Genomic DNA, 55812 nt, shown 5'->3' with positions numbered 1-55812 from the left:
CGCCATCTTGCTCGTCGAAGCACGCGCTATGTTTTTCTGGATGAACTCCTCCAGTTTCGCTTTCTCGCTGGATTCCTTTTCAAACTGCTTGCGGTCCTTCTCGTAGTTTTTCGCTTTTTCATCCAGATAAGCGCTATAGTTGCCCGTGAAGCGCGCCACTTTGCGATGTGATACTTCATAGACGATCGTGACGACCTGATCGAGGAAGTACCTGTCATGCGAGACGATGAGCAAAGCTCCCTCATAGGACTTCAAGTATGTCTCGAGCCAGCTGAGCGTCTCGATATCCAGGTGGTTCGTCGGTTCGTCCAATATGAGCAGATCGGGCTTGCTCAGCAGCATCTTTGCGAGGGCCAGGCGGGTTTTCTGGCCGCCTGACAGCAGATGGACCGGCTTGCCATAGTCGTCCTGGAAGAACCTCATGCCGTGCAGAACGGACCGTGCATCGGATTCGTACTGGTAGCCGCCCTGGTCTTTGAACTCGATCTGAAGGGAGTCATATTCGGCCATGACCCGTTCGTTTGCAGCCGGGTCTCCGTAGACAGCGGGATCGGACATCTGCATCTCCAAATCCCTCAAACGGCGCTCCATCACATGCAGCGGCTCGAAGACGGTCATCATTTCATCCCAGATGGACAGCTCCGTCTCGAGACCGCTGTGCTGTTCCAGGTAGCCGACCCGCACGCCTTTCGGGATGATGACATCCCCGGAATCCGCAGCTATCTCGCCTGCGATGATCTTGAGCAGCGTCGACTTGCCGGCACCGTTCCGACCGACGAGGGCAACGCGGTCCCGGTGCTGGACTTCCAATTTAACGTTCTTCATTATATCAGTGCCTGAAAACGATTTCGTTACACCGTTCACTTGCAAGATTATCATCGTGTCACCTCAATTTTCCTTCTTCCTCAGTTTACTGGAATGGCGCAGTGTGCGCAATGATCGGCTTTACAACGGTCTGCTTCTCCTGTACGATAGAAGCGATTCGAAAGAGCTCCAGGAGGTTTACGATGACTGAAGAAACGAACAAAATTCCACAGGCAACGTCCAAACGCTTGCCTCTGTACTATAGGTTTCTTCAAAATTTCGCGAATAGCGGGAAGAAGCGTGTTTCTTCAAGCGAACTGAGCGAAGCAATGAAGATCGACGCGGCGACGATACGCCGTGATTTTTCGCATTTCGGTGCGCTCGGCCGGAAAGGCTATGGCTATGACGTCGACTACCTTGTCAGTTTTTTCAGGAAGACGCTCGATCAGGACGAAGAGACGGACGTAGCGCTTATCGGGGTGGGGAGTCTCGGTCATGCATTCCTGAAATATAATTTCCATAAGAACCATAATACACGGATTGCGGTGGCATTCGATCCAAAGGCGCCGCCGGAGGGGAAAATGATGGCGGATATCCCGGTGTTCCATCCTGACCTTATCGAGGAAAAATTGGCGGAACTGGGGATCGATCTCGTCATTCTGACTGTGCCTTCACGTGCGGCACAAGAACTGACAGACCGGCTCGCGCGGGCGGGAGTGAAAGGGATCCTCAATTTCACAACAATCCGTCTGACCGTGCCTGAATCGATCCGTGTCCATACGATTGATCTGTCGGTGGAACTGCAATCCCTTATTTACTTCATAAAAAATGACGTAAAAGATTCACAATTATAAAGGTGCATGGATAGTCATGGGCTGTCATTTGGTGTAGAATGGACATATTCAGAAGGAGGTATCCGAAATGTCACCAGGTATCGGAAGTTTGCTAATTATTGCGGTCATTGCCCTTCTTATTTTCGGTCCGAAAAAGCTGCCTGAAATCGGCAAAGCCTTCGGTTCTTCACTGCGCGAGTTCAAGAATGCAACAAAAGGCCTCGTGGAAGATGACGACAAAGCGGACGTCAAAAAAGTTGAAGACAAAAAAGAAGTGCACTAAGTTAGGGTGTCTGTCCAAATGGGAGAACAACACAACCTTACCATTGTTGAACATATAGAAGAAATCCGAAAACGACTGATTACGATCGTCGTTTTCTTTGCAGTTGCGGTCATCGGAGGATTCCTGCTGGCGAAACCGCTCATCAAGTTCCTCAAGACGAACGGGCCGGCAGCTGACCTGTCGCTGAATGCGTTCAACGTCATCGACCCGATTGCGATCTACTTGAAAGTCGTCGTGTTCATCGGCATCATCATTATCCTGCCGATCATCATGTACCAGTTCTGGGCGTTCGTTTCGCCCGGCCTGCTGGAAACGGAACGCAAGGTGACACTCAGTTACATTCCGTTCGCTTTCGTCCTGTTCCTGGCAGGAATTTCGTTTTCGTATTTTGTCCTCCTGCCGTATGTCGTGAAGTTCATGTTCACGCTGTCGCAGGATCTCGGCATCACCCAGACGATCGGCATCAACCAGTACTTCTCGTTCCTGTTCCAGATCCTGCTGCCGTTCGGCTTCGTATTCCAGCTGCCGGTCGTGCTGCTGTTCCTCTCCCGGCTTGGGTTCCTGAATCCGAACGTACTGACGAAATTCCGGAAGATCGCCTATTTCGTCCTGTTCGTCATCGCGGCATTCATCACACCGCCGGATATCGTCTCCCACTTGTTCGTGACAGTTCCGCTGTTCCTGCTCTATGAGGTCAGTATCCTGATCGCCCGTGTCGGCTACAGGAAGTTCCTGAAAGCTGAGAAACTCCGGCAGCAGGAAGAGGAAGAAGCAGAGCGGGCGCGCTTGTTCGCAGAGGCGAAAGCCGAACAGCAGCGGCAGATCGAAGAAGTTCAGTCACGTATGAATAACAACGAGTAAAAAGACTTGCAGAACCGCAACAGACGGTCCTGCAAGTCTTTTTTGGATTGGAGACAGGCTATCCGAGATGTCCAATCAGTGTGATGACAGCCTCTTTCAGTTTCTGCAGTTCCAGGATCTTATCCATGTTCAGGGTGACGACCATCACGAAGCTGTTCATCAGCAGATGGGATATCATCGATGACCAGATGCGCCCCGTCCGATAATAGACATAGGAGAAGACGAGCCCGGGCATGAGATAGACAAGGATATGCTGGAATTCGTTATGGACAGCCGCGAAAATGAGTGCGCTTGCGATGGCGGCGATCCAAAAGTTCGTCTTCGTGTAGATTCCGCCGAATACGACACGGCGGAAAACGATCTCCTCCAGTATCGGTGCGAACAGGACGATGCAGACGATCATAATCGGCGCAACCGCCGACACTTCTGTCAGACGCATCGTATTGTCGGACCCATTCTCGATGCCGATCACTTTTTCAATCGCACCTGCGAGCATCTGCCCGCCGAGTGCCAGGAAAAAGCCGAACACGCCCCAGACCATTGACATCCAGACCGACGCTTTCTTCGCTTTGAAAACGGTCCAGAAGTTTTTGTCTGTCCGGATGACTAAGAAGAACGCCAGGATGGCCAGGATGTTGACTGTGAACAGTCCCCAGGCGACACCTTGGAATGCGGCGTGCTCCGTGCTGAACCCCTGCTTGCCGAACAGCTGGATCAGCCCTTTTGAAACGGGCAGGGACGCAAATTGCATGGCGATATAGAGGAAGAGGATAGTCAGATAGAGTATCCATGGCTGCGGTTTTTTACCAGTCAAACGAATCGGTCCTTTCCTGCTGTGTCTTGATAAGTGTATCGGGTTTCAGGGTGTTTCGCAAAGACGAAGAGAGTGAAGTGTTTTACTTGCAATTCTGTCCAAAAGGTCTTACTATAGGAAATGTGTTAGCACTCCTGTTGAGTGAGTGCTAAAAAGAAAATAGCCGTCAGAGGAGGGTGTTTCAGTTGTTGAAACCATTAGGTGATCGTATTGTAATTGAACTGATCGAAGTGGAAGAGAAAACGTCAAGCGGCATCGTGCTGCCGGATTCCGCAAAAGAGAAGCCGCAGGAAGGGAAAGTCATTGCTGTCGGTACAGGACGCATTCTCGACAATGGCCAGCGTGTTGAGCCGGAAGTCAAAGAAGGCGACCGCATCATCTTCTCAAAATATGCAGGCACTGAAGTGAAATATGAAGGCAATGAATACTTGATCTTGCGCGAAAGCGATATACTGGCAACAATCTGAAATTGATTCATCCGATACTATTGAAAACTGACCAGGAGGGATCCATTCATCATGGCTAAAGAAATCAAATTCAATGAAGATGCACGCAGCGCAATGCTCCGCGGTGTCGATACATTGGCGGACGCTGTAAAAGTGACACTCGGACCAAAAGGACGCAACGTCGTCCTCCAGAAGAGTTTCGGGTCACCGCTCATTACAAATGATGGTGTTACGATTGCAAAAGAGATCGAACTGGAAGACGCTTTCGAAAACATGGGTGCGCAGCTCGTCTCCGAAGTCGCTTCGAAAACGAACGAAATTGCAGGGGACGGCACGACAACAGCGACAGTCCTGGCACAGGCGATGATCCGCGAAGGATTGAAAAACGTCACGGCGGGCGCGAACCCTGTCGGTATCCGCAAAGGGATTGAAAGTGCAGTCGCGACAGCTGTCACTGAACTGAAAGACATTTCCGATGAAATCGAGAGCAAGCAGGAGATCGCACAAGTTGCGGCTATTTCCTCTGGCGACGAAGAAGTCGGCAATCTGATCGCTGAAGCGATGGAGCGTGTCGGCAACGACGGCGTCATCACTCTGGAAGAGTCCAAAGGCTTCACGACAGAGCTTGATGTCGTGGAAGGTATGCAGTTCGACCGCGGCTATGCATCAGCCTACATGGCGACGGATACGGACAAGATGGAAGCGGTCCTCGACAATCCGTACATCCTGATTACGGACAAGAAGATCACCAACATCCAGGAGATCCTTCCTGTACTTGAGCAGGTCGTCCAGCAGGGCAAGCCATTGCTCATGATCGCGGAAGACGTGGAAGGCGAAGCACTTGCAACCCTCGTCGTCAACAAGATCCGCGGCACGTTCAACGCAGTCGCTGTCAAAGCACCTGGCTTCGGCGACCGCCGGAAAGCGATGCTTGAGGATATCGCCATCCTGACAGGCGGCGAAGTGATCACGGAAGACCTCGGTCTCGACCTGAAGTCTGCGGACATCTCCCAGCTCGGCCGTGCATCGAAAGTCGTCGTCACAAAAGACAATACGACAATCGTTGAAGGCGCTGGTGAAGCGGACAACATTGCAGGCCGCGTCGGCCAGATCCGTTCACAGCTGGAAGAAACGACTTCCGACTTCGACAAAGAGAAGCTGCAGGAACGTCTCGCGAAACTTGCAGGCGGCGTCGCAGTCATCAAAGTCGGCGCAGCAACGGAGACTGAGTTGAAAGAACGCAAGCTCCGCATCGAAGACGCCCTCAACTCCACGCGTGCAGCTGTGGAAGAAGGCATTGTCTCAGGCGGCGGTACTGCGCTCGTCAACGTTTATAAGAAAGTGGAAGCCCTTCTTGAGAATGCGGAAGGCGACGTCGCTACGGGCATCAAGATCGTTCTCCGTGCACTCGAGGAGCCTGTACGCCAGATCGCAACGAACGCAGGTCTCGAAGGCTCGATTGTCGTCGATCGCCTGAAGCGCGAAGAAGTCGGCATCGGCTTCAACGCAGCGAACGGTGAGTGGGTCAACATGATCCAGGCCGGCATCGTCGATCCGACGAAGGTAACACGTTCCGCTCTCCAGAACGCGGCATCCGTTGCAGCTATGTTCCTGTCGACGGAAGCAGTCGTTGCAAACCTCCCGGAGCCAGCAGGCGCAGGTATGCCTGACATGGGCGGAATGGGCGGAATGGGCGGCATGATGTAAGACGTCCCTGAGCTGAATTGAAAACGCCAGTCCTCATCTGATGGGGACTGGCGTTTTTTCGTTTTAAGTATAATTTGTACACAGTAATCGGGCATTCCCGCCGAGCACTGGAGTGGAGTGCCGGCCATCGGTGATGTGCAGTCTCCTTATCATGTGGAAACCGCACGTGCTCATGCGCCCCGCCATGTCATCAGAGGATCCGTACTTTCTCTTCAATCGCGAGGCGTGTCGTCTGATAAGGCTCGGCATTTTCTTTTCCGATTGTAATCAGGACGATCGGGAAGTACCGGTCTTCCAGCTTGTACCGTTCCGCGAATTTCACTTTATCAAAGCCGCCCATCGGACCGGTTGCGTACCCGCGCTCTTTCGCGACGAGCATGAATTGCATGGCAGCCAGACCGGAATCGAAGATGGCCAGGTTCTTGCGGGCTTCTTCGGATGCATGGGGGTACGTCTTGTTGGCATTCCTGACGAGCACCGCTTTGCTGGCGTCATCGACGAATCCGGCTTCCGACATGCTGTCGTAGACCTTATCGATATTCTTATAGAACTCCTTATCTCCTAATACGGCGATGACAGCAGAAGCGGTCTCGATCTGTACCTGATTATAGGCGATCTTGCGTAATTATTTCCGTTCTTCAGGGTCCATGAACACAATGAATTCCCACGGCTGCAGATTGCTGGTCGAGGGTGCCTGTACTGCTTCCTTCAGCATCTCCACAATTTCTTCTTTGTCGATCGTGAACCCGGGATCGTACTTCCGGACCGAACGGCGTTCACGGATCACTTCTGAAATGGATGCGGTCATGTAACTTCCTCCTAGAACTCTATTATTTCGGTCGTTCATCACTTTCAAGCATACTTTTGGTAAGTAGACGCGTCAAGTTTTCCATTTCCACAAGATACAAAAATGATCGATCCTTCAGGGGAGGTTAGCATCCTGCCGCAGCTGCTCGATCATCCTGATATCGAGTTCGCCGTGACGGAAGTGAAAGTGCTTAAAGGCTGATCCCCCAAATGAGATCGGGTCACACAAAAAGCCGTATCCCAGTAACCGGGATACGGCTTTTCCAGCGACACTGCTTATTCGCTAATACGGAAACCATCCAGCAGTTCCCGCACTTCATCGGTCGTTTCGGTGCTCATGAGCTGATTCCGGAGTTCACCGGCGCCTCGGAAGCCTTTAACGTAGATTTTGAAGAACCGGCGGAGCGGTTTGAATGGACGCGGTTCCAGTTCCGTTGAGTACTTATCGAACAAGTCCAGGTGGAGACGCATGAGGCCGAGCAGTTCCTCGCTCGTATGCTCTTTCGGTTCCGTCTCGAACGCGAACGGATTCTTGAAGATGCCACGCCCGATCATGACACCGTCGATGCCGTACTTCTCGGCGAGTTCCATGCCAGTCTGCCGGTCGGGGATGTCACCGTTGATCGTCAGCAGAGTATCGGGTGCAATCTCGTCACGCAATTTCTTGATTTCCGGGATGAGTTCCCAGTGGGCATCGACCGCACTCATCTCTTTCCGGGTGCGGAGGTGGATCGACAGATTTGCGATATCCTGTTTCAGCACATGGGTGAGCCAGCCGCGCCACTCATCCACATCGGTATAGCCAAGACGCGTCTTCACACTGACCGGGAGCCCGCCGGCTTTTGCTGCTTCAATGATGGCGGCGGCGGTTTCAGGGTGGTTGATGAGCCCGCTGCCTTTGCCTTTCGCGGCGACATTCGGAACCGGACAGCCCATGTTGATATCCACCCCTTTGAATCCGAGCTCCGCCATACCGATACTCATCAGCCGGAAGAACTCGGGTTTGTCCCCCCAGATATGGGCGACCATCGGCTGCTCGTCCTCCGTGAAGGTCAGTCGTCCCCGTACACTGTAGATACCTTCCGGATGGCCGTAGCTCTCAGTATTCGTAAACTCTGTGAAGAAGACATCGGGGCGTGCCGCTTCGCTGACGACGTGCCGGAACACGACATCCGTGACGTCTTCCATCGGTGCTAATATAAAAAACGGACGCGGTAATTCACGCCAGAAGTTTGTTGTCATAGTTTCTATCCTCTCATCGTGCAGGACATGCAGGTGGCTGCTGTCCCTTGTAGTGAACGCAGAACCGTTCTTCCGCCTTACTAGTTATATCACGTAACCCCCGTGTTTATCAACGGACCGGACTGGCCAAATGCCGTGTACAGAAGGCGGGTGTCCGCTGACTGGATCATTCCCCTGATTCCTTCCGCAGGGAAATGGCATGGAGAATCTTCATGACAGGACGCAGGAAGAACTGGACACTGCCGATGATGAAAAGAATGGTGCCGGCCGTCTTCAGCGAATCGAATAGGAAGAAGACGCTTCCGACGATGAATTCCAGTCCGAGTATCAATTCATTGATAATGAAAATATATTTGTAGTTCTTGTTGAAAAAGATGATATGCTTGCCCGCTTTCACTTCCACGTCTTTCCGGTTATCGATCACTTTAGGCATGATAGTTCCCTCCTTAGTCTCCAGTTCCCTGGAAATTTTTCGGTGAAACAGCAGGCCGATTCGAAAGCAGAGCGCACAGCCATGCAAAAACCTCCTGCATCCATTTGAGATACAGGAGGTGTTCGTGTGCAGTTATGCATTTACAGATCTGTCTTTCGCTCTTGAGTCCCTGATCAGGAAGGACAGCAGGAGACCGGCCGCTGCGACACATCCGGCAATCAGGAATGCGACATTGACACCATGTATATGGCCCGCGACTGAATTGCCGTTTGCCGCTGTGATTGTCACAGTGACCAATACGGCGGTGCCGATTGCGCCGGCAATCTGGCGGAACGTGTTATTCATGGCCGTGCCATGCGGGATCAGGTGGTTCGGCAGCTGGTTCAGTCCGAGTGTTGTGGACGGCATCATGACCGTGGCGATCCCGACCATCCGCACAGCGTTCAGTACCGCCAAATAGAGGAAGGTCGTGTCCTCTGACAGGGTGGAAAACATGAAGGTGGTGACCGTCAAAATCGCGAATCCGATACGCAAGAGCCACTTCGCTCCGTACTTATCGAACAGGGAACCGGTGACCGGGTTCATGATACCGGTGACGATCGCACCCGGCAGCAGCATCAAGCCGGAATGCAGAGCATTAAACCCAAGGAGGTTCTGCATGAACAGCGGCAGGATGACAGTCGTAGCAATCATCGAAGCGAAGACGATCATTCCGAGGGAAGTCGCAAGGGCGAATACGCCGTACCGGAAAACCCGGAACTCCAAGATCGGTTCCTCGAGTTTGAGCTGGCGGTTGATGAACCAAGCGAGTGCAGCTGCCCCGACTGCGAGTGAAATGATCGTGTTCGGTGTGAGCCAGCCGACGTTACCGGCGACACTGAATCCATACAGGATCCCGCCGAAGCCAAACGTCGACAGGACGATGGACAGATAGTCGACTCTTGGATTCGTCAGTTCCGTCACATTCTTCAGCAGGAAATAGGCTGCTGTAATGATGATCAGGACGATCGGCAGGACGACATAGAACACACTGCGCCACGGGTAATGGTCGACCAGATACCCGGAGAGTGTCGGACCGATCGCCGGGGCGAACGCAATGACCAGGCCGAACATCCCCATCGCCTTGCCCCGCTGCTCCCGCGGAAACAGCAGAAACATGACTGTCTGCAGGAGCGGCATCATGATACCTGCACCGGTTCCCTGCAGGACCCGGCCCAGCAGCAGGATGGTGAAGTTCGGGGACACGGCAGCAACGGCCGTCCCTGCTGCGAAGACGCCGAGGGCGAACAGGAACAGCCGTCTAGTCGTGAATTTACCGATCAGGAACGCCGTGATCGGGATCATGATTCCGTTGACGAGCATGAAGGCGGACTGCAGCCATTGGACTGTACTTTCCTTCACATTCAGGTCATGCATGATCGGCGGCAGCGCCGTCGCCAGCAGTGTCTGATTCAGTATCGTTATGAATGCGCCCGACAGCAGGACTGCGAGCAGCGGGATGTTTTTCTTGAAATCGAATGTTTCTGAAGCATTCATCGTCTGTGGATTGGCCATTCGGATGCCGCCACCTCTTTCTTAGGGGGGTTAGAATTTCTACATGCATTTCCGGCAGTCGCCATGCAGCATTCTTCCTATGATAAAGCCTTGCGGTGTATGTATCAACAAGGATGTTTGCGGACAGCAGCTATTGAAAAATGTACCCGTACAGCACCATTTGAAACTGCCGGCCCCATACCGTCATCATTCGCAAACAGAACATGGGGGCCAACGCTGTCAGTATGGCCGGATCAAAGGAAACGAATCAGGTGTCTTCCCGTTGAAAAGTTCGAAAAAAAGAGATAATATTCCTTTGCTGCCTATGGTACAATCAGGCTATTACAACAGGTGGGGGAATGGACATGTTCGGACGGAAAACACGGGTGCAGGAAGCCGGCGGTGAGCAGCAGCAAATGGAACTGCTGAAACAGTCGCAAGCACAGAAAGAGGAAGAAGGCCGCACACAGCTGCTGGCATTGAAAGAGGAGCTCGCTGCGGCGGTCATGCAGCATGACAAAGTGAATGGACAGCACACCTATCTGGGAGACGCTGTCGGAAAGATAGAAGTGAAGTTTGAAAATATCGGTATGCTGAGTGAGCAGACAGCCGTCAAATCCGATGACCTGAATGGGAAAGGCAGTTCACTCGGTGAGCGGGCAGGCAATATGGTGACCGAAGCGAAGGAAGGCACAAGCCAGGTCAACGAGGCGGCGGATGTCATGAAGGAGCTCGGTGTGCAGATCCAAGTATCCGAGCAGAACATGGCGAGCCTCAGTGAGCGGTCCGATGAAATCCAGTCCATTGTCGGTGTGATCGATGGGATTGCAGCGCAGACGAATCTGCTGGCTTTGAATGCATCGATCGAGGCGGCACGCGCAGGGGATTCGGGGAAAGGGTTTGCTGTGGTGGCACAGGAAGTGCGCAACCTGGCGGAAAGCACTGGGAAAAGTACGGCGAGCATCCAGCAGCTGACCTCCTCCCTTCAGGAGGAAGTCAATCAGGCACTGTCCGCCGCAAGGATCAGTGCAGAACTCGCAGAGCGCGGTGTGCAGATCAGCTTGAAGACCGCCGAAAAGATCGGACGCATCCTGGAAGCTGTCGAAGCCAGCCAAGGAGAAATCGGCTCCATCCAGTCGATGATCGAAGAACAGAAACAATTGTCATCGGAAGTGAAACAGGAACTGGCCGAGGCGCGAGGCTTATTCTCGGATGTCCATGATCTCATCATGGAGCATATCGAGGATGCAAAAGAAGTCGATCAGCGTCTGGAGAACGGCATCCGCCAGCTGGCCGCGACCACTTCCTGATCCTCCATTTACGAAAGTCCGGCACAGGATATCCCATCCTTGCCGGCCTTTTTGGCATGCGGGCATACGAAAGAATACCGGCTTTCAAGATGTATTGAAAAATTTCACAGCAAAAAGATTGAAAACCACCGCACACGTGGTAAAGTAGGCTTTGAAAATAGAATAGGAACCGTCGCACGGGCCAATGGAATAGACAGCGCATGCAAAATCAGAGGGGTAAGGAGGATTCGATATGAATATTGCCGTGGCAGTGGACGGTTCGGAAAGCGCCGTGCGTGCAGCACAGCATGCATTGATGCTGGTGAAGTATTTACCGGAAACCGAGATGGAAGTGATTTTCGTCACGGATTTCAACCGGGTGGAGGATGAGCGGCTCTTGAAGGAGAGCCCGAAAGCGCTGGCCGCTTACCAGAAAAAGAGCATCCGTCCGATTCTTGAGCTCGCCGAGGAGGCGGGAGTGGAACCGAAAGTCACGATGCTGAAAGGGCAGACCGGCCCAACCATCATCAAGTACGTGAACAGCCAGGAAGTCGACCAGCTCATTCTGGGGAGCCGGGGGCTGAACGCGTTCAAAGGTCTCTTGATGGGGAGCATCAGCGAAAAAGTCGTTAAGCGCATGCGCTGTCCTGTCACAGTTGTCAAGTGAAATATACAGTTTCCTATCTGCTGCAGCGGAGGGGGAACTGTTTTTTTTTATTGCCAAATCATTTGGGTCGTCATTTCCATTTTAGTGGGTATACTGTTCAATGATTGAAGCAGTTTTTGTGAACTCACCGGCAGGGATGTAAGCAGAACAGGAGGAAGTCATATGGAAGAGACAGATCAGCGGGCGATGGTGGTCGGAGGCTCGCTTTCAGGACTGATGGCGGCGATCGCCCTCGCCCGGGAGAATGTGCACGTCACTGTGTTGGAGAAAGTCAGCGCGGACAGGCATTCAGGAGCAGGGCTGCAAGTGGACGGACCAGGGTTCGGAGCATCCGGAACGGAACGGCTGCTGAGGAATCTGGCGTCCGGCGGGAAGCGGTCCATCCAGCTTTGGTCATCGATCGAAACACGCCTTCGTACGGAAGCACTTTCCTATCCGAATGTCACCGTGCAATATGGGCAGCGGGTTACAGCGGTAGGTGAGGACGGGGCGGCCGCTTGGGCGGAGACTGGGAATGGACGGCTGGAAGCGGACATGCTGGTCGGAGCGGACGGACACCGCAGTCTGGTCCGTCAGTATGTGAACCCCGAAAAACCCGAAGCGGAATTCGCCGGATATCTTGTCTGGATCGCCTCGACAGATGAATCGGCGCTGCCGGTGCATGTCCGGCCGCCTGCAGATGCGCCCGAAGTGACGATGCTCGACAGCGCCGGCGGCTTCCTGTTCGGGTCGGTCATCCAGCCGCACGAAGCATCCGAAGGAAGGAGGGTCGGCTGCACGTGGTACGACAATTCGAGAAATGACTTGCTGCGCCGCACAGGCTGTCTCGATGGGAATGTCGTCGTGCACTCGCTCGCCGGATCGGACATCCCTGAGGAAACGATCGATGGACTGGCGAGACAGGTCCGTTCAGGGTGGCAGGATCCGTGGAAAACCGCCATGCTGCATGCGCTGGAACACCGGAATATCACCGGTACACCGATCAAGGAGTATGTGCCCGAACGGCTGGTGCGCGGACGCATTGCACTGATCGGGGATGCTGTCCATGTGCCCGCTCCGATCACAGCCAGCGGGTTCAACGCCTCCTTGCAGGACGCGGTGACCTTGGGCAAGTTCGCCTCCAAAGGCATCGCTGGCAAGAAAGCCTGTAAAGTCCTTGAACAATACGAAGCGGCCCGGCTCGTCAAAGTCCGCAAAATCGTCCAGTCCGGCCAATCCTATAACCGGTCCTTCGGGCTCGGCAGATGACCGTCATGTTATGGAGGTACTGAAAGGGTGGGACTTATTGTAGCCGTTTGAGTCTTTGAATGATTCATCAGTCAGCAGATAGGGATGTGTCTCTTCAAGTATCTGCGCCAGATGAACGGGCATCCGGTCCAGCTGATAGGCACAAATGAGAGGGAAGGAAAGAGCGTCGACAGCCCAATCGATATGCTCTTCCAATTCGCGTATCAGGTCGAGCGGTTCGTGCATCGTTGCCCATTCCACGTGCGCCCAGCAGCGGAAGGACACATCGTTTTCCAGGAAGGGCTGGACTGTGGTGTTGAAGTATTCGACAATGGAAGGCGGATGATAGCCCCCGCTTGAGTAGTAGAAATCGAAGTTCTTGATGAAGTGCAGCAATTCAAGATCGGATGAAGTGAGGACCTTTTGCAGTTCTTTGTAAATCTGCGGGTATAGGCGTTCGTTATCGATGAATAAGATGTGTTCATTCTGCTCGATGCCTAATCGGATGTAGTTGACGGCCTGCTGGATGTACAAGTCCATGTTTGTATAGGAATACAGGATGTGGACATTCCGTTCTGAACGTAACAACGCACGTAGAGTCGAATCCATGGAAACCAACCTTTCTACTAGGGAATTGGCAAAGCGGATGTCTGGCAAGTGTACCATTAAAAGACAGTGATGGATACAGGGGAAAAGTTTTTATCGCAAAAAAGCAGGAAGTCGACTGGATCCGGCCGGCTTCCTGCTTATTTCATCTGCTGATTGTACGTATCACGGAGTGACCCCTATACGGATGCTTCGTAAATCGATTTAACGGCTTCTTCAAGTGTCTTATTGAATTCCTCATCGGTCTGACTGGCATTCAGATCCTGGCTGAGGGCCCGGGAGAAGCTCGCGATCAGGCCGTCGTTCTCCTTCAGTTTTTCGTTGGCGACATCCGTCGAGTAGCCGCCGGACAGGGCGACGACACGGACGACACGAGGATGCTCGATCAGTTCCCGGTACGCATTCACTTCGGTCGGGATCGTCACCTTCAGCATGACGTTCTGATCGTCGTCCAGCTGATTGAGATGGTTGAGGATCTCCGCTTTCAACATCGTTTCGCACGCAGGCTTGCTCGAACTATGGATATCCACTTCCGGCTCGATGATCGGCACCAGTCCGGCGGCGATGATCTGCCGGCCGACCTCGAACTGCTGATCGACGACCGCTCTGATGCCTTCTTCGTTCGGTTCTTTGATGACGGAGCGCATCTTCGTCCCGAATATATGCCGCTCGTTCGCGCGGCGCAGCGTATCGTCCAGATCATCGATCGGTTTCATCAGCTGGACACCGTTCTTCTCCTCGGCCAGCCCTTTGTCGATTTTCAGGAAGGGGACGATCCCTTTCTTTTCTGCCAGGTAGTCCCCTGTATACATGCCGTCGATCTCGCGGTCCATCGTCTGCTCGAACAGGATGGCACCGAGGATATAGTCGGAACTGAAGGCAGGGGAAGTGATGATCCGTGTCCGCATATCATGGACGAGATCGAACATTTCTTCGTCACCCGAGTAGCTGTCTTCCGCTACGCCATAGGCGGCCAGCGCTTTCGGGGTGCTGCCTCCGCTCTGATCCAGTGCCGCGATGAACCCTTTGCCGTTTTTCACTTTGTCGAATTGCTGTTCATTCATTCCGATTCACTCCTCATTGAATAATGGGTGCTTCTGGTAATGTGCTGAATACGTATGGAATTGACTGATCTCTCTTCATGTTACCATGAAGCGGCCCTTTCAAACCAACAATACAGGACGGCCTCTGTCTGAAAGCGGGCAGCCTTTCTATCAAGAGAAATCAAAAAAGCCATCCGGAACTGGCGTCCGGATGGTCCTGAAGATTCAAAGGCTGCGGCCTGCCATCAGTTCGTGACCGGCAAGAGAGGATATTTCCAGACCTTTCATCGGTGTTCCGATGCCTTTCGACAGCTGCGAAATCAGTTCGTAGTTCCTGTAATCCGCAGAGGCCTGCACGATGGCCCGCGCAAATGCTTCGGGATTATCGGATTTGAAAATACCGGAGCCGACGAATACACCATCCGCTCCGAGTTCCATCATGAGTGCAGCATCGGCCGGCGTTGCAACGCCGCCTGCGGAGAAGTTCAGCACCGGCAGTCGTCCGGCTTCACGGATCGACATTAGAACATCGTAAGGCGCACCGAGATTTCGGGCTTCCGTCATCAGTTCCGCCGGATCCATCTCCACTATCTTTTTCACTTCGGCATTGATCATCCGGAGATGACGGACAGCTTCGACGATATTGCCTGTGCCCGGTTCGCCTTTAGTGCGCAGCATTTTAGCACCTTCCCCTAGCCGGCGTGCCGCTTCTCCGAGATTGCGGGCACCGCAGACGAACGGCACGCGGAAATCACTTTTCAGCAGATGGAATTCTTCATCAGCCGGCGTCAGCACCTCGCTTTCGTCAATGCAGTCTACGCCGAGGGACTCCAGGACACGCGCTTCCGAAATGTGACCGATCCGTGCTTTTGCCATAACTGGAATCGATACCGCTTTTTGCACCTCTTTAACAATTCGCGGATCTGCCATGCGGGCCACGCCGCCAGCCGCACGGATGTCCGAAGGCACGCGTTCGAGGGCCATGACAGCGACTGCACCGGCAGCCTCTGCAATTTTTGCCTGTTCACCATTAATGACATCCATGATGACGCCGCCGTAAGACAGTTCAATATTCATGATGATTCCTCCTTTTCTGAATCCAGTATGGCGTATATGTGATCACGTGAAAATATTCAAAAGTGGATTTATTGATAAGGTCAGATGGGTTATACGCAGATATCTGTTGTACCTGAATCGGATTATGGAGGATAATTGAAGTGAGTGAGGAAAGGAGAGGGTATTGTGAAAAGCCGCATTCCTAAAGAGGTCGTCGCGTCTTTGCTGGCTGCGACAACCGTCCTGCTGGCACTGCCGCCATTTAATCTGCCGCCATGGGCGCTGTTCATTGGCTGGGCGGGCACATTTGCTGCAGGAGGACCGAACAGCATCGTGATGAAGAAGATTTGGATAACTATGCCGATCGGCTCACTCACAGCGGCGATCATCGTACTTGTGAAAGATTACTACTTCGGCTCGTTTCTGAGCGGGGGCGCCTACATTGCCGCTGAAATGGGGACGATCTTTTTCTTCAACTGCCTGATGATGCTCCTCGGCCGGACAAGATGGTTTCCATTCGTGCCGGGTATGTTTTTCGGATTTGCCAGCTTCTTCGCAACGTACTATGGCGGCTGGGGACCGGTCGATCACAGTGTCTGGTCTGCGTTCATTGCAGTAGTTTTCATGAATGCCATGGGACCGATCTACGCCTGGCTTACTGAGAACTTATCAGCAGGGACAGTTTCAAGACATTGACAGACAGCCTCTGCCGGCCGTGACGGCAGAGGCTGTCTTTGTCAGGTCCATCGATAAAAGAACAAGACAACGATGGAAACGGCGACAATCCCAAAAGCAATCCAAAGAACAAGGGATGGCGTATAGACAACAGCCGACGCACCGGCTCCGACACCCACTGTAAACGTCAGAATCCCGATAGCCAGATGAAGAAAATCACGGCGGGCTTTCAGATCTTTCTCAAAAACGATTTTATAAAGATGGCCCATCATATTGCGCGCATTACCGGTCATAATGCCGTTATTGACAGCTGTCGAGCCGATTTTCCGGAATGTGGTCAGTGCATAGCCTGCGAGCATACCGAGTACAGTCACTTCCAGGGCCATGCTGATTGAATGCTGAAAAATAGCAAGCAGCAGAAGAAGAAGGGCCTGTACATATAAGAACAGTCTGTATTTCTGAAGGCCGCCTGCTGTGAAGCGTGCCAGCAGTATTTCACCCAAAAATGCACCGCCGAGGAAACCGGCAAAGGACAGGACGTTGTCGATGGCTTCATAAGGACTGCCGGTGAACAGCTTCACGCCGAATGTCACCATATTACCGGTTTGCGCACTGACAAAGACATGATTCAGTCCCGTGAAGGTGTAGGCATCGATGAAGCCCATTAAAAAAGCGGCCACTACTGTCAGAAATGTAGTGATGCGCATCGTGTGGAATAGTTCGCGTTCCATAGTCGGCTCCTTTCTGCCGGTTGTGCCGGAAGCAATCGTTGGACTAGCGCCAGACAATACACCAATCGACCCTGCTTGCGACAACCTATAACAAGTTCTCGACATTTTACGACAAATTCCGACGTGCGATATGCAAAATGTGATATGATGTACCAATTGAGTTCACTCATTAAATCATACAGAAATCTTATCAAAAAAGCACACAAAATAAGGAGGAATTCTAAATGGCCAGTGATAGACGAGATGACACGGCACAAGGGAATGCGCAGCATCAGCAGGACCTGAGCCGCCGGAAATTCCTGAAGAATTCCGGTCTGCTTGCCGGCGGACTGGTAGGCGGCGGCTTATTCGGAGGACTGCTGACAGGCAGTCTCGAGAAGAAAGAGGAAAAGAAGAAAATTGCACCGGTAAAAAAAGAATCGATGGTGATGGAAGCCCGTCAATTCTTCTCAAGACAGCATGACTTTGATGTGCTGACAGCGGCAACTGAGCAGATTTTCCCGGAAGATGAGCACGGACCGGGAGCCATCAAGCTCGGGGTTCCCTATTATATCGATAAGCAGCTGGCAGGCCGTTGGGGCATTAACGGGCGCGATTACCGACACAGTCCCTATGCCGTCAAGCTGGATGATACGGATAAGAGTGCAGGACCGGCCGGAGAACAGTCGATCCTCGACCGGGGCGATATCTTCATGCTCGGACTGCGCAAGCTGGACGACGAGAGCCAGAAACGGTTCAAAATCGGTTTTGATGAAGCGGAAGAAGAGCGGCAGATCGAAATTCTGCAGGACTTCGATGACGGCAAAGTCGCAATGAATGGCGTAACATCCGCGGAATTCTTCAATCTGCTGCTGCAGGCAACACTGGAAGGAGCTTATTCCGATCCCTTATATGGCGGCAACAAGGATATGGAAGGCTGGAAGATGAAAGAATTTCCGGGAGCACAGGCTTCCTATGCCGGCTATATCGAACAGGAAGAATTCAAGAAACTGGAACCGGTCAGTCTGCGCGACTATCAAGGACACTAAGCGGCCAAAAATGAGGAGGAAAGACAATGGTGAAGAAACTTCAGAAAGTGGACGCAGTCATCGTCGGTTCCGGCTGGACAGGCGGCATCGCGGCTGCAGAACTGACAAAAGCCGGCTACAATGTCGTCATCCTGGAACGGGGCGGAGACAAGAAACACGAGGACTTCGTCGGTACGAAGGACGAACTGCGCTACTCGAAACGATATGACCTGATGCAGGATCTGAACAAAACCACCATCACATCACGGAATTCGATGGACAAGGAAGCCATTCCTGTCCGGAACAATTCGAATGCACGACTCGGGAACCATACAGGCGGAGCAGGGAATCATTGGAACGGCATGGCATTCCGCTGGCTCCCATATGATTTTGAAATATACAGCAAAACGGTGGAACGCTACGGCAAAGGGAAAATCCCTAAAAATTCCACGATGCAGGACTGGGGCATTTCATACGACGAGCTCGAGCCTTATTATGATAAATACGAGAAAACAGCAGGGATTTCAGGTGAGGAAAATCCAATCGGGCCCCCGCGTTCCGACAAGTATCCGAACCCGCCTATGAAAATGACACCGACCATCCGCCTGTTCAGCGAAGCGACAAAGGAACTTGGGTACCATCCGTACAGGATTCCGTCTGCGAACAACTCCCAGACATACACGAATCCGGATGGAGAGAAGATCAATGGCTGTGTGTACTGCGCCTTCTGTGAGGAATACGGCTGCGATTTCGGCGCGAAAGCCGACCCGATCGGCACGGTGCTCGCCACTGCCTCGAAGACTGGCAAGCTTGAAATCCGCAACGGGGCGAATGTCAACCGAGTGAGTCATGACGGCAGCAAGGCGAACGGACTGGTCTATACGGATATTACGACCGGCCAGGAATTCGAACAGCCGGCTGATCTCGTCGTGCTGGCAGGATTCGTCTTCACGAACACCCAGCTGCTGCTGACGTCCAAGATCGGCACGCCATACAACCCGGCGACGGGCCAGGGGATCATCGGCAAGAACTTCACAGGCCACTTCAACAACCTGTCGACCTACATCGGGGCACGCGGTTTCTTCGAAGACAAGAAGTTCAACAACTTCATGGGAACAGGCGGTCTCGGCGCATCGATCGATGATTTCAGCGGGGACAACGAGGATCATACCGATCTCGATTACCTCCATGGCTATGAAGTGCACTACAGCCAGCTCGGCACACGGCCGATCGCCCATAACGAAGTACCCGACGGAACACCGAGATGGGGCAAGGAATTCAAGAAGCAGTCGCTGAAATACTTCAACCGGAACCTGTTCATCACAGCACAGAGCGGTTTCCTGCCGAACAAGACGACATACATGGATCTCGATCCGACGTATAAGGATGCACTCGGCAATCCGCTTTTGCGTGTGACCGTGACATACGATCAGCAGGACCGCAACCGGGCGAAAGCCGGTGTGGCGCGCTGTGAGGAAATCATGAAGCAGATGGGTGCGGATGATATGCATGTCGATGTCGTCAAGGACGATATCGAGTTCGATCACAAATTCTACACCGATCACTTCTTCGGCGGGACAATCATGGGTTCCGACCCATCGAACTCCGCAGTGAATACGTATTCCCAAATGTGGGACATGGACAATCTGTTTGTTGTCGGCGGCTCGACATTCCCGCACAACAGCAACTACAATCCGACCGTCACGATCGGTGCGTTCGCGTACCGCGCAGCCGAAGGGATGATCAAATTCCTGAAAGAAGGCGGCAATGTTGCGCAGGCAGCATTGGAGACGAACGCCTGATCATACAGACGAACGGCCCTGTCCCCAAGCGGAACAGGGCCGTTTCTGCGGGGAAAGGGAAATCCGGCCGCTTTCTCGGACCGGGTGCTTTCTGCAACTGCAAACATGAAACCATAGGCGGCCGATAGCCGTACTGTACGGTATACTGGTGTCAAAAGGAGGGAACCCTAATTGTCCAATACCTACACGAGCATGACGGGCTGCGCAGGATGCCTGCTGCCGATCATTGGTGTGATCCTCGCGATCATCGGTATCTTCGTTTCGGGAACCGGGCTGTACATGGCGGCGGGCGTGATGGCGGCTTTCGGAATTCTCATTTTCACCATCTCGCTGAAAACAGAGACGCGGCGCAAAAAGAAGCAGCGGGAGAAACTCTTTACCTATTCGCAGCCGGGTGTCGATTTCACTAAACTCCCTTCTGCGGCATCGTGGGATCTGCTGTCAAGGATTGCTGTGGATTTCCGGGAACAGCGCTTGTACATATGGACCGCTTTCGATAAGACAGGGCAGATCGTGAAGAAACCTTTCTACGGCATGGACTACCGGGTGACCGAATACGGCTTTGGTGAAGTAGTAGCCGCCGCCCTTGTCGAGAACCGGAGGACAGAAGCGGTTGCGGCTGCCTGCAGCACGGTATCGATCAGGGAGTATATCGCCGACACCATCACCAAAAGCAAGAAACTGGGCATCAGTCAGGATGAGAATGGCCGGATCCAGTTGCTGGCGCTCATTGTGCAGACCGATGATATCATTGCGCCGTTCCACCGGCTGAACTTCTACTACGAGGAGTCTGCGAATATCGCCAAAGACTCGGTGGACTATGAGGATGCGAGGGGCAGTCTGCAGAAGTGGATGAATTATATGAATGAATTGCTGGAAATGACGCATCCGGACAGCGTCGAACGGCTGCAGGATCCAGCCGGTATCCCGTCACTGGAGGAAGAACCGGAGTATGCCGAGGACGGCTTTGAGGAAGACGTCCCGGATGCTTCGAGCTTCTTGGAGGAAGTCCTGACAACCCCTTCATCTCCTGAGGAGGCAACTGCCAGTTTGGATACTGACAGGGGAACCGCTAAGGACAGGCAGGCCGGGGAACTGTCTTATTTCGAAAAAGTCCTGGCAGAAAATAAGCGGATGATGGATCGGCAGCAGGACGAACAATGAAAAAACCGTGAGGCGGGACATCCGCCTTACGGTTTTTCAATATTCCGGAGTGTTGAGTATGCCGTGTCGTGTGACTTGTTGACGACCGAGATGCTGCCGTCGGTCTCTAAAATGACCGCTACCGCTTCTTCCAGGGAAGCAAGGCCGCTCGACCTGGCCGCCTGCAGGATTTCCACTTCCAAAACGCGTTCTTTTTTCATCGTCTTTTCTATGAACTGCCCGCGGTAATATAATAATTGAGGTTCCGATTTAATGAGCTGACTGACAGTTCCGGAACGCACGGATAGCCAGGCAACTGCATACTGCATGCCGATCAGGACGATGAATGCAGTCATTCCTTCTGCCAGCGCAACCTTTTTGGTGAGAAGGATTGTGGCCAGAGTGGAGCCGAGGGCAACGGTCACGACAAAGTCGAAGGCGTTCATCTTCGCCAAGGTGCGTTTGCCGGAAACGCGCAATATGATGATCAATCCTATGTAACTGAGTATGCCGACAGCAACAGTCCGGAGTATCGGTTCCCATCCATTGAAAAACACAGTTCACCTCTAAGGTAAGACGTAGTTACGGGTTGTGTTACCCTGCTGTGGAGCTTTTGAAACGGGTTCGGAGCTGGCCAGTGGAACGGAACGCATACAAAAAAGCGTGAGACTGCTGTCTTCACGCTTTGTACCGTTCGGCCGGAATGAGCACGGTCCGCTGCAGGGCCGCGCCGCCCATCGAGACATTCTGCGGGCGGACCGCATACTCCTTGCCGTCCACAACGTAGAAGCCGTTCCCTTTGTATTCCGCGCGGCGGCCCTGTTTCTCCAGTTCGGCTGTCACTTCCTCCGCCTGTTTGCTGAGACTTGAATGGCGATGATCCAAGTCGAGGGTGATATTGCCTTTCCGGTAGCCCATCAGTACATTGAAGAGAAGAAGGGCTGCTGCAAGAATGGCGATGACAATCAATGCATTCATCACATCCGTTCCTCCGTTTCTGGTGACAATCTACCAACATTCTATGCTTAGTATATCATTAATTTGAAGAATATTCATACTTCAATATGAAAACAGAGGAGCTGTCTTTGCAAAAGACAGCTCCTCCGCGTGTGCATCAGTTTTATGCTTCGGCTTTAGCCGTATGATGGCGGCCGATCGGTATAGTGAACGGCGAACCGGAAATCGGATCCTCGATGACCATGCAGTCCATGCCGAATATGTCCAGCATCGATTCAGCAGTTACGACCTGCTTGGGGGTTCCTTCGTAAATGAGTTCACCGGTGCGGAGCGCGAACATGTAGTCCGCATAGCGGGCCGACAGGTTGATGTCATGGAGCACCATGACGATCGTCGTGCCATATTTGTGATTCAGGTCCGTCAGCAGGTCGAGGATTTCAACCTGGTACGTAATATCAAGGAATGTCGTCGGCTCGTCGAGGAACAGGATATCGGTCTGCTGGGCCAGTGCCATGGCGATCCAGACACGCTGGCGCTGACCGCCAGACAGTTCATCGATATTGCGGTTTGCGAGTTCGGTGATATCCATGATTTCCATCGCTTCGGCGACTGCCTCGTAATCTTTGGCACTCCATCCGCTCAGCAGGGACTGATGCGGAAAGCGGCCGCGTCCGACGAGATCGGCGACAGTGATGCCTTCCGGGACGATCGGCGACTGCGGCAGCATGCCGAGCACGCGGGCGAGCTTTTTGGACGGCATGCTGCCGATCGGTTGTCCGTCGAGCAGGACGCTGCCTGCCGACGGCTTGATGAGGCGGGCCATCGTTTTCAGCAGCGTCGACTTGCCGCAGGCGTTGGCCCCGATGATGACGCTGATCTTGCCGCTCGGAATTTCCAGATCGATCCCCTTCAAGATCGTTTTCTGGTCGTAGCCGGCCTGCAGCCGGTCTGCCTGGAAGCGGTGTGTCGGTTTCATCATAATTCCCCCTTTCGGTTCATGCGGATGAGCAGGTAGATCAGGTACGGCGCCCCGATGATCCCGGTGATGACGCCGGCGGGATACCGTGCCGTGAATGCGAACTGCCCGATCAGATCCGCCGCAAGGACAAGGTTGACACCTACGAGACCGGCGGGGATGACTGCTGAAAAGCCGGCGCCGACAAGGCGTTTGGCGATCGGACCCGAGAGGAACGCGACGAATGCGATCGGTCCCGTGGTCGCTGTTGCGATCGAGATCATGATGACAGATGCGACAATGAGAACGATGCGTGTGAAATCTGTCCGGACTCCGAGTGACGACGCCGCCTGCTCGCCGAGTTCGAGGATGCTGAGCTGTTTACTGAGCACCAGGACGACCGGTGTGCCGATCAGGACAGCGATGAGGAGCGGCGGCAGCTGATCCATCTTCGAGCCGTTCAGACTGCCGCTGAGCCAGCGGAAAGCAGCCGGCAGATCCTGCTCGGCGCCGATCAGAAGCAGGTAAGAGATGAGCGCATCGAGCATCGCCTGGATACCGATTCCGACCAGGATCAGGCGGCCGATGGAGAATGTCCTGCCGCGTGACAGCAAGTAGATGAGCACTACGGTCGCAAGGCCTGCCGCAACGGAGACCGCTGATACGACCGCGCCGCTCGTATGCAGGATGACGATGCAGAAGACTGCTGCTGCACTCGAACCGGTCGTGATGCCGATGACGTTCGGATTTGCCAGGGGATTGCGCAGCATTGTCTGGAACACGGTTCCGGCCAGACCGAATGCGAACCCTGCAAATAGGCCGGCCAGCATGCGCGGAAGCCGAATCGTCGAGACAGCGAACGACGCGCCCGGAATCTGCTCGCCCGATAATGCCCGGAGAACGGTGCCGAGAGGATAGATCGTATTGCCGAGCATCAGCATGGTGCCGCACAGGACCGCTGCGAGCGCGGCAAGACTGATGGTGACGAGACGGAACCGCCGTGCACGCTGTTTTCTTCCTGTTTGAATGTATCGTATCGTATCTTTTATCATAGTGACCGCACTTTCGATTTCATCGCTAATAGTATGAGGAGCGGAGCCCCGATGAACGCCGTGACGACGCCCACTTCCAATTCTCCCGGACTGCCGAGGAGCCTGCCCGCGACGTCCGAGGCTGTTAAGATGATCGCCCCGGCAAACGCGGACATGGGGATGACAAACCGCAGATCAGGCCCGAGAATGAGCCGCATGACATGCGTTGCAAGCAGTCCGATGAAGCCGATCGGACCGGCCAGCGCTGTCGCAGCGCCGCAGAGGAGAACTGCACCGAGTGCTGAAATCACGCGGATCACCCCTGTCCGCACACCAAGCCCCTTCGCCACGTCATCACCGAGCGCCAGCGCATTCAGCGCAGGACCCGAGACGATGGCAAGGAACAATCCGATGATCAGGAACGGCGCAAATGTGGAGACCGAGCTCCAATTGCCTGCACCGACACTGCCGACCTGCCAGAAGCGGAACTGATCCATGACGTGCGAGCGGGGGATCAGGATGGCTAAAACAAGCGAAGACAGGGCCGCGCTGGTGGCGGCTCCTGCCAAGACTAGTTTTATAGGGGTTGCGCCGCTTCTGCCGAGAGAGCCGATGCCGAATACGAAGACGGCAGTGATGGCAGCTCCTGCAAGTGCGAGCCAGATATACTGGCTGGCCGTACTGATATGCAGGAATGCGATTCCGCCGACGACGAACAGGGACGCCCCCGTATTGACGCCGAGAATGCTCGGGTCCGCAATCGGATTGCGGGTGACCGACTGCATGAGTGCCCCCGATACACCGAGTGCTGCTCCGCAGAACAGGCTGAACACCGTACGGGAGATCCGTTTCCGCACAACATCCGCACCGTATGTATGGACATCCGGGTGGAACAGTCCGTCGATGAGCTCCTGCAGGCCGACGGTGCGCGACCCGAAAGCGAGAGAAGCGGCAGCACATGCTGCAATCAGGATGAAGCTGCCGGCCAGCACAATCCAGAAATGCTTGGGAAAGTGGAAACTGAGCGGTTTGCGCTTGGCGATGACCGGGTTAGTCATTGACCTTATCTGCTGCGTCAGCCAGCAGTTTCACATAGTCGTCGAGAGTATAGGCGATGGAGAGAGGATTCGGGTTGCCGGACGCTGCAAGCGGCGTGTTGTCTCCGATGAAGACAATGGAACCGCGCTCGATCGCGGGGATTTTGCCGAGCAAAGGATCAGCTTTGACCGCTTCGTACAGATCGTTTCCACCATACCCGACGATGATGTCCGCATCATTCAGAAGATCCGCGTTTTCAGCGCTGAATTCGAACGAATAGCTGTCAGGATCCGTGATGGCATCAGTGACTGTCTTCGGATAGTCCATGCCGAGCTCGTTCAGGAATTCTCCGCGTGGGTCTGCAGGTGTGTACAGATGCAGTTTCGACATGTCCTGTGCAGAGAAGTTAACCCATGCAACCGTTTTCCCTTTGAGCTGCGGGTACTTGTCTGCTGCCTGCTGGATTTTCTCTTCCGTATCCTTGATGAGCTGTTCGCCCTCTTGTTTCATGCCCATACCTTCAGAGTTCAGGAGCACCTGTTCACGCCATGTCGTAGCCCAAGGCTTGTCCGGATATGCGATGACAGGAGCGATTTCACTTAACGTATCGTAATCTTCCTGTGTGATTCCCGAGTAGGCAGCGAGGATGACATCCGGCTTCGAGTCTGAGATCGCCTCGAAATCCAGTCCGTCCGTATCCTGGTAGATGTTCGGGTCCGAGGCGTCCAGCTCTTTCAGCCTTTCGGCAGTCCATGGAAGCATACCGCTGTCATCCTGGACACCATAGTTTGCAGCGGAGAAGCCGACCGGAACCACACCGAGCGCAAGAGCAACATCGTGGTTCGCCCATTGTACGGTCGCGACCCGTTCCGGTTTGCTCTCGATCACCGTTTCGCCGAAGGCATGCTTGATAGTGATCGGGTACTGTGTATCATCTGCTGCATCTTCTGATGTATCCGTTTCTGATGGATCGCCGCTGCCGGATGGCTCTTGAGCCGGTTTGCTTTCAGATGCTTTCTGACCGGAACAGCCGGCCAGCAGAAGCATCATCAGGAAAGCTGTCAGAAGTGCGGAGATGGATAGTTTCTTTTTTGCATTCATGAATTGTTCCCTCCTGGATTTTCATTGATAATCATTCTCAATTTCTTTTTCTACTGTATAGGCATACGGCTGACATGTCAACAAGTTTCAGGAATTGTCAATCACCCGCCATGCAGGTTCCTTCAGTCGTTTTCACCTGCCCGGGATGCTATAGTGAAAGAAAGCGCTTTACTATAAGGGAGGAGAAAGAATATGAAGATTGAAATCTGGTCTGATTTTGTGTGTCCATTCTGTTACATCGGAAAACGGAAGCTGGAAAGTGCTCTGGAAGAATTCCGCGGGAAGGACCGTGTGGAAATCGAGTTCAGGAGCTACCAGCTGGATCCGGATGCAGAAGAGTATCATGGTCAGGACTTCTATGAGAGCATGGGCAAGAAGTTCGGCAGTGCTGAACAGTCGAAGCAGATGATGCAGTCGATCGCCGTGCAGGCAGCGGAGGTCGGTCTCGATTTCCGGTTTGATACGATGAAACCTACGAATACGTTCAATGCGCACCGCATGACGAAGTTTGCACAGCTGCATGGCAAAGATGATGTGCTGGCTGAGAAAATCCTATATGCGAATTTCACAGAATCCAGGGATGTCGGCAATACAGCGGTGCTCACAGAGCTGGCGATGGACGTCGGCCTGCCGAAAGACGAGGCAGAGAAAGTTGCCAATGATCCGGATGCATTCGCCGGGGACGTGCGGGCGGATATCGAACTGGCGAGACAGTTCAGCGTCACGGGTGTTCCGTTCTTCGTGTTCAACCGGAAATATGCCATTTCGGGTGCTCAGCCAAAGGAAGCGTTCCTGCAGGCGCTTGAGAAAGTGCTCGAGGAGGAACCGGTCATGCCATTCGAGGACTTGGCGACGGAAAGCGGTGCTGGCACGTGCACAGACGGCAGCTGCGAGGTACCGGAACAGGAGAAATGATAGGAGACCGTGCAGAGGACACTGCACGGTTTTTGTCCGTTTCCCGAACAGCTGCATCAGCATGAAGGTTGCCACTGTGCTATAGTGAGGTACCAAATCCTTTTAAAAGAAGGCGACTAAATGATAGAAATCCGAACGTCCAAAATCAGTGATGGCGTGTTCAACAGAGGTGTGTTCGCAACCTGTGCAATCCCGAAAGGCCAGCTGCTGCACGAGGCACCGGTGATCGCCTATCCGAACGAGCAGCACAAATACATCGAACAGACACTGCTCGCAGATTATGCGTTCGAGTATGGAGTGGGCCGTTCTGCCATCCTGCTCGGCTATGGAATGCTGTTCAACCATTCCTACACGCCGAATGCGACGTACGACATCAATTTCCGGAACGAAACATTCGATTTCTTTGCCTACCGGGATATCGCAGAGGGCGAAGAGATCTTCATCAACTACAACGGCGACGTCGATGACCAGGACGAACTCTGGTTTGCAGACGGGGAAGCCGAGTCTGCAGATTGACAATTAGTTGTGGAATGAATACCGCTTGCCTGGCGCTGACCGGGTGAGCGGTTTTTTGCGTGTTCACGCGTGAGCGGCCGGCGCTCAAGCGAGACTGTTTGGTGATCAAGCAGGCGGCGGAATGCTCAAGCGGGCGGCGGAACGCTCAAGCGGGCGGCGGAATGCTCAAGCAGGCGGAGGAACGCTCAAGCAGGCGGAGGAACGCTCAAGCAGGCGGCGGAACGCTCAAGCGGGCAGCGGAACGCTCAAGCGGGTAGCGGAACGCGCAAGCGGGCGAAGGAACGCTCAAGCAGGCGGAGGAACGCTCAAGCGCGATCATTCGTGCTCAAGTGAGGTTGAGAAGCGCTCAAGCTGGATCGCCTTGCGCTCAAGTCCCACACGCTGCGCACAGTCAAAAGAATTTATTGGTAAAAACCTTTTCTTCGCGGCCGTCTGCCGTGCGGGAAGGGGAGCTGTCACCGCGGAATGGAGCGGTTATCCGGATGATATGAGCGGTTACCGGAGGGAAATGATCACTCAGCCGTTGGAATGGATCACTCAGCTGGCTTGAGAGATGTCGTCAGCTGCAGAAACGGAAATATTTTGCAAACTGTCTATCACAGAATTACCAAATCGTGTATGATGAAGAGACAGAGAATTTCATCAAATCAAGGGGCGGGATCTCCATGAATAGATGGATGAAGAATGGCATCCTGTATGGCGGCATCATCGGGCTGGCGCTCGGACTGCTGCTGTCGAAGTACACGATGACCAGTTATAAAGATGAATTTACAATCATCACCTACTTGCCGGTATATGACTACGCCGTTGCGGTGCTCCGATACGGGGCGATCGGTGTGCTGATCGGGATGTTCGTCGCGTGGCGGAAAAACAAAGCTGCGGATGACGGACCGAAAACGTACTATGGCGAAGTGTTCCTCGGTGTCTTGTTCCTGAGCTGCGGTATCGCCGCGCTTTCGTACCTGTTCGAATGACTTGGAGGGGTGACAGGATGAATGCTCGATTTTCTGCAGTCCTTCTATCCGCTGTTCTGCTGCTTTCCGGCTGTGCCTTCTGGGATGGCATCCGCGGCTGTCCGGATGGGGAAATCGAGTGGGCGGACGTGCTGAAACTCGAGGATATCCGGTATGCCTCTGCCTGGCATGGGCCGGATGATGCAATGACGGTGGCACCGGGAAAGGAACTCGGAACAGTCCGCTACATGCTCGCCGACCATGCCTGCTCGAATCACAAGCTGCGGAACGGGGATTGCGCATTTCTCCCGGTCGGCACGGAAGTATTCGAAGCACAAGGTTACAAGCCGGAGTTCCGGGTGATGGCGGACGGCCGCCTGTTCGAAGCGACAGACAGTCCCGATGCTGAAACCCTCGGTGACTTCATCGACATCGATGGAAAAGTGACCCGCATCCTTTTCCTGGACCAGGATGAAAGACTGCGGGGAGAATTGATGGAGAAGGAAGCCGCTGCCTTTACCGAGGAATACTTGCAGCTGTCCTACGAGCACGACAAGGATATCGCGGACGAAACAACATGGGATCATGCATTGTTCGTGGAATTTCATCTGCAAGATGGCACCACTTACCGGACGATCTACTGGATGGATGAGAACATCCTTGGGAATGACGCATATGGGACGCCCGCCGTGAAAGCGATCGTGGAACGGGCTGTTGGCGAGTGACAGCGGTCAAAACGGGAAGAGGCTGAGGTAGAGGTGATCCATGATGAAATCAGTAGGGAAAACGATCGTACTATTGACGCTTGGGATCCTGCTGGCTGCGTGTTCTCTGCAATCCGAAGAGCGGAAGAAAGGCGAGCTGGTCCGGATCGATGTCCAGCAGGTCGAGGAAAACGGGACAAAAAGCGAGGAACAGATTGTCACGGATCCAGACGACCTGGACGCTGCCCGAAAAGCGATCGGGAATACGGAATGGCGGCCGAATAAGGAACTGGAAATGAAAAGAGCGGAAGACACAGTGGCCACCTTCTTCTATAGAAAAGATGAAAACATGCCGGAGTCACTGACCGAGTACCGGATCTGGTTCGAAGAAGATGATTCCGCCACGCTCTTCAGCAACGACGAGGAAGAGCGCTACGGCAAGCTGAATCCGGAGAATGGCCAGATTTTGAAAAACCTATTCTGGGAAAATTGAGGAGGACAGCGGATGAAGGATATGTTGACGACAGTCGAGGGCTGTCTGCTCAAAACGATCGTTTGCGGGAACCTGACAGCAGTACAGCTCGACGGAGGCTGGCTCTATCGGATGGCGGGCCCAGTCCTGCAGTTCGAGCGGACAAATCAAGATGAAACCATGACGTTCTGGAAGCTGGACAGTCAGGAAACGGAAGAAGGCGACGATATTCTGCAACTGACGGCGACTGCCGACATCGAGGAGGTTCCATACCTTGAATGGAGCAGTGACTTCAATTCCCTTCCGGTCACTGGTTCCTCCATTCAGCCGGATCAGGCCGACAGCGAAACTGTGACAGGCTATGGGTTTCATCATCAGGGGGATGGCTGTTTAACTGCCGTTGGCCTGAAAGTGTCCGGTGGAGTCATCGTGATGAAAGCGGAGGCAGGGGGTTTGGTGACTGTCCTGTTCACGGACGAAATACCGGACGATCTCGGAAGTGAGCTGGAGATAAAACATGCGTGATGGAGACTGAACAATCAGGAAAGAAGGCGGACGGAGAGAAACCATTTCCAGTTTCAGACGTACAAGTAAGACAACTACGGGAGTCCACCCAAGCAGACCGTCCATCCAGTAATATTCAGATCAGCCGATTCGTGCTCTGCTTTCTGCTAGTCTCCGCAGTAACTATTGCGGACAACCTGATTTTTCGACAGGAGCTGTGGCTCCCCCAGGCTCTGTCCACAGCACTCGGCGCGGCGGCGGGCATCGTCTTTCTGGACCCATTGTTCTTAGGGAGATTGAGAAGGTAAGAGGAGGAATTCCATGAAAATCGAACAAGTACGACCGGCAGCGATTACTGCTTCGTTAGCGGCGTTCGTCGGGCTGATCCTGATGTTTGCGAGCCCCTTATTCGGCACAAAACTGGGAGCCGTCTGGCGTTCCAGCCAAGGGGAATATGCGGACAGCAGCGAGTTCCTGACGGTGACCAAGACTTACATCAACGGTTTCTTCATCACCGGCAGCATCCTCCTGGCAGTGGGAGCTATGGCAGGCGCTGTCACGTACTTTGCCGTGTTGTACTTCGGATTGGAACAGACGGTGGAACCGGCAGACCTGGCAGCGGATGACGTACAGGAGCCGCAATAATAATAAATGAAGGGAGAGGGTGACATGGCGGTGACTGTGCTCATCATGGGACTGTTCATTGTATTGGGCTTCATCTTCCGGACAGGAAAAGCTTCCTTTCTAATCGCGGGATTCAATACGCTCCCAGCAGAGGAACAGGAAACGTACGACAAACCGGCCCTCAGCCGATTCATGGGCAACATGATGTTCCTCCTGGCGCTCAGCATGGTGCTGTGGCTGCTCAGTGATCTCTATGATGCTGACTGGCTCCTATATACAGGCATCGGCCTGTTCTGTGCCATCATTGCCGGCATGCTCGTGTACTTGAATACCGGGAACCGGTTCAAGAAGTGAAGCGGTCGGCACTACTGAATGAAAGAGGAGGACTGCTATGAACCAGCTGTTCGGTGTGTTGATCATCTGTTTAGGACTGCTGACGACAGCCATCATGCTCGATTCGTTCTGGCCCATCATAGCGGTCTTCCTGATCGGCGGCCTGCTGCTCGTGCTGTCAGATATGAAGAAACCAGCCAATCATGAGACGGTTTCGGATGAAGAGATTGAAGAAGAAGTGATGAAAATCCAGAGGTCTGAATGAGGGAAATGGAAAGATCAGACGGGGAGGGGAAGGGGTGAAAACATCTATTGTATTGATTCTTCTCGCTTCAATGATCATGTCATTTCTACTATCGTTATTTGTATGGCAAAAAAGACAGAACTTACGGCTCAGTCTGCTGGCTGCTGTTATGACCAACACAGTCATATTAGCCTTGGCAACGTACATATTTTATCGGTTGGATCTCCAGACAACCCCTAAACAAGCGGAAGGGCTGTTCGCCAGTTTAGGTATGACGGTATTTATCACTTTCATTCCGATTCTGACAATCATCGACCTTTGGGCCATTTCCCTGTGGAAGACGGCAGGTAAGCGCACGGCCAATCTATGACAGAGTTACTGTCCTGAGATAGTAAGTAGTAATAGATAAGCAACTCGATGTTTAGTCCTCAAAAATTGAGAAACCGCGGAGGAGCGAGCCATGAAAACATTTTTAAGAATCCAGCTGCTCAGTCCGCTGTATGCCGTGATGGTGTTTCTCCCGATAGAGATGGTGACGAATCTCACGCGTCTTAGCCGGCTGACGGGATGGAGCCTGAACTTGACAATGATGGTATCCGCTATCGTTGCTGTACTGTCCGTCCTGATACTCTCAGTGGTGATCGCCCGCATGACGAAACGCTGGCTGAACCACCGCAAAGCCTCCTATTGGTCCGTTTTGTTCTGGCTGCCGTACGTCATCCTGTTCACATTCCTGTTCGCCGAGCTCTTTCCGATCACCAGCCCGGCCGACAAAGGAGGGCCTGGAGACGGTCTCGTCATTCTGGGCATGCTCTTCCTGTATCCGCTGTATGTCTGCTGCTGAATAGTTTCAGCGCATTCTCCTACAATGAGCCCCCGGAGGTACACAGTGAAATAAATGCAACCGCCAATGGATCCGGCAAGATGCCGCTGGCAAGGAAATGTTAAAAGAGGTGCATGAACGTGGTTACATTGATTCAAACAAGTATCATCATTCTCGCCGCATTTGGTGTGATGTGGCTCGTCCGGAAACTGGCAGCGAAAGTCTTTCGCATCGAAGAGACGGCGGACACGGCCGCAGAGTATTATGAGGAACGTTCCCGACAGAGAACTGACAGCCTATTGAGAGACTACTCCCTCGTCGTACTCGTCGTTGCCGTTGTGATCGCTGTCGCGTATTTCAACGAATCCTTTCCGATGATCCTGATCACAGCTTACGTACTGCTCGCAATCCGGATGCTCGTCAAAGCGTATCTGGAATGGAAACGGTCGAGTCATCCGAAACGGGCCATCTATACCGTCACGGACACGCTCGTCCTGCTGGGCCTGGTGATCACCTTGCTGCAGACAGGGGTTGTTTCATAAAAAATGTTATACAAGGAGAGGATACAAAGTGCGCTTAGGATTGAAACGTGATGAAGTCAGATTGGAGAGCCACACCTCGGAGTGGAAAAAGGAATTCAACAGAGTGAAACAAGAGATACAAGCTTGCACCGGGCTTGACGCGCATCACATCGAGCACATCGGGAGCACAGCCATCAAGGGAATGCCGGCAAAACCCATTGTGGATATCATGATCGGAATAGATGCTCTGCAAGATGTGGATAAACCGTTACTGACCAAATTTGCGGGCGCTGGATTCCTACGGCTGAAGGTGGAGCGGCCGGGAGAAATCGTATTGGCGAAATTTGCCGATGACATCTGCGAAGTAAAGACGCACTTCATCCACCTGGTGGAGTACCAGCAGGATCTCTGGCACAACCTCCTTTTTTTCAGGAACTATTTGAATGACAATGCAGATGCGAGGCAGCAATACTTGGCCATCAAACAAGAATACCTTACAACCAGCTCATCCGGAATCAAGGCGTACACTGATTTCAAAGAGAGCTTTGTCAAAGAGATCATTGCAAAGCGAATGGAATACGCTCATTCCGAAGAAATCGAGTCACGAAACTAAACAGTGGAGGAGGATTCCATGCACAGTAAAGCCATAGGAAAACGGCGCATTCTCCAGTGGATCGCGCTCGGCATCGTCCAGCTTACATTGATCGTAAAGCTGGTGTTATTCAGTACGGGCGCTGCCCAGAAGTTCGCCTACAGTACACTCGACGCCATGACGTGGATCGGCTTCAGTGCGGGGATCCTGGTGCTTCTCGCGTCTTATTTGGCTTCAGGTAAGGCTGAGCAATCTGACTCGCGAAGACAGCTCGAAGAGTAGGAAATGCATGCACTTCACAAGGGGGAAATCAGGATGTCACAACGCGTACTCATGGCAATTGCCGGAGTAATTGTCGGATGGCTGATCGTCAGCTCTCTCACAAAGGGCTTTGATACGTCCTATCTCATTGGAATTCTGTTCGGGTTTTTAGCAGGCTATGTCGTCAGAAAAGAAGCAGCAACTGAGAGCTGATCGAGAGAGGCATGGCTTCGGTTGAACTTGGACGGTACGAAACCATAATAAGCGGCAGCAGGAAAACGTGAGGGTGAAGGGATGAGCGGGTTTCAAATGATCCAAAACGAAGACGGGACTTGGCAGGTAGCATTCATGCCAGTCCAATGAAGCTGGAAAGAAGCCTGAAGTAAACAACGAGGAGAGGAAACATGGAAATCATACCCTTGCTATTCTTCTACATAGGCTGGATGCTCATGCCCATCTGGTGTCTGGTCTTTTGCCTGAATTTAGTTTCGATTTTGAAGAAGATAAAACATGATGAAAAAACGTCATTCAATACAATGTGGCTTATTTTATCATTTACGATTATTATGTGGACTACAGCATCCATGGGCTTCAATTGAATTAATGACATGATTGCGTCCAATGACGCAAACTGACCAGAATGCTGACCGGAAATATATAGGCTTTACTGTATTAAGAGGTGGTTTACCAATGAGAAATATAAGAGACGCTGCGGCAATTGCTTTGGTTATCGTTATTATCAAGTTAGTATTCAGACTACTCCCGCCCTCAAAAAGGTTTGTTAGTCTTTTTGAAGAGGGGATCTGGGCTGGATTGGGGGTTATCTTAACTTCTTACATAGTTATATTCATTATTGCCCTATTAGTCCTTGCAGTGTTTAGAAAACACAGGTGAAAGTGAGTTGATTGTCAGCTTCCATCATCGAGTGCAAGTCTTAACTATATATCTGCGCCCCATACTGAAGAATCTGGCCATTTGTCGACATAAGGAGGGATGAATATATAGGTAAAGGAGCAATAGCTTACTACTTTATATTTGTATCACGGATAAAGGGGAGGTTTTAATATGCTGGATAGACCGAAATGTGATGTGTGTGGTAAAGAAATAAAAGATGATGGGACGGCGTTTGTTAAATTACATTATCCGAAGAAAAAAGGTTTTACCGAAATCAAAGCTTATATGAAGAACGAAGGAACATTTATTTGTGAAGACTGCGACAAAGATGATAGTAAATAAATTGGCGCACCTATGGAACACGAATGGCATTAATGACATGGTCTTTTCGTTCGTTTGATCAATGTCTTTCAATCTGTTGTGCTGAACGTATTTATAAATATTTTGTGCTGCAAGAGACTGCATATGAAGGAGGCCATGCCATGAAACGAATCCCGAAATTCGCCGTCTGGACAGGTGGGCTGGTGCTGCTGCTCGTTGTGCTGCTGGTGGTGTGGAAGGTGGCGGCGGATCGGGCAGGGAAGAATCTGGCGGATGAGATCCTTCATGACCGTTCGACGTTCGAAGCGTTCGCTGTGGAGATGCGCGGGGATGAGGGCAGCCGGCTGGAAAGTGAGGATGCCGGCCCGTTCGGGGAACTGATGGATTTCCTGGCCGCGTATGAGGTGAAGAAAGTGAAGGAGCCGGACGGCACTGATTTGGCGGGAGGCTTCGAATTGTTCGTGAGATCGGCGGACCGTTCGGCTTCTGAGCACTTCATCATCCTGGAGGATTCCGTGTATTCGTCGGGCACCGGGCATTATGAAGTGGTCAATGGGCCGATCGATCTTGCGTGGGTCAGGTCTTTTATGGATCGGCTCACACCTGATCCCGAGTGATTGATCTGCTGTTTCAAAATTTGCCGGATAAGCAGAGTTTTTAGGAGGGATGACGTGATCAGAAAGAGCTTGCTGTTTGTTGCCGTATTCTTTCTGTGTAAGCTGCTGTACCAATGGCTGTTCAGCACTCATATCCGCTGGAAGGAAGACATCGGCATGGCAGCGATCGGATTTTTTGTTTTCCTGCTTTTTGAATGGGCCGATCACCGGCATGAAGTGAACCAACCTGAATAGAAACGAGGAATCGTATGAAACGGATCGCATTGTATGTGGCCGTGCTGCTGGCGGTATTGACAGTAGCTGGCTGCTCGAACACAGAGAAAGAGGGAGCCTCCCAATCGGCGGTCTCGGTGAAGGACTATTCGCCGACGGACCGGGAGAGTGAATTGATCAGCAAGACGGGGATCAATCAGGTGGAGTATTTCACGCTGAACGCGACGCTTGCAGAGGGGGAGGACCTTCAGTATTCCGTGGAGGTCTATCGAAATGGCAAATTGTCGGAAGAACGCACGAAAACCTATGGGGACCCGGAGCGGAACTATAAAGATGCCATCATTTCCTTCGGTGTGGATGGCTTCAACGATGAGGAGGGTCCGTTCGAGCTCATCAATGGTGTCCCCGGCGGAACTGGGACATCCAGCTACCCGAATATGATGACGTCTTTCACATTCAACAAACTGGTGAAGGGTAAAATCGACTTGGTGAAAGACAAGCCGGTCTATCTGGCGTCCTGGCAGGGGACGACGAAGGATAGCCTGTCCTCCCATACCAACGAAACCGGCGAGCTGCCGGAAGGTCTGGAGGATTCGGAGCTGGTGTTCCTCTATAAGCTTCTGTGGACGGACGCGGAGGAATGAAATAGGCAGATGAAGGAGGCACGGCCCAGTCCATGGGCCGTGTTTTTTCATGGGTTTTTCCTAGTATCGGACAGATCGGCCGGGATATCGGACAGATGATGTGAAGTATCGGACATATGACCGGTAATATCGGACATAACGTGTGAAGTATCGGACACTTCGCCGAATTTATCGGCATCCAGGCACAATTCAAGGGCTGGCTTGTGCTCGCCTGCGGCTCGTTTCTGTGGCGGCCGGCATTGGATCCTTTGTGCACGTACAAAAGACAGCGGCACGCCGAGGCGCCGCTGCTGTCATTCCCGTGTTTCTTCCACGAAGACCTGATGCTCCTCGAAGAACGGCCTTAGGTTCTCGCCGGACACTTCTTCTGCGGTGCGGATGAAGTCGGCGGTCGTGGTGATCCCGAAACGGTGGTCTTTGACGTATGTACGGAGGGTCGTCCAGAACGGGGCTTCGCCGATTTCGTCGTGCAGGTCGCGCAGCATGCCGGCGCCGCCATCGTAAATGATGTCCCCGTACCGGTCGTAGTCGTCTTCCGCGAAATCATCGACGGAGGAGGTGATCGAGTAGTCGTCCGCCTCTTCATCGATCCAATCAAAATCCACGGTATCATAGTATGCAGCATAGGAGGCGAACGTCGTCAGCGATTCGTCGAGCCACGGTTCGCGATACGTATTGCTGCCGACGAGGCTGTAGAACCATTGATGGGCGATTTCGTGCGCCACCGTGACGCCGAGCTCCTCCTCGTCGGGCACATGAGGCGTGTTGACCGTCACGAGCTGAGGATATTCCATCCCGCCGTCGAAGTCGGCCGAGTAGTCGGCGCTTGCGATGGTGAGCGAATCCCATGGATATTCACCGAACCAGCCTTCATAACGTGGCAGGACATTGCGCGCCGTCTCCATCATGAGTGCCGCCGTCGCGTCTTCGCCTTCCCGGTAGGCGACCGTCACCTCGGTGCTGCCGATCTGCTCCGTCTTCGTCTGGAACGTCGTATTCATCACGATGAAGAAGTCCCGGACATCTTGCGCGGAAAACCGGGCCGTCTGTTGTCCGTCCGTTTCGGAGCGCTCCGTCTCTTCGCCTGTTGCGAGGATTTCCAGGTCGGCAGGCGCGCTGAATGACAGATCATAGTCGCCGGTCACCGAATAATAGGACTCCCCATATGGGAAATAGGGCGGTATGTTCCAACCGTGCCCATCATGGACGGCAAGAATCGGGAACCAGCTGCCGAGCGAGACTTGGCGCTCCGACCAGCCGAAGCGGCCCGGCTGGTCGGGCACGGGGATGGTGAACTCGAGGTCGGCAACCGCCGCTGCCCCGTCTTCGATGGAAATGCCCTGCACTGTCAGTACGGTGCCGTCAAGGTCCGCGTCGGCCGGCTTGCCGTTCACCCGGACATTCCGGATGTCGGCGCCGCGGTCCCCGAACTCCTCGGCATTCGGCCATACATTGAACAGCACTTCATCCATCGGTTCGCCGAGGTTGTTCTGGAAAGTCACGTTAAGCCGGCCGGACACCACATGTTCCGTTTCATCATAGTCGGCTTCGATCGTGTAGTGCGGATCCGCCGGGCCATAGGCGATCGAGTCTGTGGCGAGCGCCTCGGCAGGATAGGCATCGCCTTCCGGAGCCGGCCGTTCCTTGTCCGTGCAGCCGGTAAGTGCAAACACCAGCAGCAGGGTAGCGAGATATTTTGGCATGAAAGAAGCCCCTTTCCGTGTAGGTGTTGTTCATCTATCGTATCACGTGCAGTTTTTGAAATGAAATAGATGCAATAAAACCAGGAATGTTAATAATAGTTTACATTATGTTAAGTATAGTATACATTTGAAGAAAGGGGTGACGCGATGCTGAAAAACCGGGTGAAGGAACTGCGGGCCCGCCGGAGCCTGACACAGATTGAACTTGCCAAGCAGGCAGGTGTCACCAGGCAGACGATCGGGTTCATCGAAAAAGGGGAGTTCTCCCCGTCGATCACCTTATCGTTGAGACTTGCGAAGGCGCTCGAATGTGACATTAACGAAATCTTTTGGCTGGAAGGAGAGGAAGACGATGAAGGATGATCTGCGGCTGACGTATCCGCTCTGGCAGATGGCGGGAATCGGGATTGCGATCTGTTTTGTCCTGCTGATCGGCTATGCCGGAAGTTTTAACATGTTTGCGGATGGTGGCCTTGAAGTCGAATTGAGTTTCAATACGCTCACGGGGGCTGCGGCCATTGCTACATTGCTGGTGTTCGTGCTCTATGTTGTGTTATTTCTCAGACGGGTGGCAAGACACAACCGGGAGTTTCCGGATCACCCTATCTCACATGTCAAATTTAGACCGCAGGAGTATATGGAGGATGATGAATTGTTCGAAGTGTTCACGCAGCGGGCGACGAAAAAGGTCTATGCTTATTTCAATATCCTGCTGCCGGCACTGATAGCGGTCTTTTGCCTGGTGCCGATTCCGAAGACGTGGATCATCGTCATCATCTGTCTGGCGTCCATGGGCCAGTATTTCATCTACTATCGGACGATGCGATCGTATGTAGCCGCAGAGTGAAAACCGCCGTTTCAGCAGGCTCCAGAAAACCCCCGTTCGCGATCATAGCGCTGGCGGGGGTTTTCTGAATCTTGTTTACTGGACCTGGATCAGGAACGAGTAATGAGCGTCTCCATTCGACACATCTTCCTCGTCTTCATCCATCCACCACGCCGAGAAGTCGTAATAATAGAGTCCTGGCGCGTCTGGCGTTTTGAACTCTAAGCCGTCGAGTGCCACCTTCGACTCCCGGCGGTCAGGTGTCGTCTGACGAAGGGTCAGGTTTGTCGGCTTCGGCTCATAGTCCATGAGCAGGCGGACCGTTTCCCCAGGTACCACATGGATTGGCGGCTGGCCCGCCAGCGAATCAATGGCTCCGGCGGCATCGACACACATCCCGCTGCCATTCTTCTGGGACCAGCAATACGTTCCGAGATCCGCGTCATGCAGCCCGCTGTCTGTTTCGACCTGGACGGGCGGCGGTTCGCTGCCGCTCAGTGTCCGGGAATCCGAGAATGGCTGTTGGCATCCTGCGGTGAGCAGGGCGGACACCAGGGTGAGAGTCATAAGTATCTTTTTCATCAGTCAGCCTCCTTGGCGATTTCAGGTGAATCCAGATCATGCAGCAACTGCCGGAACTGACTTCCGATCGGTTCCGTTAAAACAGAGACGGAATGGCTGTCCCCGGCACTCCGGACAGCGACGGATGTATCAGAGAGCCAGACATAGTAAAGGCCAGCATCGCCGAAAGCCAGCAGGTAATCCGCTTTTACAATATTGACGATACCGGGCTGGGTTTGCGCTTCCTGAACAGCAGCAGTAAGAAACTGCACAATCTTGGCGTCCTCTATAAGGGATGCGGATCTGCCGCTGCCGATCCGCGATAGGGAGGGGGCAGGCACGGTTTTCTTTGAAACGGACGGTAGTATTGGGGCCGTGGATACAGGATCGGCACAGCTGGCCAGCAGGAGCAGGAGGAATGGCAGAAAAACAGCTTTGCGCAAAAAGAAAACCCCGCTTTCGAAAAATTCTATGTACTCCATCAGACGGCTCAATTGTCAATGGGTTACAGTAGGGTCTCTACAAAGGAGAATCTGCTGCCTAAAGCCTGTTTTAAGCATGAAACAATCATACTCTGCGAATTAATTGTCTTATGAATATTTCTTCTTTATATGTTAAAATGTAACAAAAGGGGGAGGCGGAATGTGAGCAGAAAGCAAAAGGCTGTTCTGGGAGTTTCATTGGCTGGGAATGTGCTGTTACTGGCTTTCCTGATTGTCGGGTACTTGAAGATGAGTCTCGTACATGAGGAGTTGTTTTACTCGGAGGTTCAGTACAAATTAGTGGAATTGGAAGGCCTGATCGAACAGCAGAAACAAGAAGAGTGGCCGGCCCCCAACTTGGTCACTGCCCAGCTGGGCGATGTCCTGAATGGGATCGAGGCGGCAACGGCCAGCGGCAACTACTCAGGCTGGCTGTCGGATGCTGAACGGAGCATGATGGAACGGCTCGGCGCGGCACTTTACCGATACCCTCATGACGAACTGTATACGTTCAGCACAGTGACAGAGGAAGATACGAAAAACTTTGAAGTGCTGCAAACGCAACTCCAACAAGCAGGTTTGGGCATGAATCAAACGATCGAGGACGATTGGAAATCGTACACCGCGAAAATAGAGGAATTGCTAGAACGATTGCAAGACAAGTAGGCTGCCAGATGGACTGCAAGTATTCATGTCAGAGCTAAGGAAAAAGGAGTGCAGATGGCACTCCTTTTTCCTTAGCTTATTTTGGTACTTCCCTTATAGGGTGTGTCCGCTGATTACCCTCCCCTTTGAACAAATGCCGGATTCCTTTGCCGGCATAGGGCTCATCCGCATAGCGGGGCAGCACATGGAGGTGGGCGTGCGGCAGATGCTGACCGCCGGCCGTGCCGCAGTTCCAGCCGATGTTGTAGCCATCCGGCTGGTGGTTGGTGTCGATATAGCGCTTCACGTCCTGAAGAATGGAATAGGTGGCGTTCCATTCTTCAGAAGTCAGATCGAATACGGTTTCTCGGTGCTGTTTCGGCACGATAATGCCAGCCCCCTCGAGTGCCACTCCTTTTTCGTCTGCTCCTTTCAACTGCAAAAACAGGCAGTGTTCATTGCTGAACAGAACGGACTGGGCGGCATCCAATTTCGGATGGCAAAGCTGACAGCTGCTCGTGGAGTTCGTTGTTTCATTGTTCCCCATCGGCATGCTCCTTCCTCATCATTTTTTTGATCAGCCGGATCTGTCCGCGGTGATTGAGTTCGTCTTCGAAGACATGGAACCACCTGAAGTAATTGTTGGTCGTCTGCCCGCCGAAAAATGGGGATTGTTCATACAGCCACGTGTCGGGAAGCGTCTTGAACATCTCGAGTGTCCGGGCGCGCGTCTTCTTCATCTCCTGGAGATAATGGAGTGCCGGTTCTCCGTGAATTTGTTCTTGTGCGGCTGCACCTAGTTCCAGCCCTGGGTTAAGCTCCTCGGTATCCTCGTCGGTGATCTGCCGTTTGTCGAACGTGTCGATTTGGTAGAATTTTTCCACTGCGACCAAGTGGGCCAGCAGCATGCCGACCGAATTGGCATCCTCTGCGTATTTATAATCGAGCTGTTCCGTCGTCAGTTCATACACTTCCAAGATTGTGGTATAGCGGGCATAGGCCATCATGGATACGAGATTGCTGAATTCTTTGCCGAATCCTTCTTTTTCACCGATCACTAATAACTCTTCGTTTGTCATCATTTCTTCCTCCTCTAAGTGGGCTGAGCACTCACAGGTCAGAACTGCCGGCGCAAAAAACCGCAGAATGACAGCATGTGCCATCCTGCGGTTTCTCAACTATCATGCGTACTTCTCTCGCATACGGATCAGTGAGTATGTTTTTCGGGGAGACGCAGGACAGTCCTGATTGTAAATGCATAAATGGTTTTCATCATGGTCTCACCCCTTTCTGTAATAGTATGAATAGTTTATCACTTAACGTATTCTGTTGCAACCTGTTTCTGCTGGCAATCAAAACTCCCGCTTCCAGATCGGCAAAAACCATTTGACGCCCCTGCGGTTGACCGGCAGCAGTTTCATATCGGCGATCAGATGGCTGATGTAACCGCAGAGTCCGGCGGCGACCATGCCGTCGATGGGCCATTCCTCGTGCAGGTAGTGCAGGATGAGTGCGTAGAACGCTACGCCGAGCAGGGAGTGGGTGTACGACCGGTGCATAACGAAGGACGCCTGCACGATATAGCTGCCCGCCATTAGGATGCCGATCGATTCGCCGAGCACGAAGCCGAGCAGCAGGACGAGGACGCCGGTGATCGTCAGCATGCGCCGGCGCGTGATGATCCGGGAAATGATGAGCAGCAGCAGGCCGATCCCACCGTAAATGTAGATATCGCGGTTCAGTCCCTGGGTGAGTGCCTGGTAGACCAGCGTCAGCAAAATGACGATGCCGGCCGTTTCCATGAGCCACCTGCTCACCTTCTTGCTGAGTGTGATCCGGCTGGTGGCCAGGCCGTTCGTATCCAGATCCGGCACCACGCCGGAAATGCCCCCGATGGCCGCGCCGATCAGCGCCGTCCGGACATCCGGATGTGCGGCGTACCCCGCGATTGCGCCGGCCGCCGTGCCGATGGCCAAGTGTGATGTACCTTTCATATGTATCCCTCTTCAGCTGTCATAGAATCGCTGGCACGTCTTGTTTCAGAACATACATTCCGTGTCAGGTGCTTTCTTAGTATAGAGGAAGGAAGCGGGAAAGGGAACCGCTGTTTTAGGAGAGGGCTGGTGGGCCGCGGTCTTGAGCGCTTCTGGGGTGTGCTTGAGCGTTTTTCATTGTCTTGAGCGCTCTTCGATGTTGCTTGAGCGTTTTTTAATTATCTTGAGCGCTCATCGGAGTTACTTGAGCGTTTGTCCGTTATCTTGAGCACTTCAGCAGCCTTTTTGAGCGCATCGCCGGTTCTTTGAGCAGCCGATATCCGCGGTGCACTTCCCACCATGTTTTATTAGGGAACATACAAATCCCGTTTCCGGGCATACTTCCCGTAATCAGTGGAAACAGGGAGTGGTTGCGGGATGGAAATCCAAAAAGAGACCGTTTCGATTTTCGCTTTAGGCGGCGTCAACGAAATAGGAAAGAATATGTATGGCATTCAGTATAAAGAGGACATTTTCATCGTGGACTGCGGATCCAAGTTTCCGGATGAAAGCCTTCTGGGCATCGACCTGATCATCCAGGACATCACGTACTTGAAGGAGAACAGGGACCGCGTCAAAGCGCTCATTGTGACACATGGTCACGAAGACCATACGGGCGGCATACCGTATTTCCTGAAGCAGCTGCAGCTGCCGGTATACGCCACGGCGCTGACGATGGGATTGATTGAAATCAAACTGAAAGAGCATGGTCTCCTTCGTGAAACCGAGCTGCACGAGATCGACGCGGATTCCGTGTTGCCGTTCGGGCAAGTGGACGTGTCGTTCTTCCGGACCAACCACAGTATTCCGGACTGTGTCGGGGTCGTATTCCAGACGCCGATCGGGAATGTCGTGCATACCGGCGACTTCAAATTCGATCTGACCCCCGTGAATAACGAGTCGCCCGATATTCACCGGATGGCGGAAATCGGGCAGCGCGGTGTACTCGTCCTGTTGTCGGAAAGCACGAATGCCGAGTGGCCGGGATTCAACCCATCCGAGATGGCGATCGGCGGTCATATCGAAGAGGCGTTCCGGCAAGCGCCGCGGAAAGTGTTCATTTCCACATTTGCCTCGAACGTCCATCGGGTCCAGCAAGTCATCGATGCCGCTGAGAAGACCGGCCGAAAACTGGCGCTGCTCGGCAGAAGCATGACAAATATCGTGAACGTCGCGGCGGAGACCGGCCACCTGTCGATTCCGGACGGCATGCTGATCGAGCCGTACGAAATCATGAAACTGCCGCCGGAACAAGTCGCAGTCCTCTGCACAGGCAGCCAGGGGGAGCCGATGGCCGCGCTGTCACGCCTCGCGAGTTCTGCGTTCAGGAAAGTGGAAGTGCTGCCGGAAGACACCGTGCTGTTTGCGTCTTCGCCGATTCCGGGCAATGAAAAGAACGTCTCCCGCATCATCGACAGCCTGTACCGGCTCCGCGCGAATGTCGTCTATGGCAGCGGCGGAGAATCGGGCATGCACGTCTCCGGCCATGCCCGCCAGGAAGAGTTGAAGCTGATGCTGACACTCATGAAGCCGAAGTATTTCATCCCCATCCACGGGGAATACCGGATGCTGTACAAGCATCGGCAGCTGGCGGAGTCGGTCGGGGTGGAACGGGACAACATCTTCATTGTCAAAAACGGAGAGGTCGTCGATGTCAGCAAAGAGGAGGCCCGGCAGACGCGCAGCGTGAAGGCCGGCCGGGTCTTCGTGGACGGGCTCGGCATCGGGGATGTCGGAAAGATCGTGCTGCGCGACCGGAAACTGCTGTCCGAAGAAGGGATTCTCGTGATTCTGGTGACGGTCGACAAGACGGACGGGGAGCTGCTGATGGAACCGGATACGATCTCCCGAGGATTTGTCTACAAGCCAGATGCCGAGGAACTGATCGCCGAGGTGAATGAAATCGTGGCGTCAGCCGTCCAGCAAGTTCAGAAAGCGGAAGGCAGCGACCGTGTGGTGATCCGCCAGCAAGTGAAGAAGGCTGTGGAGACACTGCTGTACGAACGGACGAAACGCCGTCCGATGCTGCTGATCTTCGTCATGGAAATGTAAAAGCGGGGAGAGCCGGTCCTTCAGCGACCCGGCTCTCTTTTTGCGGTTCTGTTACCCGGCGTCCGGTTCGTGAAAGGAAAATACATAGAATGGATGAGTTATGGGCAACCTTATGAAAAGGTCTGGGAAAACGAGGGGAATCGATATGCAAATTGAGAGATCAACGGAATGGAAAGACGGATTCACCGACCGGCTCGAAAACCGGGAACCGTGGGATAGCTGGGCGCTGTATCAGCTGGGCTACGAAGCGGAGCAGGCAAAGCTGATTTCGGAGTTCAACGGACTGCAATGCACACGCCATCTGCCGAATCTGACTGCGTTCCCGCATCAGCTGGAAGCGGCCGAGCGAGTCATCGAGCGCATGAACGGCAAAGCGATATTGGCGGATGAAGTCGGTCTCGGAAAGACAATCGAGGCCGGTCTAATCCTGAAAGAATATCTGATCCGGGGTCTCGTGAAGAAGGCGTTGATCCTCGCGCCTGCCTCGCTGACGAACCAGTGGCTCGCTGAGCTGAACACGAAATTCCACATTCCCGCGATGGCCTATAACAAGAAATACAACATGGACCATTGCCCGATCGTCGTCACGAGCATCGATATGGCGAAACGCAGTCCGCATAGAGAAGCGATCAGCCGGCAGGAGTTTGACCTCGTCATCATCGATGAGGCGCACAAATTGAAAAATCCGAAGACGAAAAACTACGAGTTCGTCCAGCAGATGAAGAAGAAGTTTTGCCTGCTGCTGACCGCGACACCCATCCAGAATGATGTGTTCGAGCTGTTCAACCTGATCTCCCTGCTGAAGCCCGGGCATCTCGGGAACTTGGAAACGTTCCAGAGTGTCTTTTCGGCCAGCAAGCATCACGTCGAAGAGGACGAGTTCCTGCGGGAGCTCATCCAGCAGGTGATGGTGCGGAATGTACGGGGGGACACAGGAATCGAATGGACCGACCGTCATGCCCGGATTGTGCCGATCGGGTTTTCGCAGGAAGAGCGGGACGTATATGACAGGGTGTCGAAACTGCCGGTTGCTGATTCGTTCACGCTGCTGACGCTGCAGAGGGAGCTGTGCAGCAGTCCGCTTGCAGCCGTGCTGACGCTCGAGAAGATCGCAAAGGAAACCGCTGATACGGCCCTCCGCCGGGAAATGGAGCAATTGCTTCTCCAGCTGACGCGGACAGGCATCCATTCGAAGGCGGAGAAGACAGCGGAACTGATCCGCCTGGCGGATGACAAAGTGATCGTGTTCACCGAATACCGCGCGACGCAAGTCTACTTGCAGGCCTATCTCCACAAACAGGGCGTGTCCAGCGTGCTGTTCAATGGAAAGTTCAGCAAAAACAAACGGGAATGGATGAAACAGCTGTTCCAGCAGAAAGCGCAAGTCCTGATTGCGACCGAATCAGGCAGCGAAGGGTTAAACCTCCAATTCTGCCACCACGTCGTCAACTATGACCTGCCGTGGAACCCGATGAAACTCGAACAGCGGATCGGCCGGGTGCACCGGCTCGGGCAGGAACAGGATGTCCACATCTATAATCTGGCTGTCGAAGACTCCGTGGAAGACAAGATGGTCGAGCTGCTGGAGAAGAAGATCGGCGTGTTCGAAACGGTGGTCGGAGAACTCGATCATATTTTATCCGACCCGGAAAAATCGATTTCATGAGGGGAGGGCGCCTATGGATGAACGAGCCATCAAACAATATATCCACCGTTTTTTCGAAGAGAACCGATGTGGAATCATAGAAGAGAGTGATGACCATCTGACCGTACAGCTGACAACGGAGATGGACAAACGCATCATGAACCGGCCGTACTACTGGAGTTATGTGGAAAGTGTCGGGGCGGAACCGAACCCTGCTCAGCTGACGATGATTACGAATCCGAAGCAGTTCAGTTCATCCATGAAAGGGGAACGCATCCACTTCGGATCCCCGCGGCTCCACCAGCTGTTCGAGGTGGCGGGGCAGCAGGGGAAGTACGTCCAGCTCTACGAAACGCCGGCCGCCGGACAGGCCGCTCAAGTGACACTCACGCCATGGCTCGGCGTGAATTACAAAGTGACGTACTCGAGCGACCGGACAAAGGAAGCCCTCTACTCGCTCGGCATGAACCTGATGAACGGGGCAGTGATCGATGGGTTCCAGCCCTCTGTCCGTGAGTTGGAGCTGGCGGCTGCCATCCCGGCGAATACGTACTATCTGCCGTATATCATCCACCCGAACAATGCGGTGGAGCGGCTGGACACATTGCTGGAGCAGGTGATCCGGCAGGACGATCATTCCTGGATGGACGAAGCGAAACAGCGGCACACCCGCGACATGCGCGTGCTCGATTACTTCTATGCAGATGCCGACGAACTGCCCGACAGTTACAAGGTCGAGCGGCAAGCGATCGACGAACAGTATGCAACCGCCGTCACGGTGGAAGTGATCAGCGGGGGGCTGTTCTACCTGCACAGCGGCCTGCTGAAGCGGTCTTAGTTGTAGCGGAGAACGGTTTTATAGTAAGAGCGAACGGCGCTGGAATTGTGTGTGGATGCCGATATATTCGGCGAAGTGTCCGATACGGCGGGGGATGTGTCCGATACTTCCAGCGAACTGTCCGATACCGCGGCGGATGTGTCCGATATCTCCCGCCAAATGTCCGATACACCCGGGCGAGCCGGCTGGCTTGTCCCTTTTCTGCGCGGCAAAGCAGCGCTGCGGAACAGGCAAGCTGCCGCGGCCAGAGCGATCCGATAGAAATGAGCGAAGCGAACACAAGCCAGGCCCTTGAATTGTGTCTGGATGCCGATAAATTCGGCGAAGTGTCCGATACGGCGGCTCAAGTGTCCGATACTTCCAGCGAACTGTCCGATATGACGGCAGATATGTCCGATATCTCCCGCCAAATGTCCGATCCTCGCGCACGGCTCCCTCACCTTCCGATTATTCCCCCTGCCATACGGGTAGATGACTCATATGGAAACTGAAGATGGATTAATTGAGGAGGAGGTTGGTACATATGAAAAAAACGTATGATGTCATCGTGGTCGGAACGGGAACCGCCGGGTCATCGATTACCCAGGCATGCCGGGACGAAGGGAAGACAGTTGCTGTTATTGATCGCCGGACGTTCGGCGGCACGTGTCCGCAGCGCGGGTGTGATCCGAAAAAGGTGCTCGTCGGGGCGGCGGAGTGGATGGATTGGAAAGAGCGGATGGCGGGCAGAGGTCTCGCAGGCAATGCAGAAATCGACTGGCAGGAACTGATGGCGTTCAAGCGTACATTCACAGAGCCCATTCCTGAAGCCACGGAGAAAAAGTTCAGCAGCCTTGGGATCGACTGCTACCACGGCGACGCAAAATTCATCTCGGATACGAAGCTGAAAGTCGGCGACAATGAATTGAATGGGAGGAAAATCGTACTTGCGACAGGTGCGGCGCCTATGAAACTCGGGCTGGACGGAGAAGATCTCATGATTCACAGTGAGGACTTCCTGGATCTTGACGAACTTCCGAAAAAAATCATCTTTGCCGGCGGCGGCTACATTTCCATGGAATTTGCGAGCCTCGCTGCACGGGCCGGGTCCGAGGTGCACGTCATTCACCGCGGCGAGCGGCCATTGGAGCCGTTCGACGGGGACTTGGTCGACCTCCTGATGAAACGGCTGGAAGAGACGGGCGTGCGCTTCCATCTGAATACGTCCGTCAAGTCCGTCGAAAGATCCGGGGACGGTTTCACAGTAAGCGCGGAAAAAGATGACAGCGCTGAGACATTCACAGCGGACCTCGTCGTGCACGGTCTTGGCCGCGCCCCATCACTCGATGTGGACCCGAAGGCAGGGAATATCAAGCTCGGCGACAAAGGCGGCGTGAAGGTGAACGAGTATTTGCAGAGCGTCACCAATCCGAACGTCTACGCAGCCGGTGATTGTGCAGAGACCGGGGCCCCGCCGCTGACGCCAGTCTCCTCAGATGACGCGGAACTGGTTGTGCAGAACCTGCTGCACGGCAACTCAAGGCCTGCTGACTATGCACCAATTCCGTCCGTCGCATTCACAGTGCCGAAAGTCGGGTCTGTCGGCATGACCGGGGAAGACGCGGAGAAAGCCGATCGAAAACTGGACGTCACGTTCCGGGAAATCACGGACTGGTTCACGTTCAGACGCACGAACGAGCAGGCGGCTGGCTTCAAGCTCATCACCGATCCGGAAAAGGGCACCATTGTCGGCGCCCATCTGCTCGGCGGCAATGCCGATGAGCTCATCAACCACTTCTCGACGTTCATTCATCTGGAAACACCAATCGAGACGATCAAGAATCTGGAGTTCGCCTATCCGACAGCCGCTTCCGACATCGGCTCCATGCTCGCGGAAATCGGAAACGAGAAAGACTGAGCCGTCTACAGCAAACAGCCCCTTCCTAAACTGGGAGAAGGGGCTGTTTGCATGCCTGCAGAGGAGAATGTTTTCGACGAAAAGGTGTTCTGCGATACCAAGCTTTGCGTTTTGCTCATAAAACCCAAAAAGTGATCATAAACCCGCCTGCAGCGCTCATAAAACAGAATTCCGCTCATAAATCCTGAGAAGTGATCATAAATCCGAGAAAGTGATCATAAATCCCAAACAGTGCTCATAAAGCAGCCGATAGCGCTCATAACTTCACAATCGGCCGCCAGCCCGCGGGATAGCAACTGGTTCCCAACGTCGCCGAGCCGCGCAGTAATGAAACAAGTCAAGATCTGGCTTGTCGGCTGCGCTCCGCTCCGCTTTTTTGGCAGTGCCTCCTTGGCGGAAGATACACCTCAAAAAGTGGTCTCAAACGACCCGCCAGTCCCCAATTGAATTCATCCCCACCAAAAAAGGAGGGCCGCGGGTATTTCCCGTGGGCCCTTCCCTTCAAAAAAATCATTCCAGACTCATGTGCTGCATGCGCCCGAGCAGCCGGTCGCGGTCCTGCTCGAAACCTTCCTTGCCAAGCAGCGCAAACATGTTGCGTTTGTACGCCTCCACACCAGGCTGGTCGAACGGGTTCACACCGAGCAGCAGGCCGCTCATCGCGCACGCTTTCTCAAAGAAGTAGATCAGTTCCCCGAAATTGTACGCATCGAGCTCCTCCAGCTCGATCCGCATCGTCGGTACGCCGCCGTCCGAGTGGGCGAGAGCGGCACCGCGGGATGCTTGTTCGTTCACATCATTCAGCGTTTTGCCGGACAGGAAGTTGAGGCCGTCGAGATTGCCGGGATCTTCACCGATCACCATGTCGGCAGAAGGTTTTCGGATCTGCAGCACGGTTTCGATGAACAGCCGTCTGCCGTCCTGGACATATTGGCCGATCGCATGGAGATCGGTCGTGAACGTGACCGATGACGGGAACAGCCCCTTGCCGTCCTTTCCTTCGCTCTCACCAAACAGCTGCTTCCACCATTCAGCCAAATATTCGAGCCCCGGATCGTACACGGCCAGCAGCTCCACCGACTTGCCGCCCGCGTGCAGGACATTCCGCCACGCGGCATAGCGGTAGCACGGATTGGATGCAAGATCGGGATCCCTGTACAGCTGGTATGCCGCTGCTGCCCCTGCCATCATACGGTCGACGTCGAGCCCGGCAACCGCCATCGGCAGCAGCCCGACCGGTGTCAGGACAGAATACCGGCCGCCGATATTATGCGGGATGATGAATGTCTCATAACCTTTCTCAGCAGCCAATGTACGCAGCGCACCTTCCGACTCATCCGTCGTCACGTAGATTCGCTCCCTGGCGCCGTCTTCCCCGTATGCCGTCTCCATGTAGTCCCGGAATACGCGGAAGGCCAGGGCCGGTTCTGTTGTCGTCCCCGACTTGGAAATCACATTCACCGAAATTCTTTTGCCGCGCAAGACATCGAACAGATCCGTCAAATAGCGGGCGCTCGTATTGTGGCCGGCGAAGTACACCTCGGTTTCGCCGCCGAGCTGATTCCGGAACGTATGACCGAGTGCCTCGATGGCAGCTTTCGCTCCGAGATAGGACCCGCCGATGCCGATTACGACAAGGGCATCCGATTGTTCGCGGATGCGGGCCGCTGCCGCCTTCAGGTGGATAAATTCCTTTCGGTCATACGTCTCAGGCCAGTCCACCCAGCCGAGCACCTGCTCTTTGTCCTGCGAAGCATGGAGCTGGTGATGGGCGCTCTTCGCCTTGCCTTCGAACGAAGCAAGTGAAGCCTGTCCTTCAAACGGATACAGATCCGTATCGTCAAATGTGATAGGCATGGATTATTCTCCTCTTCCCGGCGGTCACACAAAAACAGGATCCGCCAGCTGTGTACTATAGTATGTATGAAATCAATCCAAACGAGTCATTGCGATAAGTATAATAAACTGCAGGGGAAAAAGGTATTGAAACCTCGCTTGCTATCAAGTTCCCTCTTCAAGACGCGTCAAAACCAGATAGGCAGCCTGTCCTGCTAAGCAGGAACTTATCTACGCAAAAAAACCGGACTGCCCATTGGAATAAACGGGCAGTCCGGTTCTCTTTACACTCATGCAGGCGGACCGATGATAACACCTGGCTTCACCGGACGTACCGCCGCTTCCCATGCAGCGGCATCCATGCCGTATGCATACGGCATGACGTCTTTCGGCGTGAGGGCAAGCAGGTCAGAACCGAACCCGGTCTGCGGCTTGCCGGCATCGAAGATCCCCTGCACGTGGGTGCCGTCTGCCTCGGCGATGAAATAATGCCAGAATCCTTGCGGAACGCTGACAGCCTGGCCCTTTGTGATCCGGTAATGGTGGAACTTCTTGGATTCCAGGCCGAGCAGTGATACGGTGACAGAGCCGGACACGCAGTAGATCAGCTCCGTGGCATTCGGGTGATAATGCGGCTCGATCATCTGGTGGCGGCTCAGGAAGATATCGAGCAATGACATGTTCTGCAGCGCGCTCAGCTGGTCTTTGCTGAGGATGTTGATGTAATTCTTTTCATCTTTCACGAAAAACGGATGGTCGGCAAGATCGGCGGCATACGTTTCCGCCGGCTGGACCGGTACGTTCTCTGACATTCATAGGCACCCTTTCCGGTTAGGTTTAGCGTCTGTTCGATTCAGCTTATGCCCCGGTACCCCGGAACGTGCGGAACGTCATCCGGCGGAAAAGTCCAGTGCGGGTTTGCCGAAAGCCGGTTATCGGAAAAAGTGGATGAAGGGAGGAGGAGGGACGCTTATCGGTCATGTCGACTGCAGTTTCGGGATGTTGCGGAAAGTCGGCGTCTCATGCGGCAGAGCCAAAAAAGCCCGGGAACCGGACTTTTCAGCGTTCGTCATGCGTTCAGCCGCGGCTGAGCGCTTCTTTCACTTCTTCGATCTGCTGCACGTGACGCAGCTCATGGTACCCTGCAAACGGTATCCATTGCGCAAGATCCATATCACCGAACACAGGATGAGGATAGGATTTGGCTGCAAGTTCCTCATGACTGGCCGACTCACTGACATGGCGCAGCAATTCATGTGTACTGCCGAGCTTTTCCTTCAGTTCACTGCAGGTCATATACGTATCGCCGGGAACCGCAAACCCGGGAGCGTCCACTTTCACCGACCGGTCCACAGTCCGTTCAATGGGCTTCTGAGCTGTCTGATGGGCGGTGCCTTTCTGCAGTTCCTGCTGGACCGTCTTCGCCACAGCCCCTTCCATCAGGGCGATATGCTCCATCACCTGCCGGATCGACCATCGATCGTCGGCAGGCTTCCAATTCAGATCATCATCCGATAATCCGTTCACAGCTGCCCATAGGACAGAGCGTGCTTCATCGTTGCTGATCATCGTCATCCCTCCTGTTGATAGTAATATACCATAGTGGTTGATATTCAAACGTTAGTACCGTTGTGCAAATACTATGAGAAAACGACCTCCGGCTCGATTGCTGTCCAATCCGTCCAGTTTCCCGTATAATTTAAAAAATAATAATCCGCTGATTTCAATAAACTGCTTCCCGTGAAGCGGAATCCAGCTGTCAATAGGGAGAAGGTGAATGTATGGAAATCTTTGAGGCGATCCTCCTCATGCTGAGTGCGGTGTTCCTTTCGAACGTCCTGAACCGGTTCCTGCCATCAATCGCAGTGCCGCTGATCCAAATTGCTCTCGGGATCGTACTGGCGATTCCGCTCTCCAATCACGCACTCAAACTAAGCCCCGACTTGTTCCTGCTGCTATTCATCGCACCGATCCTCTTCAATGATGGTGTCAATGTGGACAAGCAGGCGATCTGGCGGGAACGGAAATCGATCGTATCCCTGTCGATTGCGCTTGTCTTCGTAACGGTCGGACTGCTGGGCGGGTTCATCCACTGGCTGCTGCCGTCCATGCCGATGGCGGCTGCCTTTGCACTTGCGGCAGCTCTTGCGCCGACAGACGCGGTTGCCGTCAGTGCACTTGCGGAAAAAGTGAAAGTCCCCCATAAGATCATGCATACATTGGAAGGCGAGTCGCTTATCAACGATGCATCCGGTCTCGTGTCGTTCCAGTTTGCGGTCGCAGCGCTGCTGACAGGTACCTTTTCCATCCTTCAAGCGGGACTGACTTTTGTTCTCATCTCGATAGGGGGCATCCTGCTCGGCGCCATTCTCAGCCTTCTGAAAATCGCGTTGATGAGAAGGCTGCGCCAGCTGGCGATCGAAAATAATATCTCGTATATTCTGATGGAGGTTCTGCTGCCGTTCCTCATCTTCGTCATTGCGGAAGGGGTGGGCGTCAATGGGATCCTCGCCGTTGTCAGCGGAGGGATTGTCCACTCGATCAGCTTCCGCCGTCTGAACCCGGAAGTGGCACAGCTCAAAATGCTGTCACGCAATACTTGGTCGGTCATTACGTTCAGTCTCAATGGCATCGTATTCGTTCTGCTCGGCACCCAGCTGCCGCTTATCGTACAGACCGTATGGCGTGAACAGGATGTACCGATCCTGTCACTGTTAGGCTATATTCTTGCAATCGCATTCGGCCTGCTGTTCCTGCGCTTCCTTTGGATCGGCCTGTTCAATAACTTCCAGAGCACATCACAGCTGCTGAGCCGCAAGCGGCTGCAGGATACGCTGCTGTATACGATTTCAGGGGTGCGCGGGACGATCACACTTGTCGGTGTCTTGTCGTTCCCGCTGTTCTTGAGTGACGGCACGCCATTCGCTGAACGGAACCTGCTGCTCTTCATCGCGGGTGGGGTCATCCTGGTCACATTGCTGCTTGCGAACTTCACACTGCCGCTGTTTGCCCCGAAAGCGGACGAATCGGTAGTGAGTAATGACAATACGTGGGAAATCGGTATGCTGCGCCACGTGAAAAAGGAGCTGCGCAGCCAGCGGACCGCTGCGAACCGCCAGTCGATCGGACGTGTCATCAAGATGTACAACGATCGGATTTTCTCGCTGACCAACATGGATGACCTCAGTAAGAAAGAGCGGAAGCTGCGTGAACTGATCATGCAGTGGCAGCTCGATCATACAGCGGAACTCGTCGGAGAAGGACTCGTCCGGATCCAGGTCGCATTCCCGATTATGAGAGGTCTCAATAAGCGGCTCTATCGGCTGACCCGCGACAAAAAGTACCGGTTTAACTCGTTTTACGGATGGCTGCTGCATCGGGAGCTGAAGGGGATGCGGCTGAAACCGCTCCCTCCCGGAGATCGCCGGAAACAGCGGATGCTTTTATTGCGGAACAATGCAGAATTCGTGACAGACAAATTGAAGAGCCTGGAAGACGGGGAGTTTTCCGCCGAACTCGTCGAAGGCTTCCTGCTGAACTATGAACGAATGGGCGGCTATGGCATGCCGAAGGAAGAAGCCCACCACCTTCATGAATGGATTGATTATGCGCTGCAAGCCGAACGAAGCTTCATCCAGTCCGCCTTCGAGCAGGGGGATATCTCCCGAAGAGATATGAAGCGGTATCGTGAGAATCTGCTGGCGATCGAAAACAGCGTCCAGCTGCAGGACGGTTCGGAAGAATAGGCCGCGCATCGTCAGGGAACACAAAGAAAGAGAGTGCACCGGATACAGCCGGAAGCACTCTCTTTTTCTGATGAGGATAAAATGATTATGCGTTCGCCGCTGCCTTCTTCGGCTGGGTCAGCAGCTTCGGATCTTTCAAGTAGTTGATAATGCCTTCCGAGGCACGGTAGGACAAGGCACCGATCGTCGCGGTCGGGTGGTGGCCGCCGAATTGCGGGAATGCCGAGCCGCCGACGACGAACAGGTTCTCCATGTCCCACATCTGCAGGTAGTTGTTGACGGCAGACGTTTCCGGGTCTTCGCCCATACTGACACCGCCTGCGTAGTGGCCGCCGTCGTAGACGTGATCGAACTCTTCAGGGACCTCGTCAGGATCGACGATATCTGCGCCCATTTCCTTCATGATCTCCGTACACTTCTCGATGCCGAACTTCGCCATCGCCCGGTCGTGATCCGTGTATTTGTAAGTGATGCGGAGAAGCGGATCCCCGAAATCATCGGTATACGTCGGATCGAGGGACGTATAGTTATGCCACCAGGACATCGTCGCCATCGTGTACCAGACGACGAGGCTGCGGTTTGTGTAATGGAGCGATTTCTCCTTGAACTCCGGCCCCCAGTTCTTGGTCCCCTTCGGCACCGCATTCGTCGCGATCGGACCGTGGCCGTACTGCCGCAGTTCGATTCCGCCGCCGTTGATAAAATCGAGGTCGGTGTGATCGAAGTTGTCGCCGGCGAAATCGCTGAGAGTGCCGCCAAGCGCTCCTGCGCCCATGAACAGGTTGAACTTCTTCTTTTCGAAGAAGCCGCGCGCGCCGAGGAATGTGATGCCGAACTGGCCGTTGTAATTGCGCCCGATGACCCCTTTCCGGGTCTCCGGATTGTACGGTTCCCCGATTTTGGATAAGTGCAGCAGCCGGTTGTTCGTAAAGGCGAACGCACCGAGCACGACGACGTCCGCCGGCTGGATGTATTCGAGGCCGGTCCGCAGATCGACATACATGACGCCTGTCGCTTTGCCGTTTTCGTGAAGCACCCGGCGTACGTAGGAATGAGTGCGGATCTCGCAGTTGCCCGTCTTCAGGGCAGTCGGGATGACCGTGACAAGCGGATCCGATTTCGCGCCGAAGTCACAGCCGTATTGTGTGCAGAATGAGCAGAACATGCACTGGGCAAGCGTTTCGCCGTCCGGATTCTTGTACGACTGGGACAGGTTCGCAGATGCCACCTGATACGGATGGTAGCCCATCTTCTTCGTCGTGTCCTTGAACAGTTTGACGGCTGGGGACTCTTTCATCGGCGGGTT

General features: G+C 53.7%; 65 protein-coding genes and 1 pseudogene (2 of these 66 cut by a window edge). 40 read left to right on the top strand and 26 right to left on the bottom strand.

What is annotated here, in order from left to right:
- A protein-coding gene (locus tag BN1190_RS00965; RefSeq protein ID WP_040285143.1) for an ABC-F family ATP-binding cassette domain-containing protein crosses the window boundary here: on the bottom strand, window positions 1-879 show its 5' end (the start). Its footprint begins 1050 nt before the window's first position; only the first 879 of its 1929 coding nucleotides appear in the window; the start codon lies at window positions 877-879; its stop codon lies off the left edge, out of view.
- Between the two features lie 128 nt (window positions 880-1007).
- On the opposite strand from BN1190_RS00965, the gene BN1190_RS00960 reads away from it, so the two are divergent.
- The 3 genes from BN1190_RS00960 to tatC all read left to right on the top strand — a co-directional run bounded on the left by BN1190_RS00960 (window position 1008) and on the right by tatC (window position 2781).
- Window positions 1008-1658 carry a redox-sensing transcriptional repressor Rex gene (locus BN1190_RS00960; RefSeq protein WP_040285142.1) on the top strand — a complete coding sequence of 217 codons (651 nt, stop codon included), beginning with the start codon at window positions 1008-1010 and terminating at the stop codon, window positions 1656-1658.
- Between the two features lie 67 nt (window positions 1659-1725).
- Complete coding sequence (locus tag BN1190_RS00955; RefSeq protein WP_040285141.1) at window positions 1726-1920, top strand: twin-arginine translocase TatA/TatE family subunit; 195 nt, start codon at window positions 1726-1728, stop codon at window positions 1918-1920.
- Between the two features lie 18 nt (window positions 1921-1938).
- Window positions 1939-2781, top strand: coding sequence for a twin-arginine translocase subunit TatC (tatC, locus tag BN1190_RS00950; protein ID WP_040285140.1), 843 nt, complete (start codon window positions 1939-1941; stop codon window positions 2779-2781).
- A gap of 58 nt (window positions 2782-2839) precedes the next feature.
- Here tatC and BN1190_RS00945 read toward each other — a convergent pair whose 3' ends face one another.
- Complete coding sequence (locus BN1190_RS00945) at window positions 2840-3595, bottom strand: CPBP family intramembrane glutamic endopeptidase (RefSeq protein ID WP_052461627.1); 756 nt, start codon at window positions 3593-3595, stop codon at window positions 2840-2842.
- A gap of 185 nt (window positions 3596-3780) precedes the next feature.
- Between BN1190_RS00945 and groES the strand changes: the two genes are divergently transcribed.
- Window positions 3781-4062 carry a co-chaperone GroES gene (gene groES / locus BN1190_RS00940; RefSeq protein WP_040285139.1) on the top strand — a complete coding sequence of 94 codons (282 nt, stop codon included), beginning with the start codon at window positions 3781-3783 and terminating at the stop codon, window positions 4060-4062.
- A gap of 51 nt (window positions 4063-4113) precedes the next feature.
- Complete coding sequence (groL, locus tag BN1190_RS00935) at window positions 4114-5748, top strand: chaperonin GroEL (RefSeq protein ID WP_040285138.1); 1635 nt, start codon at window positions 4114-4116, stop codon at window positions 5746-5748.
- Window positions 5749-5938: 190 nt separating this feature from the next.
- On the opposite strand, the pseudogene BN1190_RS00930 reads toward groL, so the two are convergent.
- From BN1190_RS00930 to BN1190_RS00915, 4 genes and pseudogenes are all read right to left on the bottom strand, one after another.
- Window positions 5939-6556, bottom strand: a pseudogene (locus tag BN1190_RS00930) (nitroreductase family protein).
- 275 nt (window positions 6557-6831) lie between these two features.
- Window positions 6832-7797 carry a tRNA dihydrouridine synthase gene (locus BN1190_RS00925; RefSeq protein WP_040285137.1) on the bottom strand — a complete coding sequence of 322 codons (966 nt, stop codon included), beginning with the start codon at window positions 7795-7797 and terminating at the stop codon, window positions 6832-6834.
- A 166-nt stretch (window positions 7798-7963) separates the two neighbouring features.
- Complete coding sequence (locus tag BN1190_RS00920) at window positions 7964-8230, bottom strand: YrhK family protein (protein WP_040285136.1); 267 nt, start codon at window positions 8228-8230, stop codon at window positions 7964-7966.
- 132 nt (window positions 8231-8362) lie between these two features.
- The gene (locus tag BN1190_RS00915; RefSeq protein WP_040285135.1) at window positions 8363-9784 is read right to left on the bottom strand and encodes an MDR family MFS transporter; all 1422 of its coding nucleotides are present in this window, start codon (window positions 9782-9784) and stop codon (window positions 8363-8365) included.
- Between the two features lie 344 nt (window positions 9785-10128).
- Between BN1190_RS00915 and BN1190_RS15275 the strand changes: the two genes are divergently transcribed.
- The 3 genes from BN1190_RS15275 (at window position 10129) to BN1190_RS00900 (ending at window position 12967) form a co-directional block, all read left to right on the top strand.
- Window positions 10129-11073 (top strand): methyl-accepting chemotaxis protein, encoded by a 945-nt coding sequence (locus BN1190_RS15275; protein ID WP_040285182.1) that lies wholly within the window; start codon window positions 10129-10131, stop codon window positions 11071-11073.
- 232 nt (window positions 11074-11305) lie between these two features.
- A complete protein-coding gene (locus BN1190_RS00905; RefSeq protein WP_040285134.1) occupies window positions 11306-11719 on the top strand; it encodes a universal stress protein in 414 nt (137 codons plus the stop codon).
- A gap of 162 nt (window positions 11720-11881) precedes the next feature.
- On the top strand, window positions 11882-12967 hold the full coding sequence (locus BN1190_RS00900; RefSeq protein ID WP_040285133.1) for an FAD-dependent monooxygenase: 1086 nt from the start codon (window positions 11882-11884) through the stop codon (window positions 12965-12967).
- A 3-nt stretch (window positions 12968-12970) separates the two neighbouring features.
- Here BN1190_RS00900 and BN1190_RS00895 read toward each other — a convergent pair whose 3' ends face one another.
- From BN1190_RS00895 to pdxS, 3 genes are all read right to left on the bottom strand, one after another.
- A complete protein-coding gene (locus BN1190_RS00895) occupies window positions 12971-13555 on the bottom strand; it encodes an MEDS domain-containing protein (protein ID WP_040285132.1) in 585 nt (194 codons plus the stop codon).
- Between the two features lie 176 nt (window positions 13556-13731).
- Window positions 13732-14616, bottom strand: coding sequence for a fructose bisphosphate aldolase (locus tag BN1190_RS00890; protein ID WP_040285131.1), 885 nt, complete (start codon window positions 14614-14616; stop codon window positions 13732-13734).
- Between the two features lie 204 nt (window positions 14617-14820).
- Window positions 14821-15672: a pyridoxal 5'-phosphate synthase lyase subunit PdxS gene (pdxS, locus tag BN1190_RS00885; protein ID WP_040285130.1), complete on the bottom strand. Its 852-nt coding sequence runs from the start codon at window positions 15670-15672 to the stop codon at window positions 14821-14823.
- Between the two features lie 165 nt (window positions 15673-15837).
- Between pdxS and BN1190_RS00880 the strand changes: the two genes are divergently transcribed.
- A complete protein-coding gene (locus tag BN1190_RS00880; protein WP_040285129.1) occupies window positions 15838-16347 on the top strand; it encodes a DUF1097 domain-containing protein in 510 nt (169 codons plus the stop codon).
- 41 nt (window positions 16348-16388) lie between these two features.
- On the opposite strand, the gene BN1190_RS00875 is transcribed toward BN1190_RS00880, so the two are convergent.
- Window positions 16389-17057: a YoaK family protein gene (locus BN1190_RS00875; protein ID WP_052461625.1), complete on the bottom strand. Its 669-nt coding sequence runs from the start codon at window positions 17055-17057 to the stop codon at window positions 16389-16391.
- Window positions 17058-17281: 224 nt separating this feature from the next.
- Here BN1190_RS00875 and BN1190_RS00870 point away from each other — a divergent pair, with 224 nt between their 5' ends.
- The 3 genes from BN1190_RS00870 (at window position 17282) to BN1190_RS00860 (ending at window position 21030) form a co-directional block, all read left to right on the top strand.
- Complete coding sequence (locus BN1190_RS00870) at window positions 17282-18085, top strand: gluconate 2-dehydrogenase subunit 3 family protein (RefSeq protein ID WP_052461624.1); 804 nt, start codon at window positions 17282-17284, stop codon at window positions 18083-18085.
- Between the two features lie 26 nt (window positions 18086-18111).
- Window positions 18112-19866: a GMC family oxidoreductase gene (locus BN1190_RS00865; protein ID WP_040285128.1), complete on the top strand. Its 1755-nt coding sequence runs from the start codon at window positions 18112-18114 to the stop codon at window positions 19864-19866.
- 171 nt (window positions 19867-20037) lie between these two features.
- Window positions 20038-21030: a hypothetical protein gene (locus BN1190_RS00860; protein ID WP_040285127.1), complete on the top strand. Its 993-nt coding sequence runs from the start codon at window positions 20038-20040 to the stop codon at window positions 21028-21030.
- A gap of 26 nt (window positions 21031-21056) precedes the next feature.
- Here BN1190_RS00860 and BN1190_RS00855 read toward each other — a convergent pair whose 3' ends face one another.
- From BN1190_RS00855 to BN1190_RS00830, 6 genes are all read right to left on the bottom strand, one after another.
- Window positions 21057-21566: a DUF421 domain-containing protein gene (locus BN1190_RS00855; RefSeq protein WP_040285126.1), complete on the bottom strand. Its 510-nt coding sequence runs from the start codon at window positions 21564-21566 to the stop codon at window positions 21057-21059.
- Between the two features lie 121 nt (window positions 21567-21687).
- A complete protein-coding gene (locus BN1190_RS00850; RefSeq protein ID WP_040285125.1) occupies window positions 21688-21987 on the bottom strand; it encodes a hypothetical protein in 300 nt (99 codons plus the stop codon).
- A 142-nt stretch (window positions 21988-22129) separates the two neighbouring features.
- Window positions 22130-22942, bottom strand: coding sequence for an ABC transporter ATP-binding protein (locus BN1190_RS00845; protein ID WP_040285124.1), 813 nt, complete (start codon window positions 22940-22942; stop codon window positions 22130-22132).
- Window positions 22942-23973 carry a FecCD family ABC transporter permease gene (locus BN1190_RS00840; protein ID WP_040285123.1) on the bottom strand — a complete coding sequence of 344 codons (1032 nt, stop codon included), beginning with the start codon at window positions 23971-23973 and terminating at the stop codon, window positions 22942-22944. The genes BN1190_RS00845 and BN1190_RS00840 overlap by 1 nt, the downstream gene beginning before the upstream one ends.
- Window positions 23970-25010 carry a FecCD family ABC transporter permease gene (locus BN1190_RS00835; RefSeq protein ID WP_052461623.1) on the bottom strand — a complete coding sequence of 347 codons (1041 nt, stop codon included), beginning with the start codon at window positions 25008-25010 and terminating at the stop codon, window positions 23970-23972. The genes BN1190_RS00840 and BN1190_RS00835 overlap by 4 nt, the downstream gene beginning before the upstream one ends.
- The gene (locus BN1190_RS00830; protein ID WP_040285122.1) at window positions 25003-26091 is read right to left on the bottom strand and encodes an iron-siderophore ABC transporter substrate-binding protein; all 1089 of its coding nucleotides are present in this window, start codon (window positions 26089-26091) and stop codon (window positions 25003-25005) included. The genes BN1190_RS00835 and BN1190_RS00830 overlap by 8 nt, the downstream gene beginning before the upstream one ends.
- Window positions 26092-26283: 192 nt before the next feature.
- Between BN1190_RS00830 and BN1190_RS00825 the strand changes: the two genes are divergently transcribed.
- The 19 genes from BN1190_RS00825 to BN1190_RS00720 all read left to right on the top strand — a co-directional run bounded on the left by BN1190_RS00825 (window position 26284) and on the right by BN1190_RS00720 (window position 36242).
- Complete coding sequence (locus BN1190_RS00825) at window positions 26284-27006, top strand: DsbA family oxidoreductase (RefSeq protein ID WP_040285121.1); 723 nt, start codon at window positions 26284-26286, stop codon at window positions 27004-27006.
- Between the two features lie 120 nt (window positions 27007-27126).
- The gene (locus BN1190_RS00820; RefSeq protein WP_040285120.1) at window positions 27127-27522 is read left to right on the top strand and encodes an SET domain-containing protein; all 396 of its coding nucleotides are present in this window, start codon (window positions 27127-27129) and stop codon (window positions 27520-27522) included.
- 665 nt (window positions 27523-28187) lie between these two features.
- The gene (locus BN1190_RS00810; protein ID WP_144036063.1) at window positions 28188-28496 is read left to right on the top strand and encodes a hypothetical protein; all 309 of its coding nucleotides are present in this window, start codon (window positions 28188-28190) and stop codon (window positions 28494-28496) included.
- Between the two features lie 17 nt (window positions 28497-28513).
- The gene (locus BN1190_RS00805; protein WP_040285117.1) at window positions 28514-29200 is read left to right on the top strand and encodes a hypothetical protein; all 687 of its coding nucleotides are present in this window, start codon (window positions 28514-28516) and stop codon (window positions 29198-29200) included.
- Window positions 29201-29240: 40 nt separating this feature from the next.
- Window positions 29241-29672: a hypothetical protein gene (locus tag BN1190_RS00800; RefSeq protein WP_052461622.1), complete on the top strand. Its 432-nt coding sequence runs from the start codon at window positions 29241-29243 to the stop codon at window positions 29670-29672.
- Window positions 29673-29684: 12 nt separating this feature from the next.
- Window positions 29685-30176: a hypothetical protein gene (locus BN1190_RS00795; RefSeq protein ID WP_040285116.1), complete on the top strand. Its 492-nt coding sequence runs from the start codon at window positions 29685-29687 to the stop codon at window positions 30174-30176.
- A gap of 300 nt (window positions 30177-30476) precedes the next feature.
- Window positions 30477-30800 carry a hypothetical protein gene (locus BN1190_RS00785; RefSeq protein WP_052461621.1) on the top strand — a complete coding sequence of 108 codons (324 nt, stop codon included), beginning with the start codon at window positions 30477-30479 and terminating at the stop codon, window positions 30798-30800.
- Window positions 30801-30824: 24 nt separating this feature from the next.
- Entirely contained in the window at window positions 30825-31133 is a 309-nt protein-coding gene (locus BN1190_RS00780; protein WP_082023218.1) for a DUF3784 domain-containing protein, read from the top strand.
- A 37-nt stretch (window positions 31134-31170) separates the two neighbouring features.
- Window positions 31171-31377, top strand: a complete 207-nt coding sequence (locus tag BN1190_RS00775) for a hypothetical protein (RefSeq protein WP_040285114.1) — start codon at window positions 31171-31173, stop codon at window positions 31375-31377.
- A 34-nt stretch (window positions 31378-31411) separates the two neighbouring features.
- On the top strand, window positions 31412-31726 hold the full coding sequence (locus BN1190_RS00770) for a hypothetical protein (protein ID WP_040285113.1): 315 nt from the start codon (window positions 31412-31414) through the stop codon (window positions 31724-31726).
- A 90-nt stretch (window positions 31727-31816) separates the two neighbouring features.
- Window positions 31817-32200 carry a hypothetical protein gene (locus BN1190_RS00765; protein ID WP_040285112.1) on the top strand — a complete coding sequence of 128 codons (384 nt, stop codon included), beginning with the start codon at window positions 31817-31819 and terminating at the stop codon, window positions 32198-32200.
- Between the two features lie 119 nt (window positions 32201-32319).
- Complete coding sequence (locus tag BN1190_RS00760) at window positions 32320-32721, top strand: DUF4181 domain-containing protein (RefSeq protein ID WP_040285111.1); 402 nt, start codon at window positions 32320-32322, stop codon at window positions 32719-32721.
- A 28-nt stretch (window positions 32722-32749) separates the two neighbouring features.
- The gene (locus BN1190_RS00755) at window positions 32750-33313 is read left to right on the top strand and encodes a GrpB family protein (RefSeq protein ID WP_052461620.1); all 564 of its coding nucleotides are present in this window, start codon (window positions 32750-32752) and stop codon (window positions 33311-33313) included.
- An 18-nt stretch (window positions 33314-33331) separates the two neighbouring features.
- The gene (locus tag BN1190_RS00750) at window positions 33332-33574 is read left to right on the top strand and encodes a hypothetical protein (RefSeq protein WP_040285110.1); all 243 of its coding nucleotides are present in this window, start codon (window positions 33332-33334) and stop codon (window positions 33572-33574) included.
- 33 nt (window positions 33575-33607) lie between these two features.
- Entirely contained in the window at window positions 33608-33766 is a 159-nt protein-coding gene (locus BN1190_RS14945) for a hypothetical protein (RefSeq protein WP_179860726.1), read from the top strand.
- 852 nt (window positions 33767-34618) lie between these two features.
- Entirely contained in the window at window positions 34619-34789 is a 171-nt protein-coding gene (locus BN1190_RS00735) for a hypothetical protein (RefSeq protein WP_040285107.1), read from the top strand.
- A 140-nt stretch (window positions 34790-34929) separates the two neighbouring features.
- Complete coding sequence (locus BN1190_RS00730; protein WP_040285106.1) at window positions 34930-35385, top strand: hypothetical protein; 456 nt, start codon at window positions 34930-34932, stop codon at window positions 35383-35385.
- Window positions 35386-35439: 54 nt separating this feature from the next.
- Window positions 35440-35619 carry a hypothetical protein gene (locus tag BN1190_RS00725; RefSeq protein ID WP_040285105.1) on the top strand — a complete coding sequence of 60 codons (180 nt, stop codon included), beginning with the start codon at window positions 35440-35442 and terminating at the stop codon, window positions 35617-35619.
- Between the two features lie 14 nt (window positions 35620-35633).
- Window positions 35634-36242, top strand: a complete 609-nt coding sequence (locus BN1190_RS00720) for a hypothetical protein (protein ID WP_040285104.1) — start codon at window positions 35634-35636, stop codon at window positions 36240-36242.
- Window positions 36243-36535: 293 nt separating this feature from the next.
- On the opposite strand, the gene BN1190_RS00715 is transcribed toward BN1190_RS00720, so the two are convergent.
- On the bottom strand, window positions 36536-37945 hold the full coding sequence (locus BN1190_RS00715) for a M1 family metallopeptidase (RefSeq protein WP_040285103.1): 1410 nt from the start codon (window positions 37943-37945) through the stop codon (window positions 36536-36538).
- A 147-nt stretch (window positions 37946-38092) separates the two neighbouring features.
- On the opposite strand from BN1190_RS00715, the gene BN1190_RS00710 reads away from it, so the two are divergent.
- On the top strand, window positions 38093-38308 hold the full coding sequence (locus BN1190_RS00710) for a helix-turn-helix transcriptional regulator (RefSeq protein ID WP_040285102.1): 216 nt from the start codon (window positions 38093-38095) through the stop codon (window positions 38306-38308).
- Window positions 38298-38792, top strand: a complete 495-nt coding sequence (locus BN1190_RS00705) for a hypothetical protein (RefSeq protein WP_040285101.1) — start codon at window positions 38298-38300, stop codon at window positions 38790-38792. Before BN1190_RS00710 ends, BN1190_RS00705 begins: the two co-directional genes overlap by 11 nt.
- A gap of 75 nt (window positions 38793-38867) precedes the next feature.
- Here BN1190_RS00705 and BN1190_RS00700 read toward each other — a convergent pair whose 3' ends face one another.
- Together BN1190_RS00700 and BN1190_RS14785 are read right to left on the bottom strand one after the other, a co-directional pair.
- Window positions 38868-39353, bottom strand: a complete 486-nt coding sequence (locus BN1190_RS00700) for a hypothetical protein (RefSeq protein ID WP_052461619.1) — start codon at window positions 39351-39353, stop codon at window positions 38868-38870.
- On the bottom strand, window positions 39353-39604 hold the full coding sequence (locus BN1190_RS14785; protein ID WP_144036062.1) for a hypothetical protein: 252 nt from the start codon (window positions 39602-39604) through the stop codon (window positions 39353-39355). Before BN1190_RS14785 ends, BN1190_RS00700 begins: the two co-directional genes overlap by 1 nt.
- A 372-nt stretch (window positions 39605-39976) precedes the next feature.
- Here BN1190_RS14785 and BN1190_RS00690 point away from each other — a divergent pair, with 372 nt between their 5' ends.
- Window positions 39977-40480: a hypothetical protein gene (locus BN1190_RS00690; protein WP_040285099.1), complete on the top strand. Its 504-nt coding sequence runs from the start codon at window positions 39977-39979 to the stop codon at window positions 40478-40480.
- A 76-nt stretch (window positions 40481-40556) separates the two neighbouring features.
- Here the strand turns inward: BN1190_RS00690 and BN1190_RS00685 are convergent, their stop codons facing one another.
- The 3 genes from BN1190_RS00685 to BN1190_RS00675 all read right to left on the bottom strand — a co-directional run bounded on the left by BN1190_RS00685 (window position 40557) and on the right by BN1190_RS00675 (window position 42453).
- Entirely contained in the window at window positions 40557-41006 is a 450-nt protein-coding gene (locus BN1190_RS00685; protein WP_052461618.1) for an HIT family protein, read from the bottom strand.
- Window positions 40993-41538 (bottom strand): DinB family protein, encoded by a 546-nt coding sequence (locus BN1190_RS00680; RefSeq protein WP_040285098.1) that lies wholly within the window; start codon window positions 41536-41538, stop codon window positions 40993-40995. The genes BN1190_RS00685 and BN1190_RS00680 overlap by 14 nt, the downstream gene beginning before the upstream one ends.
- 273 nt (window positions 41539-41811) lie before the next feature.
- Entirely contained in the window at window positions 41812-42453 is a 642-nt protein-coding gene (locus tag BN1190_RS00675; RefSeq protein WP_040285097.1) for a metal-dependent hydrolase, read from the bottom strand.
- Window positions 42454-42870: 417 nt separating this feature from the next.
- On the opposite strand from BN1190_RS00675, the gene BN1190_RS00670 reads away from it, so the two are divergent.
- The 5 genes from BN1190_RS00670 (at window position 42871) to BN1190_RS00645 (ending at window position 48924) form a co-directional block, all read left to right on the top strand.
- The gene (locus BN1190_RS00670; protein ID WP_040285096.1) at window positions 42871-44544 is read left to right on the top strand and encodes a ribonuclease J; all 1674 of its coding nucleotides are present in this window, start codon (window positions 42871-42873) and stop codon (window positions 44542-44544) included.
- A gap of 145 nt (window positions 44545-44689) precedes the next feature.
- Window positions 44690-46210, top strand: coding sequence for a DEAD/DEAH box helicase (locus BN1190_RS00665; protein WP_179860725.1), 1521 nt, complete (start codon window positions 44690-44692; stop codon window positions 46208-46210).
- 13 nt (window positions 46211-46223) lie between these two features.
- Window positions 46224-47027, top strand: a complete 804-nt coding sequence (locus BN1190_RS00660; RefSeq protein ID WP_040285095.1) for a YqhG family protein — start codon at window positions 46224-46226, stop codon at window positions 47025-47027.
- Between the two features lie 51 nt (window positions 47028-47078).
- Complete coding sequence (locus BN1190_RS00655) at window positions 47079-47288, top strand: hypothetical protein (RefSeq protein ID WP_040285094.1); 210 nt, start codon at window positions 47079-47081, stop codon at window positions 47286-47288.
- Between the two features lie 262 nt (window positions 47289-47550).
- Window positions 47551-48924: a dihydrolipoyl dehydrogenase family protein gene (locus BN1190_RS00645; RefSeq protein ID WP_040285092.1), complete on the top strand. Its 1374-nt coding sequence runs from the start codon at window positions 47551-47553 to the stop codon at window positions 48922-48924.
- A gap of 510 nt (window positions 48925-49434) precedes the next feature.
- On the opposite strand, the gene BN1190_RS00640 is transcribed toward BN1190_RS00645, so the two are convergent.
- From BN1190_RS00640 to BN1190_RS00630, 3 genes are all read right to left on the bottom strand, one after another.
- Entirely contained in the window at window positions 49435-50781 is a 1347-nt protein-coding gene (locus BN1190_RS00640; RefSeq protein WP_040285091.1) for a glucose-6-phosphate isomerase, read from the bottom strand.
- 269 nt (window positions 50782-51050) lie between these two features.
- Complete coding sequence (locus BN1190_RS00635) at window positions 51051-51572, bottom strand: cupin domain-containing protein (protein WP_052461617.1); 522 nt, start codon at window positions 51570-51572, stop codon at window positions 51051-51053.
- A 265-nt stretch (window positions 51573-51837) separates the two neighbouring features.
- Complete coding sequence (locus tag BN1190_RS00630; RefSeq protein ID WP_040285090.1) at window positions 51838-52329, bottom strand: DinB family protein; 492 nt, start codon at window positions 52327-52329, stop codon at window positions 51838-51840.
- A 212-nt stretch (window positions 52330-52541) separates the two neighbouring features.
- Between BN1190_RS00630 and BN1190_RS00625 the strand changes: the two genes are divergently transcribed.
- Window positions 52542-54506 carry a Na+/H+ antiporter gene (locus tag BN1190_RS00625; protein WP_040285089.1) on the top strand — a complete coding sequence of 655 codons (1965 nt, stop codon included), beginning with the start codon at window positions 52542-52544 and terminating at the stop codon, window positions 54504-54506.
- Window positions 54507-54591: 85 nt separating this feature from the next.
- Here BN1190_RS00625 and BN1190_RS00620 read toward each other — a convergent pair whose 3' ends face one another.
- Window positions 54592-55812, bottom strand: partial view of a GMC family oxidoreductase gene (locus tag BN1190_RS00620; RefSeq protein WP_040285088.1) — the 3' portion only. It continues 525 nt past the right edge of the window; 1221 of the gene's 1746 nt are visible here — the last part of the coding sequence; its start codon lies off the right edge, out of view; the stop codon is at window positions 54592-54594.

Origin of the sequence: Sporosarcina koreensis, assembly GCF_000826145.2 — a bacterium.
Classification (GTDB): domain Bacteria; phylum Bacillota; class Bacilli; order Bacillales_A; family Planococcaceae; genus Sporosarcina; species Sporosarcina trichiuri.
This window is presented reverse-complemented; position numbering and strand designations above follow the sequence as displayed.

Bases quoted from the DNA above. Each gene is read 5' to 3' on its own strand.
- BN1190_RS00960 (WP_040285142.1), top strand. From the start codon at position 1,008: ATGACTGAAGAAACGAACAAAATTCCACAGGCAACGTCCAAACGCTTG.
- BN1190_RS00955 (WP_040285141.1), top strand. From the start codon at position 1,726: ATGTCACCAGGTATCGGAAGTTTGCTAATTATTGCGGTCATTGCCCTT.
- tatC (WP_040285140.1), top strand. From the start codon at position 1,939: ATGGGAGAACAACACAACCTTACCATTGTTGAACATATAGAAGAAATC.
- groL (WP_040285138.1), top strand. From the start codon at position 4,114: ATGGCTAAAGAAATCAAATTCAATGAAGATGCACGCAGCGCAATGCTC.
- BN1190_RS00925 (WP_040285137.1), bottom strand. From the start codon at position 7,797: ATGACAACAAACTTCTGGCGTGAATTACCGCGTCCGTTTTTTATATTA.
- BN1190_RS00920 (WP_040285136.1), bottom strand. From the start codon at position 8,230: ATGCCTAAAGTGATCGATAACCGGAAAGACGTGGAAGTGAAAGCGGGC.
- BN1190_RS00915 (WP_040285135.1), bottom strand. From the start codon at position 9,784: ATGGCCAATCCACAGACGATGAATGCTTCAGAAACATTCGATTTCAAG.
- BN1190_RS15275 (WP_040285182.1), top strand. From the start codon at position 10,129: ATGTTCGGACGGAAAACACGGGTGCAGGAAGCCGGCGGTGAGCAGCAG.
- BN1190_RS00905 (WP_040285134.1), top strand. From the start codon at position 11,306: ATGAATATTGCCGTGGCAGTGGACGGTTCGGAAAGCGCCGTGCGTGCA.
- BN1190_RS00900 (WP_040285133.1), top strand. From the start codon at position 11,882: ATGGAAGAGACAGATCAGCGGGCGATGGTGGTCGGAGGCTCGCTTTCA.
- BN1190_RS00895 (WP_040285132.1), bottom strand. From the start codon at position 13,555: ATGGATTCGACTCTACGTGCGTTGTTACGTTCAGAACGGAATGTCCAC.
- BN1190_RS00890 (WP_040285131.1), bottom strand. From the start codon at position 14,616: ATGAATGAACAGCAATTCGACAAAGTGAAAAACGGCAAAGGGTTCATC.
- pdxS (WP_040285130.1), bottom strand. From the start codon at position 15,672: ATGAATATTGAACTGTCTTACGGCGGCGTCATCATGGATGTCATTAAT.
- BN1190_RS00875 (WP_052461625.1), bottom strand. From the start codon at position 17,057: ATGGAACGCGAACTATTCCACACGATGCGCATCACTACATTTCTGACA.
- BN1190_RS00870 (WP_052461624.1), top strand. From the start codon at position 17,282: ATGGCCAGTGATAGACGAGATGACACGGCACAAGGGAATGCGCAGCAT.
- BN1190_RS00865 (WP_040285128.1), top strand. From the start codon at position 18,112: ATGGTGAAGAAACTTCAGAAAGTGGACGCAGTCATCGTCGGTTCCGGC.
- BN1190_RS00850 (WP_040285125.1), bottom strand. From the start codon at position 21,987: ATGAATGCATTGATTGTCATCGCCATTCTTGCAGCAGCCCTTCTTCTC.
- BN1190_RS00845 (WP_040285124.1), bottom strand. From the start codon at position 22,942: ATGAAACCGACACACCGCTTCCAGGCAGACCGGCTGCAGGCCGGCTAC.
- BN1190_RS00840 (WP_040285123.1), bottom strand. From the start codon at position 23,973: ATGATAAAAGATACGATACGATACATTCAAACAGGAAGAAAACAGCGT.
- BN1190_RS00835 (WP_052461623.1), bottom strand. From the start codon at position 25,010: ATGACTAACCCGGTCATCGCCAAGCGCAAACCGCTCAGTTTCCACTTT.
- BN1190_RS00830 (WP_040285122.1), bottom strand. From the start codon at position 26,091: ATGAATGCAAAAAAGAAACTATCCATCTCCGCACTTCTGACAGCTTTC.
- BN1190_RS00825 (WP_040285121.1), top strand. From the start codon at position 26,284: ATGAAGATTGAAATCTGGTCTGATTTTGTGTGTCCATTCTGTTACATC.
- BN1190_RS00820 (WP_040285120.1), top strand. From the start codon at position 27,127: ATGATAGAAATCCGAACGTCCAAAATCAGTGATGGCGTGTTCAACAGA.
- BN1190_RS00810 (WP_144036063.1), top strand. From the start codon at position 28,188: ATGAATAGATGGATGAAGAATGGCATCCTGTATGGCGGCATCATCGGG.
- BN1190_RS00805 (WP_040285117.1), top strand. From the start codon at position 28,514: ATGAATGCTCGATTTTCTGCAGTCCTTCTATCCGCTGTTCTGCTGCTT.
- BN1190_RS00800 (WP_052461622.1), top strand. From the start codon at position 29,241: ATGATGAAATCAGTAGGGAAAACGATCGTACTATTGACGCTTGGGATC.
- BN1190_RS00795 (WP_040285116.1), top strand. From the start codon at position 29,685: ATGAAGGATATGTTGACGACAGTCGAGGGCTGTCTGCTCAAAACGATC.
- BN1190_RS00785 (WP_052461621.1), top strand. From the start codon at position 30,477: ATGAAAATCGAACAAGTACGACCGGCAGCGATTACTGCTTCGTTAGCG.
- BN1190_RS00780 (WP_082023218.1), top strand. From the start codon at position 30,825: ATGGCGGTGACTGTGCTCATCATGGGACTGTTCATTGTATTGGGCTTC.
- BN1190_RS00775 (WP_040285114.1), top strand. From the start codon at position 31,171: ATGAACCAGCTGTTCGGTGTGTTGATCATCTGTTTAGGACTGCTGACG.
- BN1190_RS00765 (WP_040285112.1), top strand. From the start codon at position 31,817: ATGAAAACATTTTTAAGAATCCAGCTGCTCAGTCCGCTGTATGCCGTG.
- BN1190_RS00750 (WP_040285110.1), top strand. From the start codon at position 33,332: ATGCACAGTAAAGCCATAGGAAAACGGCGCATTCTCCAGTGGATCGCG.
- BN1190_RS14945 (WP_179860726.1), top strand. From the start codon at position 33,608: ATGTCACAACGCGTACTCATGGCAATTGCCGGAGTAATTGTCGGATGG.
- BN1190_RS00735 (WP_040285107.1), top strand. From the start codon at position 34,619: ATGCTGGATAGACCGAAATGTGATGTGTGTGGTAAAGAAATAAAAGAT.
- BN1190_RS00730 (WP_040285106.1), top strand. From the start codon at position 34,930: ATGAAACGAATCCCGAAATTCGCCGTCTGGACAGGTGGGCTGGTGCTG.
- BN1190_RS00720 (WP_040285104.1), top strand. From the start codon at position 35,634: ATGAAACGGATCGCATTGTATGTGGCCGTGCTGCTGGCGGTATTGACA.
- BN1190_RS00715 (WP_040285103.1), bottom strand. From the start codon at position 37,945: ATGCCAAAATATCTCGCTACCCTGCTGCTGGTGTTTGCACTTACCGGC.
- BN1190_RS00710 (WP_040285102.1), top strand. From the start codon at position 38,093: ATGCTGAAAAACCGGGTGAAGGAACTGCGGGCCCGCCGGAGCCTGACA.
- BN1190_RS00705 (WP_040285101.1), top strand. From the start codon at position 38,298: ATGAAGGATGATCTGCGGCTGACGTATCCGCTCTGGCAGATGGCGGGA.
- BN1190_RS00700 (WP_052461619.1), bottom strand. From the start codon at position 39,353: ATGAAAAAGATACTTATGACTCTCACCCTGGTGTCCGCCCTGCTCACC.
- BN1190_RS00685 (WP_052461618.1), bottom strand. From the start codon at position 41,006: ATGGGGAACAATGAAACAACGAACTCCACGAGCAGCTGTCAGCTTTGC.
- BN1190_RS00680 (WP_040285098.1), bottom strand. From the start codon at position 41,538: ATGACAAACGAAGAGTTATTAGTGATCGGTGAAAAAGAAGGATTCGGC.
- BN1190_RS00675 (WP_040285097.1), bottom strand. From the start codon at position 42,453: ATGAAAGGTACATCACACTTGGCCATCGGCACGGCGGCCGGCGCAATC.
- BN1190_RS00670 (WP_040285096.1), top strand. From the start codon at position 42,871: ATGGAAATCCAAAAAGAGACCGTTTCGATTTTCGCTTTAGGCGGCGTC.
- BN1190_RS00665 (WP_179860725.1), top strand. From the start codon at position 44,690: ATGCAAATTGAGAGATCAACGGAATGGAAAGACGGATTCACCGACCGG.
- BN1190_RS00660 (WP_040285095.1), top strand. From the start codon at position 46,224: ATGGATGAACGAGCCATCAAACAATATATCCACCGTTTTTTCGAAGAG.
- BN1190_RS00645 (WP_040285092.1), top strand. From the start codon at position 47,551: ATGAAAAAAACGTATGATGTCATCGTGGTCGGAACGGGAACCGCCGGG.
- BN1190_RS00640 (WP_040285091.1), bottom strand. From the start codon at position 50,781: ATGCCTATCACATTTGACGATACGGATCTGTATCCGTTTGAAGGACAG.
- BN1190_RS00635 (WP_052461617.1), bottom strand. From the start codon at position 51,572: ATGTCAGAGAACGTACCGGTCCAGCCGGCGGAAACGTATGCCGCCGAT.
- BN1190_RS00630 (WP_040285090.1), bottom strand. From the start codon at position 52,329: ATGATCAGCAACGATGAAGCACGCTCTGTCCTATGGGCAGCTGTGAAC.
- BN1190_RS00625 (WP_040285089.1), top strand. From the start codon at position 52,542: ATGGAAATCTTTGAGGCGATCCTCCTCATGCTGAGTGCGGTGTTCCTT.